The organism is Rugosimonospora africana, assembly GCF_016862975.1.
Taxonomy (GTDB): domain Bacteria; phylum Actinomycetota; class Actinomycetes; order Mycobacteriales; family Micromonosporaceae; genus Rugosimonospora; species Rugosimonospora africana.
On record NZ_BONZ01000023.1, the window covers coordinates 1 to 57,671 of the forward strand.

General features: G+C 69.7%; 40 protein-coding genes. 17 read left to right on the plus strand and 23 right to left on the minus strand.

Annotation, left to right across the window (positions count from 1 at the left end):
• On the minus strand, positions 1-521 hold a 521-nt coding region (locus Raf01_RS12490), incomplete at its 3' end, for a GntR family transcriptional regulator (RefSeq protein WP_203917993.1).
• Positions 522-651: 130 nt separating this feature from the next.
• Between Raf01_RS12490 and Raf01_RS12495 the strand changes: the two genes are divergently transcribed.
• A complete protein-coding gene (locus Raf01_RS12495; protein ID WP_203917994.1) occupies positions 652-3,825 on the plus strand; it encodes an AfsR/SARP family transcriptional regulator in 3,174 nt (1,057 codons plus the stop codon).
• Here Raf01_RS12495 and Raf01_RS12500 read toward each other — a convergent pair.
• The 4 genes from Raf01_RS12500 to Raf01_RS49475 all read right to left on the minus strand — a co-directional run bounded on the left by Raf01_RS12500 (position 3,815) and on the right by Raf01_RS49475 (position 8,254).
• Entirely contained in the window at positions 3,815-4,384 is a 570-nt protein-coding gene (locus Raf01_RS12500; RefSeq protein ID WP_203917995.1) for a hypothetical protein, read from the minus strand. The genes Raf01_RS12495 and Raf01_RS12500 overlap by 11 nt on opposite strands.
• A 452-nt stretch (positions 4,385-4,836) precedes the next feature.
• Positions 4,837-5,328: a hypothetical protein gene (locus Raf01_RS12505; protein WP_203917996.1), complete on the minus strand. Its 492-nt coding sequence runs from the start codon at positions 5,326-5,328 to the stop codon at positions 4,837-4,839.
• A gap of 141 nt (positions 5,329-5,469) precedes the next feature.
• On the minus strand, positions 5,470-6,348 hold the full coding sequence (locus Raf01_RS12510; protein ID WP_203917997.1) for an alpha/beta fold hydrolase: 879 nt from the start codon (positions 6,346-6,348) through the stop codon (positions 5,470-5,472).
• Positions 6,349-6,574: 226 nt separating this feature from the next.
• Positions 6,575-8,254 carry a cellulose-binding domain-containing protein gene (locus tag Raf01_RS49475; protein WP_239133555.1) on the minus strand — a complete coding sequence of 560 codons (1,680 nt, stop codon included), beginning with the start codon at positions 8,252-8,254 and terminating at the stop codon, positions 6,575-6,577.
• Between the two features lie 470 nt (positions 8,255-8,724).
• Between Raf01_RS49475 and Raf01_RS12520 the strand changes: the two genes are divergently transcribed.
• Both Raf01_RS12520 and Raf01_RS12525 read left to right on the plus strand, forming a co-directional pair.
• On the plus strand, positions 8,725-9,585 hold the full coding sequence (locus Raf01_RS12520; protein ID WP_203917998.1) for an SAM-dependent methyltransferase: 861 nt from the start codon (positions 8,725-8,727) through the stop codon (positions 9,583-9,585).
• 158 nt (positions 9,586-9,743) lie between these two features.
• On the plus strand, positions 9,744-13,184 hold the full coding sequence (locus Raf01_RS12525) for a hypothetical protein (RefSeq protein ID WP_203917999.1): 3,441 nt from the start codon (positions 9,744-9,746) through the stop codon (positions 13,182-13,184).
• On the opposite strand, the gene Raf01_RS12530 is transcribed toward Raf01_RS12525, so the two are convergent.
• Positions 13,156-14,646, minus strand: a complete 1,491-nt coding sequence (locus Raf01_RS12530) for a cellulose binding domain-containing protein (RefSeq protein ID WP_203918000.1) — start codon at positions 14,644-14,646, stop codon at positions 13,156-13,158. The two genes, Raf01_RS12525 and Raf01_RS12530, sit on opposite strands and share 29 nt — an antisense overlap.
• A gap of 355 nt (positions 14,647-15,001) precedes the next feature.
• On the opposite strand from Raf01_RS12530, the gene Raf01_RS12535 reads away from it, so the two are divergent.
• On the plus strand, positions 15,002-15,853 hold the full coding sequence (locus Raf01_RS12535) for a nitrilase-related carbon-nitrogen hydrolase (protein WP_203918001.1): 852 nt from the start codon (positions 15,002-15,004) through the stop codon (positions 15,851-15,853).
• A gap of 258 nt (positions 15,854-16,111) precedes the next feature.
• Here the strand turns inward: Raf01_RS12535 and Raf01_RS12540 are convergent, their stop codons facing one another.
• Together Raf01_RS12540 and Raf01_RS12545 are read right to left on the minus strand one after the other, a co-directional pair.
• Positions 16,112-17,017 (minus strand): class I SAM-dependent methyltransferase, encoded by a 906-nt coding sequence (locus tag Raf01_RS12540; protein ID WP_203918002.1) that lies wholly within the window; start codon positions 17,015-17,017, stop codon positions 16,112-16,114.
• Between the two features lie 36 nt (positions 17,018-17,053).
• Entirely contained in the window at positions 17,054-18,028 is a 975-nt protein-coding gene (locus Raf01_RS12545; RefSeq protein ID WP_203918003.1) for an aldo/keto reductase, read from the minus strand.
• A gap of 291 nt (positions 18,029-18,319) precedes the next feature.
• Here Raf01_RS12545 and Raf01_RS12550 point away from each other — a divergent pair, with 291 nt between their 5' ends.
• Positions 18,320-19,057 carry an AIM24 family protein gene (locus tag Raf01_RS12550; protein WP_203918004.1) on the plus strand — a complete coding sequence of 246 codons (738 nt, stop codon included), beginning with the start codon at positions 18,320-18,322 and terminating at the stop codon, positions 19,055-19,057.
• A gap of 60 nt (positions 19,058-19,117) precedes the next feature.
• On the opposite strand, the gene Raf01_RS12555 is transcribed toward Raf01_RS12550, so the two are convergent.
• The gene (locus Raf01_RS12555) at positions 19,118-20,041 is read right to left on the minus strand and encodes a hypothetical protein (protein ID WP_203918005.1); all 924 of its coding nucleotides are present in this window, start codon (positions 20,039-20,041) and stop codon (positions 19,118-19,120) included.
• Between the two features lie 506 nt (positions 20,042-20,547).
• Between Raf01_RS12555 and Raf01_RS12560 the strand changes: the two genes are divergently transcribed.
• From Raf01_RS12560 to Raf01_RS12570, 3 genes are all read left to right on the plus strand, one after another.
• Positions 20,548-22,668 carry a discoidin domain-containing protein gene (locus tag Raf01_RS12560; protein ID WP_203918006.1) on the plus strand — a complete coding sequence of 707 codons (2,121 nt, stop codon included), beginning with the start codon at positions 20,548-20,550 and terminating at the stop codon, positions 22,666-22,668.
• Between the two features lie 115 nt (positions 22,669-22,783).
• A complete protein-coding gene (locus Raf01_RS12565) occupies positions 22,784-24,892 on the plus strand; it encodes a PQQ-dependent sugar dehydrogenase (protein ID WP_239133556.1) in 2,109 nt (702 codons plus the stop codon).
• Between the two features lie 982 nt (positions 24,893-25,874).
• Positions 25,875-26,639 carry an IclR family transcriptional regulator gene (locus tag Raf01_RS12570; protein ID WP_203918007.1) on the plus strand — a complete coding sequence of 255 codons (765 nt, stop codon included), beginning with the start codon at positions 25,875-25,877 and terminating at the stop codon, positions 26,637-26,639.
• 198 nt (positions 26,640-26,837) lie between these two features.
• Here the strand turns inward: Raf01_RS12570 and Raf01_RS12575 are convergent, their stop codons facing one another.
• The 9 genes from Raf01_RS12575 to Raf01_RS12615 all read right to left on the minus strand — a co-directional run bounded on the left by Raf01_RS12575 (position 26,838) and on the right by Raf01_RS12615 (position 40,179).
• Positions 26,838-28,463 (minus strand): glycoside hydrolase family 88 protein, encoded by a 1,626-nt coding sequence (locus Raf01_RS12575; protein ID WP_203918008.1) that lies wholly within the window; start codon positions 28,461-28,463, stop codon positions 26,838-26,840.
• A gap of 200 nt (positions 28,464-28,663) precedes the next feature.
• Positions 28,664-30,913 (minus strand): glycosyl hydrolase family 28 protein, encoded by a 2,250-nt coding sequence (locus Raf01_RS12580; RefSeq protein WP_203918009.1) that lies wholly within the window; start codon positions 30,911-30,913, stop codon positions 28,664-28,666.
• Between the two features lie 332 nt (positions 30,914-31,245).
• The gene (locus Raf01_RS12585; RefSeq protein ID WP_239133557.1) at positions 31,246-33,147 is read right to left on the minus strand and encodes a glycoside hydrolase family 28 protein; all 1,902 of its coding nucleotides are present in this window, start codon (positions 33,145-33,147) and stop codon (positions 31,246-31,248) included.
• A gap of 774 nt (positions 33,148-33,921) precedes the next feature.
• Positions 33,922-35,730, minus strand: a complete 1,809-nt coding sequence (locus tag Raf01_RS12590) for a glycoside hydrolase family 27 protein (RefSeq protein WP_203918010.1) — start codon at positions 35,728-35,730, stop codon at positions 33,922-33,924.
• A 380-nt stretch (positions 35,731-36,110) separates the two neighbouring features.
• Positions 36,111-37,004, minus strand: coding sequence for a DivIVA domain-containing protein (locus Raf01_RS12595; protein ID WP_203918011.1), 894 nt, complete (start codon positions 37,002-37,004; stop codon positions 36,111-36,113).
• Positions 37,001-38,170: a globin domain-containing protein gene (locus Raf01_RS12600; RefSeq protein ID WP_203918012.1), complete on the minus strand. Its 1,170-nt coding sequence runs from the start codon at positions 38,168-38,170 to the stop codon at positions 37,001-37,003. Before Raf01_RS12600 ends, Raf01_RS12595 begins: the two co-directional genes overlap by 4 nt.
• Entirely contained in the window at positions 38,170-38,619 is a 450-nt protein-coding gene (locus tag Raf01_RS12605) for a group I truncated hemoglobin (RefSeq protein ID WP_203918013.1), read from the minus strand. The genes Raf01_RS12600 and Raf01_RS12605 overlap by 1 nt, the downstream gene beginning before the upstream one ends.
• 322 nt (positions 38,620-38,941) lie before the next feature.
• A complete protein-coding gene (locus Raf01_RS12610; RefSeq protein ID WP_203918014.1) occupies positions 38,942-39,595 on the minus strand; it encodes a peptidoglycan recognition protein family protein in 654 nt (217 codons plus the stop codon).
• A 104-nt stretch (positions 39,596-39,699) separates the two neighbouring features.
• Positions 39,700-40,179 carry a GtrA family protein gene (locus Raf01_RS12615; protein ID WP_239133558.1) on the minus strand — a complete coding sequence of 160 codons (480 nt, stop codon included), beginning with the start codon at positions 40,177-40,179 and terminating at the stop codon, positions 39,700-39,702.
• A 176-nt stretch (positions 40,180-40,355) separates the two neighbouring features.
• Between Raf01_RS12615 and Raf01_RS49480 the strand changes: the two genes are divergently transcribed.
• Positions 40,356-41,657: a cellulose binding domain-containing protein gene (locus Raf01_RS49480; protein WP_239133559.1), complete on the plus strand. Its 1,302-nt coding sequence runs from the start codon at positions 40,356-40,358 to the stop codon at positions 41,655-41,657.
• A gap of 49 nt (positions 41,658-41,706) precedes the next feature.
• Here the strand turns inward: Raf01_RS49480 and Raf01_RS12625 are convergent, their stop codons facing one another.
• A complete protein-coding gene (locus Raf01_RS12625; RefSeq protein ID WP_275412981.1) occupies positions 41,707-43,155 on the minus strand; it encodes a cellulose binding domain-containing protein in 1,449 nt (482 codons plus the stop codon).
• A 694-nt stretch (positions 43,156-43,849) separates the two neighbouring features.
• Here Raf01_RS12625 and Raf01_RS12630 point away from each other — a divergent pair.
• The gene (locus Raf01_RS12630; RefSeq protein ID WP_239133560.1) at positions 43,850-44,962 is read left to right on the plus strand and encodes a pectate lyase family protein; all 1,113 of its coding nucleotides are present in this window, start codon (positions 43,850-43,852) and stop codon (positions 44,960-44,962) included.
• Between the two features lie 80 nt (positions 44,963-45,042).
• Here Raf01_RS12630 and Raf01_RS12635 read toward each other — a convergent pair whose 3' ends face one another.
• Positions 45,043-46,182 (minus strand): glycoside hydrolase family 12 protein, encoded by a 1,140-nt coding sequence (locus Raf01_RS12635; protein ID WP_203918016.1) that lies wholly within the window; start codon positions 46,180-46,182, stop codon positions 45,043-45,045.
• A gap of 295 nt (positions 46,183-46,477) precedes the next feature.
• Complete coding sequence (locus tag Raf01_RS12640; RefSeq protein WP_239133561.1) at positions 46,478-47,668, minus strand: glycoside hydrolase family 3 N-terminal domain-containing protein; 1,191 nt, start codon at positions 47,666-47,668, stop codon at positions 46,478-46,480.
• Between the two features lie 225 nt (positions 47,669-47,893).
• Between Raf01_RS12640 and Raf01_RS12645 the strand changes: the two genes are divergently transcribed.
• From Raf01_RS12645 to Raf01_RS12655, 3 genes are all read left to right on the plus strand, one after another.
• Entirely contained in the window at positions 47,894-48,814 is a 921-nt protein-coding gene (locus Raf01_RS12645) for an alpha/beta fold hydrolase (protein ID WP_203918017.1), read from the plus strand.
• Positions 48,815-48,882: 68 nt separating this feature from the next.
• Positions 48,883-49,938 (plus strand): C40 family peptidase, encoded by a 1,056-nt coding sequence (locus Raf01_RS12650; protein ID WP_203918018.1) that lies wholly within the window; start codon positions 48,883-48,885, stop codon positions 49,936-49,938.
• A 236-nt stretch (positions 49,939-50,174) separates the two neighbouring features.
• The gene (locus tag Raf01_RS12655; RefSeq protein WP_203918019.1) at positions 50,175-52,676 is read left to right on the plus strand and encodes a CocE/NonD family hydrolase; all 2,502 of its coding nucleotides are present in this window, start codon (positions 50,175-50,177) and stop codon (positions 52,674-52,676) included.
• Positions 52,677-52,696: 20 nt separating this feature from the next.
• Here Raf01_RS12655 and Raf01_RS12660 read toward each other — a convergent pair whose 3' ends face one another.
• Positions 52,697-53,029 carry a hypothetical protein gene (locus tag Raf01_RS12660; RefSeq protein WP_203918020.1) on the minus strand — a complete coding sequence of 111 codons (333 nt, stop codon included), beginning with the start codon at positions 53,027-53,029 and terminating at the stop codon, positions 52,697-52,699.
• A gap of 273 nt (positions 53,030-53,302) precedes the next feature.
• Between Raf01_RS12660 and Raf01_RS12665 the strand changes: the two genes are divergently transcribed.
• From Raf01_RS12665 to Raf01_RS12675, 3 genes are all read left to right on the plus strand, one after another.
• A complete protein-coding gene (locus Raf01_RS12665; RefSeq protein WP_203918021.1) occupies positions 53,303-54,964 on the plus strand; it encodes an FAD-binding oxidoreductase in 1,662 nt (553 codons plus the stop codon).
• Between the two features lie 99 nt (positions 54,965-55,063).
• Positions 55,064-55,636, plus strand: a complete 573-nt coding sequence (locus Raf01_RS12670; RefSeq protein WP_203918022.1) for a YbhB/YbcL family Raf kinase inhibitor-like protein — start codon at positions 55,064-55,066, stop codon at positions 55,634-55,636.
• Positions 55,637-55,737: 101 nt separating this feature from the next.
• Positions 55,738-57,003 carry a hypothetical protein gene (locus tag Raf01_RS12675; RefSeq protein ID WP_203918023.1) on the plus strand — a complete coding sequence of 422 codons (1,266 nt, stop codon included), beginning with the start codon at positions 55,738-55,740 and terminating at the stop codon, positions 57,001-57,003.
• On the opposite strand, the gene Raf01_RS51295 is transcribed toward Raf01_RS12675, so the two are convergent.
• Positions 56,990-57,175, minus strand: coding sequence for a GH36 C-terminal domain-containing protein (locus tag Raf01_RS51295; protein ID WP_505973664.1), 186 nt, complete (start codon positions 57,173-57,175; stop codon positions 56,990-56,992). The two genes, Raf01_RS12675 and Raf01_RS51295, sit on opposite strands and share 14 nt — an antisense overlap.
• A gap of 11 nt (positions 57,176-57,186) precedes the next feature.
• On the opposite strand from Raf01_RS51295, the gene Raf01_RS12680 reads away from it, so the two are divergent.
• Complete coding sequence (locus Raf01_RS12680) at positions 57,187-57,564, plus strand: RidA family protein (RefSeq protein ID WP_203918024.1); 378 nt, start codon at positions 57,187-57,189, stop codon at positions 57,562-57,564.
• The last annotated feature ends 107 nt before the right edge of the window (positions 57,565-57,671 follow it).

Genomic DNA, 57,671 nt, shown 5'->3' on the forward strand with positions numbered 1-57,671 from the left:
CTCGGCGCGTCTGGCGCCGCGCCGCGTGAGTCTGGCGCCACGCCCCGACCCAGACCAGCCGGTCGGCGGGCGGCGCCACGCGTCGCGCTGTACCCGCGCGCCATCCGAGCGGCGTGCCGCGACGGCGCGGGCCTCGCGACCGGGCCGGCCGTGCTGTTCCCGGCCGTGCTGCTTCCCGCCGTGCTGTTCCCGGGTGAGGCGCCCCCCGGTGGGACGCGTCCTGGCGGGGTCCTCACCGGCGCCGGTGCGGCCAGCCGCGCCGGTACGGTCACGTAGGTGCCCGATCCGGGGCGGCTTTCCGCGTACCCGGACTCGAACAGAAGCTCGTACGCCTCCATCGGGACTCCGCGGGAGACGCCGAGCAGGGCGGCCAGTGTCCGGGTCGAGGGCATCCGGGTGCCGGCCGCCAGCACGCCCCGGTCGACCGCCGAACAGATCTGGTCGGCGAGCTGCTGCCACAGCGGCCGGGCCTGCCGCCGGTCCAGGGACACCGGAAACATCAGAGGCTGTTGGTAGCGCATGGCACCGGTGTACCGATCGCCGGCTGTGGCCGGGTTGCCGACTAGTTGCGGGCCTCCTGTTGATCGCGCCGATAGTCTGATCCCAGTCAATGTCTCCAGTCGAGGTCTCCAGTTGTCGAGGAGAGGTGACGTGCCGAACAGCACGGCCAGATCCGCGCTCGGGGCCAGCCCGCCGGCCCAGACCGTCGCGCCCGGCGATCCGCCGGCGGTCCGGCTGCTCGGCCCGATCGAGGTGGTCGGCCCGGCCGGCCCGGCGACGCTGTCCGGCACCCGACAGCGGGCCCTGCTCGGCCTGCTGGCGCTGCACGCACCGATGCTGGTGCCGCGCACCCGGCTGATCGACGCGCTGTGGGGCGAGGACCTGCCGCGGACCGCGGTCAAGACGCTGCACAGTCACATCGCCCGGATCCGCCAGGCGCTGGACGAGTGCGGGCTGCCCGGCATCCTGGTCACCCGCGATCCCGGGTACCTGCTCGCGATCGCGCCGGAGGACGTCGACGCGCACCGCTTCGAGGCGGCGGTGCGCGACGCCCAGCGTGACCTCGCCGACGGGCCGGCGGATCGCGCGGCGGCGACGCTGCGGGCCAACCTGGCGTTGTGGCGGGGCGACGCGTTCGCCGACGCGGAGCCGTTGGGCTGGGCCGCGGCAGAGGTGGACCGGTTGCACGAGCAGCGGCTGACCGCCTTCGCCGACCTGTGGGAGGCCGAGCTGGAGCTGGGCCGGCACGTGGCGGCGGTCGGCGAACTTGAGCGCCTGCTGGTCGCCTACCCGATGCGGGAACGGTTGGTGGGCCTGCTCATGCTCGCCCTGTACCGGTGCGGGCGGCACGCCGACGCGCTGGAGGCGTACCGGCGGCTGCGCGCGCATCTGGCCGAGGAGTTGGGCACCGATCCGGGGCCGGACCTCGCGCGCCTGCACGTGCGGCTGCTGCGCCGCGACCCGACCCTGGAACCGGTCGGGTCTCCAGCGGCGCGGGCGATTCAGGAACGGCAGGCCCCGCCGGGGCAGACGCCGGCGATGAGCACTCCGATGCCGGTACCCGCGCAGCTGCCCGCGAAGGCCGGTCACTTCGTCGGTCGCGCCTGGCCGCTCGGCGAGCTGGACGGCGCGCTGGATGCCGGCGACCGGCCGGGCGTCGTGGTCGTCTGCGGGCCGGGTGGCATCGGCAAGACCGCGTTGGCGGTGCAGTGGGCACACGCCAACGCCGGCCGCTTCCCGGACGGCCAGATCTTCGTGGACCTGCGCGGCGACGGGCCGGCGGCGATGACCGCGAGCGAGGCGATCGGCCACGTGCTGACCAGCCTCGGGGTGCCGGCGTCCCGGATCCCGGCCGACCCGGCCGGGCAGGCCGGCCTCTACCGGTCGCTGCTGCACCGGCAGCGCGTGCTGATCGTGGCCGACAACGCCGGATCCGCCGGACAGGTGCTGCCTCTGGTACCCGCCAGCGCCGGGGCGCTGCTGCTGGTGACCGCTCGCAGCCGGCTCGACGCGCTGGCCACCCACCACTCGGTCGCGGTGGTCAGCCTGGACGCGTTGCACCACCACGAGGCGGTGACGCTGCTGCGCCGGCTGCTCGGCGACGCGCGGGTGGACGGCGAGGCGTCGCACGCCGGGGACCTCGTCGAGCTGTGCGGCCGGCTGCCACTCGCGCTGCGGATCGCGGCCGCGAAGCTGGTCGCCCGACCGTTGCGGCCGATCGGCGACCTGACCCGGGAACTGGGCGGCGACAACCTGCTCGACGGGCTCTCCGTCGAGGGCGACTCGCGAAGCGTGCGTGCGGTGTTCGCCAGTGCGTACCGGGTGTTGAGCCGCCCGGCCGCCCGGGTCTTCCGGCTGATCGGGCTGCATCCGGGGCCGACGTTCACCGGGTACCTCGCCGCGACCGCCGCCGCGCTCACCCCGCCGGAGGCCGGGCAGGCGCTGGACGAGCTGGCCGCGGCGCACCTGGTGGCCGAGGTGGCCGCCGGCCGGTACCGGTTCCACGACCTGATCGGGGTGTACGCCGCCGAGTGCGCCCGGCGGGACGAGGCGCCCGAGGACCGGGTCGAGACGGTACGGCGGCTGCTGGGCTGGTACCTGGGCGTGGCCGGCGCGGCCAACCGCCTGATCGATCCGGGCCGCGACCGGGTTGCCCCGCCGGATCCGCCCGACCCGCTCCCGTTCGAGGCCGACGCCCAGCACGCGCTCGCCTTCCTGGACGGCGAGCGGGACAATCTGCTGCCGATCGTCCGGTACGCGGCTCAGGACGGTCCCGCGCAGCACGCTCCCGCCCAGCACGCTCCCGCCCAGCACGGTCACCCGGCCGTCGCGTGGCAGCTGACCTATGTGCTGACCGGTTTCTACGACTCCCGCGGGCACTGGACGCAGCGGGTGGAGATGTGCCGCTGGGCTGTGCGGGCCGCGACCGGCCGGGGCGGCGACGAGGGCCTGATGCGCAGCGGGCTCGGCGTGGCCTACATCATGACGCGCCGGTTCGACGAGGCACTGGACGAGCTGCACCAGGCGTTGGAGCTGATGCGCCGGTACGGCGACCAGCGCGGTGAGGCGCACGCGTACAACAACATCGCGGTCGCCTACGCCGGCATGCGCCGGTTCGACGAAGCCATCGAGGCGTACCACGAGGCGCTGACCCGGCACGGCGCACAGCAGCGGCCACTCGGCGTCGCCCTGGCTCTGAACAACATCGGCGACGCGTACGTGCGGATGGGCCGGCCGGAGCTGAGCCTGGAGTATCTCGACCGGGCCCTGGCGGCCAGCCGGGAGATCCGCAACGCGCGGCTGGAGGCGGCCTCGCTCAGCAGTCTCGGGCAGGCGCACCTGTCCAGCGGCGACATCGACGCGGCCCTGGCCCGGTTCGGTGAGGCGCTCGCGGTCCGGGAGCAGACCGGCGACCGCCGGTACGCCGCGGACACGCTCAATCATCTGGGCCGCTGCCACCTGGCACGTGGCGACCGGACGGCCGCGCTCGACCAGCTGCGCAAGGCGCTGCGACTCAGCCAGGAGATCGCGGACCAGCACCTGGAAGCGTTGAGCCTGCGCGACATCGGCCGGGTGTACCTGCGGGGCGAGGACTTCACCGCGGCCCGCGGGTACCTCAAGCTCGCCCTCGCGTTGCGGATCCGCACCCCCGACCCGTACGAGACCGCCACCATCCACCGGGACCTGAGCGACCTGGAGGAGCGGGCCGGCAACCCGGGTGAGGCGCGCGGTCACCGGGATCAGGCGATCGGGCTCTACCGCAAGGCCAACGCGTCCGCCGAAGCGGACGCGTTGGCCGCGGCGCAGGCTCCGGTCACCCCTTAGGATCGACCGGCTGCCCCGGCTCACCGGCCGAGATGGTGACCTGGCCCAGTTCCTGGGAGATCTCGCCCTCCGACGGCTGGTACAGCTGAATCAGGAAGCTGCGGTCCTGGTCGGTCGGCTTCCCGGGCACCAGCCGCACGACGCCGGTGCCGCGCTGGCTGCCCGCGGGTACCGTGATCACACCGTCCTTGACCGGCAGGTAGTCGATCCCGGCGCGGGCGGATTGGTCGACGGTGCCGAATCGCACGACCACGTCGTTCTTGGCCACCCAACCGATGGTCACCGAGACGGCGCACTCGTACGGCGGCAACTCCCAACAGATCGCGTCGTCGGCCCCCAGGCAGTTGTGGCACAGGTCCTTGACGGTCTGCACCGGCTGCGGTTCCTCCTGCGGACCGACCGCCGCGCTCTGTCGGGTTGTGGCCTCGCCTGCGCCCCCGCTCGCCTGCGCGGCACCGGCCCCGATCCCGAACGCCACCGTCGCCGCCAATACCGCCGCCATCGTCACCAGCACCGCGACCACCGGCACGGTCCGGGAACCACCTCGCCGATTCGACACCGCTTTCACCTCACCGTCTCCTCTCCAGCGACACAACCGGAAACGTAACCGGCGGCGGTTGTGGAACGGTTGTGGCGGACACCGGGCCACTGTGGCAGGCGAAGTGGGCCGGAACTGGTCCTGTCGGCGCCCGCGGCACGCCCCGCACTCTCGTCTGTGAAACCGGGTGGTAGGCGCCCGGTCGAAGCCGAGAGGGGGACGTGATGCACGTACCCAAGACACCATCCCGGCGATGGCGGTGGGCGGCCCTGCTGGTGGCGGCCGGGCTGGCCGGAACCCACCACACCTGTTGCCGATCGGGCATCAGGTGAGGACGCCGCGTTAGTTGCTTCTGCTGCGCAGCCGGTACACCGCGGTCGCCGAGCGGTTGACGGCTCGGCTGGGACGGGGGACCGGTGCGTTGGGGGCGCCCGTGACGGCACCTGTGACGGCGCCCACGCTGCCTTTCGCGGTCAGTCGCTGATCGGCTTGTAGCGGATCCGCAGGTCGACCTCGGCTCCGGCGAATGCCTGCGTCCATCGCTCGGGAAGGCTCGCCGGTCCGATCCGGGTGCGCTCGACCCGGTCACCGATGTGCAGCCGTATCCGCGACGAGGTCTGGTCGCCGTCCACCCTCTGGACCACCTCGACCTGCCGCAGCTCACCGAGCGGGTACCTGGTGATGTCGCGGTTCGCCCGGATCAGCGTCAGCTCGCCGTCCGTCAACCGCATCTCCACCACCGCCCGCCGGTCGGCCAGGAACTCCCACACCGCGGCGACCACGGCCAGCGGTACGAGCGCTCCGGGCGCCAGCAGGACCCGGCCGGACCCGTGACCACTCGCGAAGCAGGCCACCAGGATCACCGGGACCAGGGAGGCCGCCACCATCGGGCCGCCACTGTGGCGCAGTGTCCAGTAGGGATCGTCGCTGTCCGCGTACCAGACGAGCGGTTCACCATCGCCCATACCGACATGATGACCGCCGCCGGCAAGGGCCACGGCTCGGCCGTGCCGGCAGGCCTCATGCCGGTGGACAGCCAACGTCCCTAGAAATCGGGGATTCGGCCGGTGGCCGTCGCGATTGCCGGCTGGATTGCCGGCGGTTGCTCACCGCAGGAAGTCCAGCAGGTGGCTGGTGGTCTCGTCGGGAGCCTCCTCCGGGATGAAATGGCCGACCGGCACCGGCTCGCCGCGAACGTCATCGGCCCATTCCCGCCAGATCGCGAGCGGATCGTCGTACAGCTTCGCGACCGAACCCCGCTCAGACCACAGGAACAGCACCGGGCAGGCGATCCTCCGGTTGTTGCCGCGATCCTCCTCGTCGTACCGGCAGTCCAGCGTCGCCGACGCCCGGAACTCCTCACAGATCGCGTGTGCCGTGGCGGGATCGCTGAACTGCCTGACGTACTCCGCCCGTACCTCGGGCGGGAAGGCGTCCTTCACTTCCGGCCAGACGCCGAGCATGTAGTCCACCAGCACGGCCGGGGCCGCGCCAATGAACTGTTCCGGCACCGGTTCCACGGCGGCGAGGAAGGACCAGACCCAGTAGGCGAGGCTGAACGCGCGGTCGGCCCGGCGGTACGCCTCCCCGACCGGGATGACGTCCATGACGGCGAGTCGGGTCACCGCGTCCGGGTGGTCGAGCGCGAGCCGGTAGCCACAACGGGAACCGCGGTCGTGGGAGACGACGGCGAACCGGTCGTAGCCCAGGTTCCGCATGAGCTCGACCTGGTCCCGGGCGATCGCGCGCATGCTGTAGGGCTCGTGGTCCGCGGTGCTGGGCGGCTTGCCGCTGTCGCCCCAGCCGCGCAGGTCGGTGGCGACGACCGTGTACCGCTCGGCGAGGCGGGGCGCCACCCGGTGCCACATGAGGTGGGTCTCCGGAATGCCGTGCAGGAGGAGGACGGGCGGTCCGGATCCGCCGCGGCGCCCGTGGATCGTCGTCACCGACGTCGAGATGTCGAAGACCTCGAACCCGTCGAACACCGGTCACCAACCCCCACCCACGGGCGTCCGGAAAGCCTGAAATGACGGTATCAGGAGCGGCGTGATCGGGCGGGCGTTTCCGTGCGGTGTGCGCCGGGCCGTGTTGGGCCGTGCCTGGCTGCGGCGGCCGCGAACTAGCCACCTGCCGGTACGGCTGCGTGGGTGACTGTCCTTGAAGGGAGGGCCGGGGGCCTGGCGGAACCAGGCTCCCCGGCCCGTGCGGCGATTAGGGGCTGGTGCAGGTCGGTGTCGGCGTCGACGCACTGCCGGTACCGGTGAATCCGAACGTCGTCGAAGCGCCGGCGCCCAGCGCCCCGTTGTAGGAGACATTCTTGACGGTGACCGCCGAGCCGCTGGTGCTCAGCGTGCCGTTCCAGAGTTGGCTGATTCCCTGGCCGCTGGCGAGCGTCCACGTCACGGTCCAGCCGTTGATAGCCGAGGATCCGGCCTTCACTGTCACCTCACCCTGGAAGCCGCCCTGCCAAGAGTTGACCGTGCGGTACGTCGCGGTGCAGGCACCGGCCGGCGGCGGTGAGGTCGGCGGGTTCGAGGTCGGTGGGTTCGAGGTGGGCGGGGCCGACGTGGGCGGGGCGGACGTCGGTGGGGCGGACGTGGGCGGGTTCGAGGTGGGTGGGGCCGAGGTCGGGGTGCCGTCGGTAAGGGTCGGCGTCGTCCAGTCCCGCCAGTCGGCCAGGTTGCCGGCCTTGCTGCTGGAGATCCTGATGACGCCGGCGGCGTTGCCGGTCTTCAGGAGGAACTTCTGGAGGTTCTGCTGGAGCGGAGTCTTCCACTCCGGTCGTACGGCGCAGTGGGTCCCGTCCTGGATGTCGGACCAGTAGCTGATGTTCTCGCCCGCGCCGAGTGCTTTGTAGACTTCGGCTCCGCCGAGGGCCGCGACGCTGCCGGACTTGGCGGCCAGCCAGTCGATGTGGGGGTTTTCCATCATGAACAGTCCCCGGGGTGCGACCATGGCGACCATTTCGTGGGTGTCCACGGGCAGGGTGTTCGGGTTGCCGGTGAAGGAGTTGAACGCGTCTCCGAGCCAGGGTTGTTCGGAGTAGGCGCTGCTGAGCGGTTGGGAGCCTGATTCGCCGGGGATGCCGCGGAAGATGGGGGCTCCGCCGCTGCCGGACTCGATGGGCATGGTCAGGGCGATGCGTTCGTCGAACGCGCCGGTGACGAAGGCGCCCTTGCCGTACCGGGAGCATCCGGTCACGCCCATCGCGTCGGCTTTGAGGATGCTGCCACCCGATTGCTGGATGACGTCGATGATTCGGCTGACACCCCAGGCCCAGGCCATCAGCAGTCCAGTGCTGCTGTTGGAGCCGTAGAGGCTGTAGAACGCGCCTTGTTTGTTGGTGCGGGGTGTGCCTTCGGCGCCGACGGTCAGGGGGTTGTAGTTGATGACGGCCACGCCGGCGCCCTGGATGGTGGAGGTGTCCGCGCCGAGGCCGGCGAAGACCACCACGGCAGGGAACGGGCCGTTGCCGCTGGGCAGGCTCACACTCGCCGAGAAGCTGGTGCTCTTACCGTTGTCGGACACGTTGACGGTGATGCTGGTCCGCGACACCGTCCCGGACACGGTGGCGGGCTTGGCGGGCTTCGTACCGTAGACGTATCTCTCCGCCAGTTGTTTGATTTCTTCCCGCCGGCAGATCCAGTCGGACTTCGTGGTGATACGCGTACCGTTGAGCTTCTTGAACGGATCGGGAAGCTTCGCGTTGCTGGTCAACGAACCGGGCAACGACACCGCACAGTTCGCACCCTCATCTTCGACACCGATCGCCGCGGGCGCGGCGGTCCCGCTGGCTACTACCGCTACCGCTCCGGCGACCGTGAGCGTCACCGCTGTTGCCAGCACGACGACCGTCGAACGGAGCCGAGAGCGGCCTGAGCTTATGGTCACTGGGGCTCTCCTTCCGGGAGGGATGGAAGCGACTACCGCGATCGATTGATCGATGGTCACGGATGTCAAGTACGTTCAAGGGTTGAGCAGTAAACTGTCGGACGTCAATATGTTTCCGGAAGTTTTCCGGTCATTTTCGCCGTTCGTCGCGGGGTGATGAGCGAGCGCGGACGCGACCCGTGGCGACCCCGTCGCGACGGCCCTGCGGGTACGCGGCCGGATCGGCTCGGCGGTGCCCACCGCTTCGCCGTGACCGGAAGGGCCGCCGCAGCCGGAAGGGTTGCGGTGCGTCAGATCCGGCGCCGGATCGGGCATCAGATCCGACCTCAGATCCGGAACTCTTCCGGAGCGGGCGCCGGCACGCCGGGCCAGCGAGACCGCGGCACGTCGGACTACTCTGCGACTCGGTGCCGGGGTTCGATGGTGGGGGCGCACCAGGCGCAGCGGACCCACGACGATCGGGGGAGCACATGAGCGAGGGCGAAGCCGCGTCGCGGGTGGGCTCCGGAGGAGCGGAGCCGCGTGTCGACACCCCGCGTATCGACATCTCGGTCGCTCACCCGGCCCGTCGCTACGACTATTGGCTCGGTGGCAAGGACAACTTCGCCGCCGACCGGGAGTCCGGCGACGCGGTCGCCGCCGCGTTCCCCACCATCCGTACGGCAATCGTGGAAAATCGCAGGTTTCTCCGCCGAGCCGTCACCCACCTGGCGCGCGACTTCGGCGTCCGCCAGTTCTTGGACATCGGCACCGGCATACCCACCAGCCCCAACACCCATCAGGTCGCCCAGAGTTTCGCACCGGACGCCCGCATCGTCTACGTCGACAACGACCCGATCGTGCTCGCCCATGCCCGCGCGTTGCTCACCGGCACCCAGGAAGGCGCCACAGCCTACATCGATGCGGATCTCCGCGATCCGGACGGCATCATCGCCCACCCCGAGCTGCGACGCACCATCGACCTGTCCCGACCCGTCGGGCTGATGCTCGTCGCCATCCTGCACTTCATCGCGGACTCGGACGATCCGCGCGGCATCGTCGCCCACCTGGTCGGCGCGCTGCCATCCGGCAGCTACGTCGCCCTCACCCACGGGACCGCCGACCACATGTCCGCCGAAGAGTCCGGCGTGGTGACCAACGCGAGCAACGGCAACGTCGCCGTCGACCTGCATCTGCGCACGCGCCGGCAGTTCACCGACTTTCTCACCGGCCTCGACATCGTGGAACCCGGTGTCGTGCCGCTCGCCGAATGGCGCGCGGACGGGGAGGAACAGCCCCGGCCGTCGAAGGAGGATGTCTCGATGTGGGGCGCGGTCGCGCGGGTCCCGTAGCCGGTCGCTTGTTTCCGGTCGTTTCTTCGCTGGTCGTTTGTTCGGCGGTCGTTCGTTCGCCAGTCGTTGGCTGCTAGTCGTTTGGCTGCTAGTCGTCTGGTTCCCGGTCGTCGGGTTGATGGTCGTCTGATTGGCCGGCGGGCGTTTAGGGTGGTCGCATGCGGCTGTCACGCCGGAGCCTGACCGTAGCCGCCACGGCGGTCGTCCTGTTGGCCATCGGCGCACTGGTGGCCGATGGTGTCGATGGCGCCCTCGGCATCTCCACCGCCCCGGCCAGCGCACCCGTCGAGCATCCGGCCGTCGCCCCGGCCCACTCGATGGTCGCGCCGCCGCGGTGGGTCGCCGTCTCGGTGCCCGCGGACAAGCGGGTCACGCTGGCCGCCGACGCGGTCGCCGCCGCGCTCGCCGGCCGCGGCCTGCTCCGGCCCACTGTCCAACCGGCTGGCTCGGGGTCGGCGGGCTCGGGATCGGCGGGCACCGGGCCGGCGGGCTCGGGGTCGGTGGGCTCGGGATCGACCGGCACTGCGCCGGCGGGTGCGACGCTGCGGGTGGTGCTCGTCGCGTCGCTGCCGGGATCGCCGCCGCCGGGACCACCACCGACGGGATCGCCGCTGCCTGGATCGCCACCGACGGGATCGCCGTCGCCGGGGGCGGCGCTGCCGGCGAGCGACGAGGCGTTCCGGATCCGCAGCGACGGACGCGGTGGGGGACTGGTCCTCGAAGCCAGCTCCGTCGCCGGTGCCGCCAGCGGTCTCTACACCGTCGCCGACCGGATCCGCTCTGGGGAAAGCGTGCTGCCGGCCGGCGACGACGGCAGAGTGGTGGTGCCGCGGCTCGGGTTGCGGATGACCGACCTCGGCTCGGTCGGCCTCGACCCCGATCCGGCGCGGTTCGCCGCCGGTACCGACTACAACCTCAACACCGACGTGGTGTCCAGCGCGATCCTGCCCCGCGCCCCGTGGGTCGACCAGCACGCGGTCGCGGCCATCTCGGCGCAGTACCGGCAGTTCGTCGACCACGCGCTCGTCGAGGGGTACAACGCTCTGACCCTGCCGGGCTTCCTGGAGTACGTCACGTTCGCCGGCACCGGGGTCTACCCGGCCGGCGACCCGCACGTCGCCCGCGCCCGGGCGATGGTCGCCGCGTTCGGCCCAGTCTGGCGCTACGCCCACGACATGGGAATGAAGGTCTACGTCAAGACCGACATGCTGGCGCTGTCACCGCCGTTGAAGGCATACCTGACGGCGACCGCCGGGATGGACCTCACCAGTCCGAAGCTGTGGTCGGTGTACCAGGACGGCATCAGGGAGCTGTACGCCGCCATGCCGTTCCTGGACGGCATCATGCTGCGGGTCGGCGAGGGCGGCTCCGACTACAGGCTGGCCGGCTGGGACTACTACTCCGAGATCGACGTAACGACGGTACCGGCGGTGCAGGCGATGCTGCGCGCGTTCCTCCGGGTCGCCGACCAGACGGGTATCGATGTCATCTTCCGTACCTGGAGCGTGAGCCTAGGCGACGTCGGCGACATGCACACCGATCCCGACACCTTCGCCAAGGTGCTCGACGGCATCGATGATGAGCACCTGATCGTGTCCACCAAGTACGTGGCCGGCGACTACTACAGCTACCTCCCGCTCAATCCGACGCTGACGGTCGGCCGGCAGCGACGCATCATCGAGTTCCAGGCCCGCCGCGAGTTCGAGGGCTTCGGCTCGCTTCCCAACGACCTCGGCGACCTCGAACAGCAAGCGTTGCGCACACTGCTGGCCGCCAACCCGAACATCATCGGCGTGTGGGTCTGGACCCAGGACGGCGGCCCGCTGCTGGCCGGTCCGCGGACCCTGTACCTGCGCGCCGGCTTCTGGCAGCTGTGGGATCTCGACGTCTACCTCACCTCGCGCCTGGCCCGGGATCCGGACACCGACACCGGACAGGCCACCGGCGACTGGATCCGGCAGACGCTGTCCACCGATCCAGGCACCGTCGACGCGCTCTCGCGCGCCTTCGCGTTGTCCCGGCAGGCGGTGACCGACGGCCTCTACATCGGCCCGTTCGCGAGCCGGTCCGTCAAGGCGCTCGGCCTGCGGCCGCCACCGATGATGTGGATTTTCGAGTGGGACATCGTCACCGGCGACACCGCCACCCTGGACAGCATCTACGCGGTCAGCCGGGACCAGGTCGACCAGGCCATCGCCCAGGGCGACCGCGCCGTCGCCACGGCACGCCAGATGCAGGCACTCATCGACGGTACCGGCGCGGCCACCTGGGCCACACCCGCGCTGCGTCAGTCCATGATGGACACCGCCGCGTACCAGGTGAATCTGTTTCAGACCCTCGGTGCCTACCGGACCATGGTGCTGCGCCACGCGCGGTGGCTCGACAGCGGGTCGGCGGCCGACCAGCGCGCGTGGCTCGCGGCGCGGGCGGCGTACCAGAAGGCGCGCGAGGAGCACCTGCGGCGCTACGCCGGCGATGTCGACCTGCCGGCGTACAACTTCGCCGCTGCCGATCTCGGCCTGGCCCGCGACGATCGCGACCAGACCATGGCCTGGCTCGCCCGCGTCCTACTCGCCCTGCTGCTCGCCGCGCTGGCCGCCGGAGGGCTGGCCAGCCGCGCCGCCGGACGCGCCGGGACGGGCGCCACCCGCGGACGGTGGAGCACCTGGCCCGGGATGGCCGCCCTGCGCGCGTTGTGGATCGGCGCGACACAACCGTGGCGGGTCGCCGGCATCGAGTCTCCGTCGGTTTCCCCGGCGCGGTCGTGGTCGCGGCTCGATCGGGTGCTGGTCTGGCTGATCCCGGCGGCCGTGCTCGCCGGGAGCCGGGCCATCTACGCCTGGTTCGCCGCGCCGGCCCATCTGATCCTGGTGCTCGGCGGGTGGCTGCTGTTCGCGCTCGCGCTGCGGCTCCTGATCGGGCGCGCCGACCCGTTCCGGCTGTGGGCCGCGGTCGGCGGCGCCGCGATGCTGCGTACCGTCATCCTGCTCGTCGCGTTGGTCAGCCGCGGGCCGGGCCGGTACTGGTACCTGTTCTGGACGGCACCCACCTCGCGATCGGTCTACATCACGGTCGCGTTCGCCGCGTTCGGTTGGGTGTTCGTGGTGGCATTCCTGGCGTTGCACGACGGGTACGGGCTGGTGCGCCGCCGCGCAATGGGCCGGGTGGTCGCAGCCACCGGGGTCGTGCTGGCCGTACTCGGTGGGCTGGTCGCCGCGATCGGCCTGGAACGCGCACTGACGATCTGGAACGACCAGTTGGCGCTGCTGCCCTGGGGACTGGCGCGCATCCTCGGCATCACGGTGTATCTGGGAATACCGGCATCGATCCCGGATTATGTGTCGGTCGCTGGCGCGGTGCTCGTCGCCGCCGGGCTCGCCCTGGGCTGGCAGGGGCGTCGCCGAGCCGCCGGCAGGGACCGCCGGCAGGGACCGCCGGCCAACCGTTCCGCCCTCGGTTGCCGGCCCGGCCGCGCTAGGTGCCGAGCACTCCGGTGTAACTCAGTCTTGAGGCGTCCGCGCCGGTCGGCCGTCCATTGGGACGGCCGACCGGGCGTTAGCCCCCGCACGACTACCAGTGCAGCGGAAGCGTGGCGATGAAGGTGTTGAGCAGGCCGGAGATGATCTGGTCGTCGTGCGCCGAAGGGTGCCAGTCGCAGCCCATGCGGTCAAGGTTCGGGTCGTCGTAGTACCAGTAGTAGACCCGGCTGTCGCCCGCGGCGTTGCGGTCCTTGACGATCTGCTGTGCCGTGCTGGCGAACACCGTGGTGTTGGACAGCAGCGTGGCGCTGACCACGATGATGGCGTTCGTCCCGTACCGGGAGCGGAGTTTGTCAATGAAGCCCTGGTAAGCGGTCTTGTACGCGGCGACCAGTTGGTCCACGGTGGACCACGGCTCGTTGGCGTTCAGCGCGGTGGAGAAGTCGTTGATGCCCAAGCCGACCACGACCAGTTGCGGGCGCCAGGTGCCGGGGACGGGCCACGGATCGGTGTTCACCGCCTGCAGGGTCCGGTCGTAGTACGTGCGGAAGTCGGTGCCCGGGCTGCTACCGCCGTAGTTGCGAACCATGCCCATGCCCGACCAGGCATTGATCTGGTAGTCGGCGTTGAGGCTGTGCGCGGTCAGTGCCCCGAAGCTCTTGTCGGCGTCGCTGTTGGCGGTGACGCCACCGTTGGTGGAGCAGTCGCGGGTGGTGGACAGGTTGCCGTACCCGGCGGTGTATGAGTCGCCGATGAATTCGATCTGCCGGCTGCGGGCGACCGGCTTGTTGAGGATGCTTCCGCCGGGTGCGGCGACGAACCCGCCGAACTGGCCCGCGGCCCACTGGCTCTCGGTACGCTTGACCAGCCGTACCGTGTGGTCGGTGTTGCTGAGGTTGTTGACCCAGTAGGTGGTCTGGCCCGGAGTGATCACGGTGGCGACCGTGGCGCCGTCGACCTGGACGTCGTAGTCATTGTTCGCGTCGTTGAGCACAATGCCGACACCGGTGCCGTGGACCCGGCCCTCGAAGTAGACGCCGGGCCAGGTGTACTGAACGGTGGAACCGTTGTCCTGGACCCGTCCCGCGGTGTTCACCTGGTTCAGCACCTTGACTGTGGGCGGCGGGGACGTGGTACCGGTGCTCGGGGACGGGCTGGGGGAGTTCACCGCCCCGGTGCACACGGTGCCGTTGAGCGAGAACGTCGTCGGTACCGGGTTGGCACCGGTGTCGGAGCCGGTGAATCCGATCGACGTGGAGGCGTTGGTAGCCAGGGAACCGTTCCAGCTCGCGTTGGCGGCCGTGACGTGCGTGCCGGACTGTGACCAGTTGGCGCTCCAGCCCTGGGCGACCTTCTGCCCGCTGTCGGGGAAGTCGAACGTGAGGGTCCAGCTCGATATCGGACCCCCGAGGTTGGTGATGGCCACGGCTCCGTTGAAACCGCCGGGCCACTGGTTGGTCACGCTGTAGGTGACGGAACATCCGAGGGCCGCGGCCGTGGCGGGTAACGCGACGGCCACGGTACCGGCCGCGAGCACAAGCCCGACGGCGCAGCCCGTTGATAGTGCGTGTCGACGATTCATCAGATCTCCTCGGTCCTGACGAGATCATCGATGGAAGCGCATGTCCCAGGCTGGCGGACAATGCCCGCCGTGTCAAACGGCACAGGGGCGTATCGGCGAGTGAAGCTGGGTAACTGCCTGTGCTTGAGTGGGGTGCCACACCGGAACCGTTGTGGTGCAACGGAGAAGAAGCAGAACGCCGGCATGAGGGTGATCCTCCTATAGATCAACCGGTGATCGGACCACGATAGGTGGCAGCGATGGGGTGCCGGCTGGAGCTGTCGATCGAGATGAGCGAGTGTGTGCGGCGCCAGGGTGGTCCTCGTCTTGGAATAAGCCGTTGGCAGGCGAGATCTCGCGCGAGAGTATGGCCACCATGCCGGACACGGGAACTGTCGTTGCGGTCGCGCAGCTCGCGCTGGCTGTGGGGGAACTGGACGCTAACCGGCAGGCGGTCAGGGCGGCGGTGGCGGAGGCGGCGGCCGCAGGTGCGCGGCTGGTGGTGCTGCCGGAGTTGTCCGACTCGGGATACGTCTTGTCGGATGCTGACGAGGCACGATCGTGCGCGTCGCCGGCGGCAACTGGGGTGACGCTGCGCGAGTGGCGCTCGCTGGCCGGTCGGCACAACCTGACCATCGCCGGCGGGTTCTGCGAGCTGGGGCCGGACGGGAAGGTGTACAACAGCGCGGCGATCGTTGACGCATCTGGCACGAGGGCCGTGTATCGCAAGGCGCACCTGTGGGATGCCGAGAAGAAGATCTTCACACCCGGCGACGACCCGCCTCCGGTGGTGGAGTTGCCGTTCGGCAGCGTCGGGCTCATGATCTGCTATGACCTGGAGTTTCCGGAGTGGGTGCGGCTGGCCGCGCTGCGTGGTGCTGATCTCATCGCGGTCCCGGTGAACTGGGCGGCGTCGGGTTCGCCCGCGCCGCCTGGTGAGCGATCCGGTGAGGTGATTGCGGCGCAGGCGGCAGCCTCGTCCAACGGCGTGTTCATTGCCGTCGCGGACCGATGCAAGACCGAGCGTGGCGTGGACTGGCTAGGCGGCTCGGTCATCATTCGGCGTGGTGGCTACCCAGCGGCCGGGCCGTTGTGCCAAGACCGCACGGCCGTCCTGACGGCCACGGTCGACCTCCGACTGGCACGGGACAAGCGGATCGGTGAGCTGAATGACCTGTTCACCGACCGGCGGCCGGATCTGTACGCCCGGCTATGGGACGTTGCTTAGCCGGCCGCGATGACCGCAGGCTAATGAGGCCATTCCGCACGACGGGTTGATGACTGATCGTGGTCATGTGGTTCGGGTGTGGTCGAAGTGAACAGGACCAGGGCCGCGGGCGCCCGGGCCGCGAGCACGACACCACCGCGGTACGTACCCACAGCCCGGAAGAGCCGGAGCCGCCGCGAAGAGTCGTGGTCGCCGGGGAGTCGTGGAAACCGGACGGTCATGGTCGGCGCCACCGCGAAGCCGTGGCCACAGGGAGGCTCAGCGGCGGACCGCCGTCGCGAGATCAGTGGTCATAGCCAACTCGACCTCGTCGCCGTAGCCGGACAGCGTCGCGATCAGTTCGGCCGTCAGGTCGTCGCGCACCTCGGGCGGCAGGATCAGGTGTGCCGACGTGGTGTTGATGCGCGCCACGTAATCGGGCACCGACATCCGGCGCGTCCAGTGGTACCGGCGCGTACGCAGGTCCGTGAAGTAGGTGCGCGCCTCCGCGTACACCTCGGGCCATCCCTCGGGGACGCTGACGATCCTGTCCGGGTCGGACTCGGCAGTCGGCTCGTCGTGTACCGAGCGCGTCTCGATGCCACGGCGGTCGTAGGCGGCCGTGTACGCGGTCGCGACGCGCGGGTCGGCGTAGTGGTCCTCGTTCCAGAACAGCGCGATCACGCCGCCGCCGCGGATCGCGGCACCGGCGTTGGCCCAGCGTGTCTCCGGATCGGTCCAGTGCCACGCCTGCCCGCTGATCAGACCATCGAAGCCGGGCGCACCGGCCGGCCGCGCCGCCGACCACTCCTCGAACGTTGCCACGTCGACAGCCACGTCCACGGCCACGTCGACGTCCACAGGCACGGCCACATCGACGTCCACGTCCACAGGCACCGCCACGTCGGCGGCCACGGCCACGTGCGGGTCCGCGTCGCCGGACAGCTTCGCCGACAGCACGGCCGCCATCTCCGGGTCCGGCTCGACGCAGGTCATGGCCATGCCGCGGGCCGCGAACGCGACGGTGGCGATGCCGGTGCCGGCGCCCACCTCGAGGATCCGCCGGCCGGGCACCATCGCGACCACGTCGTCGACGAGTTGGTCCGGGTACCGGGGCCGGTACTTGTCGTAGTCCGCGGCGGCCGGGCCGAAGCTTCGCGCGCGGACGCTGTAGATGTCGGTCACGGTTCGCCTTCCGATGGCTCGCGGGTCCGGACGCGCTCAGGGATTTGCGTGGTAGAAGTTGCGCTCCCATCGGTGCCGGGCCAGGATCGCGCGCCGCTGCTCCGGCAAGCCCCGCCCGTCGCCCACCGCGGCGTTGCGCTCGACGTTGCGTACCGTGCGCATGCCCGGGATCACCGTGGACACCGCCGGGGAGGACAGCGTGAACCGCAGCGCCGTCTCGGCCAGCTCCTCGGGCTGGATGCCGAGGTCGGCGACCAGCGCGTCGACCCGCCGCTGGACCTGTGCGCGCCGGTCGCCGGCGAAGTACCGGTTGCGGAAGTCGCCCTCGGGGAACGTGCTGTCCTCGGTGATCCGGCCGGTCAACCCGCCCTCGTCCAGCGCCACCCGGACGATCACGCCGACGCCGTGCTCCGCGCAGGCGGGCAGCAGCTTCTCCTCCGGCGCCTGGTCGAACACGTTGTAGATGACCTGTACGGTGTCGACCAGCCCGGAGCGCACCAACTCCACCGCGTTGTCCGGCTCGTGGTCATTGTTCGAGATGCCGAAGAAGCGAATCTTGCCCTCTTGCTTGAGCGCCTGGATGGTTTCCAGCCAGTCGCCCCGGCCCACCCAGTCGTCGCTCCACACGTGGAACTGCAGCACGTCGAACGCGTCCAGCCCGGACGCCCGCAGGCTCGTCTCCAGACTGGCCCGGATGTGCTCACCGGGGAACGCCGCCATCGGATCGATGCCGCCCGGTGCCGGCCACAGCCCATTCTTCGGCGGCACCTTCGTGGCGACATAGACCGGTTCGCCCCGGTGCTCACGGAGCACCCGGCCGACGATCCGCTCGCTCTCGCCGTACCCGCGGGCGGTGTCGATGAAGTTCACGCCCAGCTCGATCGCTCGGCGTAGGGCGCGCACGGACTCGTCCTCGTCGGCGCCGATCCAGCCCGAGGAGCCGATGCCCCAGGCGCCGAAGCCGATCTCCGATACCGACAGGCCGGTCCGGCCGAGCGGACGGTGATGCATGGTGAGCCTCCCAGGTTGATCCACGACGGGCAGCGCATCGCATGGTAAGCCGCGCCGCGGTCACGGCGCTCCGGCGGGGCACCGGGGGACGCCCGAGGGGAGGCGGCCGAGAAGAGGCGAGGTATGCCGGGAGGATGCCGAGGGACGCCGAGGGACCCCTGGGGGACGCCGGGGGAGGCCGAGGGACGCTGGGGAAAACCGAGGGATGCCGGGCGGTGCCGCGCCGACGCAGGGGTGCGTTCCGGGTGATTCCCGGAGGTGCCGCTTGCGGCAGGCTGAGACAGTCGGGATATGCGCAGCGACCTTTTTGGCTCGGACAAGCTGGAACGCGAGTCACTCCAGCCGGGCCTCGCCCTGCAGAACAGCAAGATGCTCAAGGTGGAGCTCGAGGGCGAGTGCCTGGCGCGTACCGGTTCGATGGTGGCCTACCAGGGCGACGTGCGGTTCCAGGCGCTCGGTTCCGGCGGGGTCGGCCGCTGGATCAAGCAGAAGATGACCGGCGAGGGAGTACCGCTGATGCGGATCTCCGGCCGGGGCGATGTCTTCCTCGCCGACCGGGCGGCCGACGTCCACCTCATCGATCTGGACCCGGGCGACTCGCTGACCATCAACGGCCGCAACGTACTGGCCTTCGACGCGGCGCTCGACTACGACGTGCGGATGGTCCAGGGTGTCGGCATGATGTCCGCCTCCGGCCTGTTCAACTGCGTGTTCAGCGGGCAGGGCCGGATCGCCATCACCACCCGTGGTACCCCGGTCGTGCTGCAGGTGGACCAGCCGACCTACGCCGACCCGCAGGCCGCGATCTGCTGGTCGGCGAGCCTGCGCACCGGATACCACCGGGCCGAGCAGCTCGGCCTCGGCACGCTGCTCGGCCGGCGTACCGGCGAGGCGTTCACGATGAGCTTCGCAGGTCAGGGGTTCGTCGTCGTGCAGCCGTCCGAGGAGGTCCACCACGGCCTGGGCGGTGAGGGGCAGCAGGGCGGTTCGGGTAACCAGGGGCTGCTCGGGGGGCTGCTGGGCGGCTAGGCCCACCGGGTGGGCCAACCGAGCAGCCCCGCCGGGCGCGTTGTGGTCGGGGCGGATCGGCTACGAGGTCGGCAGCGTCCCGGTTCCGCGGTACCCGCGGTAGTTGCGGATCAGCAGGTGCGTGTCGATGATGTCCGACGACGCGCTCTCGATCGAGCGGTAGATGCCCCACTTCGGGCGTACCCGGTCGTCCTGGTCGGGGATGTTCAGGTTGGACTTGGTGCCGTCGACCACGACCGGCGCACTGCTGCCGGTGCCGTTGCGGGCCACGAACCTGGCGGTACCCTTCGCCCCGATCGTGAAGGTCCACTGCACGGTGATCCACTTGTCCCGCAGTGGCGCCAGGTTGGTGGTCGCGATGGCCGGGTTGCCCGAGGTGCTGTCGGCCTGTGCCCGCAGGATCTCGGTGCTGCCGCTGCGGCTGGGGGACAGGGTGATCCACGGGCCACCGTTGGTGGCGACCGTCTTGAGCTGGAAGATGTGGGTGAAGTGGCTCGTGCCGTGCAGCGTCGAGGGGATATACATCTCGTACGTGATGCTCCACGTCTCCCCGTCGTGCATGGACAGGTAGTCGCCGTCGGTCACCATCCCCTTGGACTCGGTGCGTTGGCGGTCTCCGTCACCCGTGGAGTCCAGGTCGTCCTTGTAGATGTCGAACCGGTAGTGGTCGCCCTCCACGTAGACGTACTTCCGGCCGGGATGCAGGTTGGCGCGGTCGGCCTCGATGCCCTCGAACGCGTCGAGCCCGTCACTGCTCGGGCTTGGTGACCAGAGCAGCTGCGGAGCGGCGGGAGCAAAAGCCGGCACGCCGTCCGTCGATGCCGACGCCAATGTCGACGTCGTCGCCGTCGTCGACGCCGATGCCGATGCCCAGCGGCTGAACGCCAACGGCGCGCCGGCGGCAGCAGCGGCGAGCGAGCCGAGTACCGCCCGGCGGCCGGGCCCACGGCGGGTGAGGCCGCGGCGGGTGGGGTTGTCCGTCATGGTTCTCCTCTCTGAGCGCCAACCGCGCGGACACAAACCGGTGCCGCGCGAGGACGTACCGCGATTCGGTGGGGGACACCTCGGGGCGGGACGGTCGGGGCCCCAGCGGCGCGAGCCGATGCAATCACCAGACGTAGGCAACCGTCAATAAATACTCTTAAGAATTCGCAGAGTTTCCGCTGGACAGACAGCGGGTCGAGGTCGCGTGAGGGTCCGTGGCCGCCGGGCTGAGCAGCCGGCGAGGCGACGGCCGCCGGGCGGAAATCGCTATTGACGACGCATCCAAGAGATCCTATGTTCCGGGTGTTTCGCGGCCCTCTTCGGGGTTGTCACCGGTCCAGGGCGGGCGACTCATCCGATCTCCTCGCCCTGCGAGAAAGCCTGACCCACGAGAAGAACTGACCCACGAGAAAGCCAGCTCTACGAGAAAGCCAGCTCTACGAGAAAGGCGGACGGCCTTGGTACGTCATGGTTTCCTGGCCAGGTCGCGAGGACGCTCGCGCCCCGTGCCGGCAGCTCTGGTCGCGCTCGTCGCGATCGTGGTCGCGATGCTCGGGCTGGGTGCCCACCCCGCCCGAGCCGATCTGACCAACCCCCGGCAGGATTTCCTGCGCGCCTCGACCTCGGGCCTGTTCCTGCACTGGGGAATGCTCACCTCGCCGGGCTACACCAGTTGTACGGCGTGGGAGAGCGCCATCACCAGCGGCGGGTGGAGCGCGGACTACTGGGTCAGTGAGGCGCAGAAGCTGCGCGCCAGTTATCTCGTGCTCGCCACGTTCCACAGCAAGCTCGGCTACGGCCGCGCCTGGCCGTCGAGCATCCCGGGCACGTGCAGCACCAAGCGCGACTTCCTGGGTGAACTCATCACCGCGGCGCACGCGAAGGGGCTGCGGGTCATCCTCTACATGACCAACGACGCGCAGTGGCACGACCTCAACGGCCACGAGTGGATGGACTCGGCCGCGTTCTCCGCGTACGCCGGGCACACCGTCGACCTCGACACCCAGGACGGCTTCGGCGAGTACAGCTACGACAACTTCCTCGACGTCATGAAGAGCCACCCGGCGCTGGACGGGTTCTGGATCGACAACGACAACCAGTACTGGCTGGACCACGACCTCTACGAACAGATCTACCAGCTGCACCCGAACATGACGCTGTCCAACAACAACGAAGACACGCCGATCATGGACATGATCAGCAATGAGCAGAAGACCGGGATGACCCCGGCGTACGACATGCCGCAGGCGTACTACACCGCACAGCCCCGGCTCACCGAGGCCGACTACAAACTGCCCTCCACGGGCAACTGGTGGTACGACGGCTCGAACTCCACAGTGGACTACGCGCTGAACCTCGGGCGCTACATCGCCAACGCTGGCAACTCCGTGAAGTCCCTGATGGCCGAGACCGCGATGGTCAACGGCAAGTTCCCGTCGAACCAGGCCAACTTCAACAACTTCATGGACACGTACCTGCCGCCGATCTGGTCGTCGATCAGCGGGGACGAGGGCGGCGGGTACATGTACGGCGGCATGCCGGGCGGCAACTTCGGCAACGGCGCGTACGGGTACACCACCGTCAACAAGTCCGACGCCAACCTCCAGTACGTGCACGTGGTCACCAAACCCACCTCGGGCAACTCGGTGAAGCTGCGGGACAGCGGGTACGTGGTGTCGAGCGTGACGAACCTCCGTACCGGTGCCGCGGTGTCCTTCAGCCAGGGCAGCGGGTACCTGACGATCAGCGGGGTGTCGGGCTGGGACCAGTACGACACCGTGTTCAAGGTGATGATGTCCGGCCGGACCGGCATCGAGACCGGCGTCACCGCCACGGCGACCGCCTCGGCCAGCGGCCACGCGGCCGCCAACCTGGTCGACGGCTCATACCTCAACTACTGGGACAGCAACGACACGACGCCGGTGTCCATCACGCTGGACCAGAAGTCCGCCAAGAAGGCCGCCTACCTGGCGATCAACCAGCGCGAGGACACCATCACCCAGACCGCCACGTCGTCGGCGCGCATCAACGCGTACAAGATCCTGACGAGCAACGACAACAGCACCTGGACCACCGTCAAGTCCGGAAACCTGCCCAACGTGCGAGGCGTGCAGTTCATCGACATCGGCGCCACCGCGCGCTACGTCCGGCTGGAGGTGGACAGCACGTACGCGTCGTCGAAGCAACTGCGCGTCGACGAGCTGTGGCTGGGCACCGGGTACGCGGGCGGCGGTACCACGCCTCCTCCGGAGACCACGTACCAGGCTGAGGCGTCGGGCAACACGCTGTCCGGCGCGGCCGTCGTGGCCACCTGCTCGGCCTGTTCTGGCGGCGCGAAGGTGCGCTTCATCGGCAACAACTCCAGCAACTACGACATCGTCAACAACGTCAACGTGAGCGCCGCCGGAAGCCACCAGCTCACCATCGCGTACGAGGTCGACGGCACCCGCACGTTCGACCTGAGCGTGAACGGCGGCGCGACGGTCGCCGTGCCGTGCACCGGTACCGACTTCAACTCACCCGCCACCACGACCGTCACGGTGACCCTCAACGCCGGCAACAACACCATCAAGTTCTTCAACAACAGCGCCTACGCGCCCGATCTGGACGCCATCTCGGTCAGCTGACCCCCGTCGTGGGCCCGGTGCACCGGCGCCGGGCCCACACGTTGGGCCCACCATTCGGGTCCGCCGTTTGGGCCCACCATTTGGGTCCACACGTTGGCTCACAGAGGAGAACGCCATGTTGGTAAGGATTCGCGGCCTGACCGTGCTCGTCACGGCGGTCCTGCTCATCACCGGAGCCCCGGCAGCCACCGCGACAGCAGCCCCCGCGACGGTCGGCGCCGCCACGGCCGTGCCGGCGGCCGATTCCCTGCTGTCCCAGGGAAAGCCGGTCACCGCCTCGTCATCCGGCGGCTGCTGCCCGCCGAGCTATGCCGTGGACGGCACGACTTCCACCCGGTGGGCCAGCGGTGCCGGCGTCGATCCTCAATGGATCTACGTCGACCTGGGTACCGCGGCGAACCTCAGCCGGGTGGTGCTGACCTGGGATCTGTCCTGTGCGACGGCGTACCAGGTGCAGACGTCGACCGACCACTCGACCTGGACGACCGTCTACAGCACCACGGCGGGCGACGGCGGGGTCGATGACCTGGCCGTGACCGGCCGTGGCCGCTACGTCCGGATGTACGGCACCCACCGCTGCCGGACCGACTCCAGCAAGGGCTACTCCCTGCAGGAGTTCCAGGTGTACGGCAACACCGGCGCCGCCGACACCCAGCCGCCCACCGTTCCGACGGACGTGACGGTCACGGTGAACGGTTGCGACTCCGCCACCGTGGCGTGGACGGCGTCCACCGACAACGTGGGCGTCGCGTTCTATGACATCTTCCACGACGGGCAGCTCATCACATCCGTGGCGGGCACCGTGACATCCGGCGGCATCACCGTCGTCGGCGGCGTCACCTGGGGCGTGTACGTCCAGTCGCGCGACGCGGCCGGAAACGTCTCCCAGGCCAGCGCGACGGTCACCGTCACGCCGCCGCCGTGCCAGGTGGACACGACCGCGCCGAGCGCGCCGACCGGGCTGACCGGCTCGGCCTCCGGTACCAGTGTCAGCCTGCGCTGGACCGCCGCCACGGACAACGTCGCGGTCACCGCGTACGACATCTACCGGGACGGTGCCAAGGCCGGTACCGTGCCGGGAACCAGCACTGCCCCTCCGGCAACCACGTTCCTGGACAGCGGGCTGGCCGCCAACCACACGTACGCGTACTACGTGGTGGCTCGCGACGCGGCCGGCAACACCTCGGCGCACAGCAACCAGGTCTCGGTGACCACCGGGTCGAGCTGCGCCACGGTCTGCGCGGTCACCCAGCTCGCGACCGACACTGACATCCCGTGGGGCCTGGTCACCCTGCCCGACGGCACCATCCTCTACAGCCGCCGGGATGCTCACGACATCGTTCATCTCAACCCCGCCACCGGGGCGAAGACCACGGTGGGAACCGTACCCAACGTGGAGAGCACCGACGGCGAGGGCGGCCTGCTGGGCCTTGCCATCGGGCCGACATTCAACACCGACCACTGGCTGTACGTGTTCCACACCAGCCCGACCGACAACCGGATCGTGCGGTTCACGTTCGCCAACAACACGATCGGCGGTGAACAGGTCCTGCTGACCGGGATCCTGCGCAACAAGTACCACAACGGTGGCCGGCTGCGCTTCGGGCCGGACGGGAAGCTCTACGCTGCCACCGGCGACGCGCAGAACGGTGCCAACGCACAGAACCTCAACAGCCTGAACGGGAAGGTCCTGCGGCTCAACCCGGACGGGTCGATGCCCTCGGACAACCCGTTCGGCAACTACGTGTGGAGCTACGGGCACCGCAACCCGCAGGGGCTGGCCTTCGACTCTGAGGGCAGGCTCTGGGAGCAGGAGTTCGGCAACAGCGTCATGGACGAGACGAACCTCATCACCAAGGGCGGCAACTACGGCTGGCCGAACTGCGAGGGAACCTCGTCGCAGGCCGGTACCGGCTGCGGCACGTCCGGCTACCTCGCGCCCAAGCACACCTACCCGGTGGCCGACGGATCGTGCAGCGGCATCGCCATCATCCGGGACGTCCTGTACGTCGCCTGTGAGCGCGGCACCCGGCTGTACCGCGAGGTGATCAGCGGCAGCAGCCTCACCAACGTCCAGCAGTTCTTCGTGGGCACCTACGGCCGGCTGCGGACGGTCGAGCCGGCGCCGGACGGGGGCATGTGGATGACCACGACCAATACCGGTGACAAGGACAGTACGCCGAACAACAGCAACGAGAAGATCCTGCACGTCGACCTGGGCTGACGGTCTGGCCCGGGCTGTCGGTCTGGCCCGGGCTGACGGTCGACCTCAAGAGGCGACCTGGATTGACGGTCGACCGCAGGCGGCGGCCGGCGCTCCACTCGGGAGTGCCGGCCGCCGCTCCGTGGATCCGGTAAGCGACGGACAGCCCGCCCGTCAGCGCCACCCGCGACAGCGCCGCCTCCGACAGCGCTACCTGCGACAGTGCCGCCTCCGACAGCGCTACCTGCGACAGCGCCACCTCCGTCAATGCCACATCCGAGAGCGTCACCCGTGTCAGCACCGCCCGCGACAGCGCCGCCTCCGACAACGCGGCCCGCGGCAGCACCGGCCCTGGCACCACCGCCCGCGACGGCGCCGATGGCGACACTCGCGAGCGTCCCGCGATGTCGCGACCGGTTACCGGCATGGCACTCCTGTCGGCGCAACAGAGATGATCCGATGGATGCGCGGGACGGTTGACACCCGACCGCGCCGAACGCCGGCCTCTCACCGGTGAGGGGCGCTCGGGGTGACCGTGGTGCAAACGTTTGTAACAAAGTCAAGCGTCGATTCGCTCCGGCGTCAAGACCGAGCGGGGTAGATCTTTCGGTTTCCGCAGGCAGCGCGCGGAAAATCCCCGCGGACCTCGCTCGGGCAGGCCCGTGTGCTGGGACTTTCCATCTCACGGAGTGCACGCTTGACGGCACTCCGCTCCGGCGGCTACACCCTCTGCAATGGTTTGCGCAGCTTTCCAGTGCTCCCGGCCGTGGAAAGGCGCGCGTATGGGAGCGCTCCAACCGGCGGCATCGCCGAAGGGGGCTGGCGCTCCGGATCGACTGGCCCCATAGTGAGAATCCATCCGATGAATGACCGTCTCTTTCTGCCGAACGGAAGGCAGGAACTCATCGTCGGAGGTGTGACGACTGTGAATGACCGTCCCGCGGTGTGCTCGTAGCGTCCGACACGGGCACGCTCCGGCTGTGAAGAGGGGGTGGCTGGCTCGATGAGCAGCCCGACAACGACACAGTCGCCTTCGGCCATCGCGAAGCTCGTCGCGGTGGCGGAGGCGCTGATAGAGCAACGCCGGCTCTCGCGGATCGCGAACACCGCCGGCCTGCCGATCTCCACCGTGCACCGGATCCTGCAGGAGTTGGTGGCGCACGGGTGGGTTCGTGAAGGCGACGAACACGACTACGTGTTGGGACCGGGCCTGATCCGGCTGGCGGCTCGCGCGGCCGACGACTCGGACCTGGCGCGCGCGGCGCGGCCGGCGTTGCGGGCGCTGTGCGAGCGCACCGGCTACACCGTGCATTTCGCGGTACGGCAGGGCGACGAGGCGGTCTACTTCGAGAAGCTGGAGGGCAGGGGGGCATACGGCATCCAGTCGCGGGTGGGCGCCTCGGTCAGCCTGCACTGCACGGCCATGGGCAAGGCGATCCTGGCCGCGTTGCCGGACGACGAGGTGCGCCGCATCGCCGCGCGCAGCGGGCTGCCCCGCCGGATGCCCAACACGCTGACTACGCCCGACGCGCTGCTGGCCAACCTGGCCAGCGTACGGGCTCGTGGCTGGGCGTTGGACGACGAGGAGAACGTCTCCCGGGTCCGGTGCGTCGGCGCGGCCGTCGTCAACCACGGCGCCGAGCCGATCGGCGCGGTCAGCGTCTCCGGGCTGAGCTTCGACATCGCCAGAGCCCAGGTCGCCCGGCTCGCGCCGATGGTGGTTCGGGCGGCGCGCGAGGTGTCCGCCGCGCTGAACACCCGGGCCTGACGGGAGCGACGCTTCCGGTACTGCCCGCGGCCGAGGCTCGCCCGGGAGGCGGGCCGGCGTGTGAGCCCGGGAGGCGAGCCCGGCGTGCGAGCGCGGGAGGCGTGTGAGGCCGGACGGCGTGTGAAGGCGGGAGGCGTGAGAGTGGCGGCGCCGGACCGCCGTTGAACGGTCCGGCGCCGGATACCGCTCGGTGCGGGGTCAGCCCGTGCGCATCAGCTGTTCGTTCATGATGAGGAAGGAACCCAGCCCGTGCTGGTCGTTGACGGCCCGGGTCCGGCCGGCGTAGTACGCGTAGTCGCCCACGTTGGTGCCGATGGAGATGTCGGTCAGGTTGGTCAGGCCGTCGCCGCCGAGCGAGATGCGCGCCAGCACCCCCTGGTAGCCCCGGTTCGCCACGGCCGCGTAGCTCGGGTCGACGTAGCCCTTCTCGACACTGCGCGAGATCGTGTACGTGAACATCGCCGAGCAGGAGGTCTCGGTCCAGTCGTCCGACCGGGAGCCCTTGTCGACCACCTGGAACCAGCGGCCGGTCGCCGGGTCCTGGTAGGTCTTCATCGCGGCGACCAGGTTTCGCAGGATGGTCAGCACCCGGCCGCGGTCGGGCTGGTCGGCCGGAACGGCGTCCAGCACGGTCACCGCCGCCATCCCGTACCAGCCGATCGCCCGGCACCAGAACTCGGGCGAGTGGTTTGTCCCGGGTACCACCCAGCTCTGCGCGGCCGACTCGTCGTAGGCGTGGTACAGCAGGCCGTTCGGCGCCACCAGGTGCCCGCCGTAGACCAGCAACTGCTTGACCGCCTCGGCGTCGGCGACGGCCGCGTTGCCCACGATGGCTCCGTAGTTCACCAGGAACGGCAGCGCCATGTAGGTGCCGTCCAACCACAGCTGGTGCTGCCTGGTCGTACCGTGCCAGAACCCGCCGTCGGACGTGCGGGGATAGCTGCCGTTACCGCCGTTGGTGCCTTCCAGCCTGGTCCAGATCTTCGTGGCCGCCGTGCGGTACTTCGCCTGACCGGTTTCCCGATAGAGGATCAGCAGGATGTTGCCGGGCTCCATGCTGTCCAGGTTGTTGAAGCTGTTGTCGATGCTGCCGTCGCTGCCGACGAACCGGTCCGCCCAACTCTTGATGTAGGCCAGGTAGGCCGGATCGTGGGTGCGCTGGTAGACCAGGTACTGGCCGTAGAGGTAGAGGCCCTCGGTGTATCCCCAGCCGCCCAGCGTCGACGGGGTGAACCGGGTCGTCGTCGAGTCGACCAGCCGGGTGGACCAGTCGGCGCCGGGGCTCGGGGACGCCGATGACGGCGGTGCCGAGGACGGCGGCGAGGTGACGGTGTCCTGGACGGTGAGCGAATCGAGGTTCGGGCCGCCGTTGGCGGTGGTCGCGGTGACCCGGATGGTGTTGGTACCCGGGTTGATCCCGGCCGGTGCGCTGACCGTCTTCCAAGTCGTCCACGAGCCGGTACCCGGGAAGGACAGCGTCGCGGCCGGCGTACCGTTGACCGACAGGCTCATCGGCCGGTCGGTGCCGGTACCGTTGGCGAACCGGAAGGTGAGCGTGACCGATCCGGCGGCGGCCCCGCTCACGGTGAACTGGACGTAGCTTCCGGCCACGTTGGTGAAGTCGACGAAGCCGGTACCCGTATAGCCGCTGTGGTTGTTCGCCACGGTGCCCTGCGAGATCGTGGCCGACTCCGCCTCGTACCGGGTGCTGGCGGCCGAGGCGGCCAGCGGAAGCGTGACCGCCACACCCGCGACCACCGCGGCCGCGGTCGCGAGTGCGACCACGCCGGCGAGTCGGCCTCGGGTGCATCTGTGCCTGACCATGTGTGCCTCCGTCTGTGTCTGGGACTCCGGCGGTCGGCCCGAATACCCGATCGGCCACCGGAATCAATCGACGAACCTCGATTAACAGTGTTCGGGCCGCGTGGCCGGCGTCAATCGCGGCTACCGTCAGGCGGAGGCGGGCTGGAAACAAGGAAGCGGCACGGCGTCGGTGACGCCATGCCGCTTCTGGGTTTCTCGGGTCAGGCGACCGCGATCAGGTACATGCTTCCGCTGTTGGCCGTGTCGGCGTCTGGGCCGAGCGTGACCGGGCCGGCCGGGAACGTCTTCTGGTACAGGTCGAAGTGCCGGGTGCTGCTGCCCTCGGTATCGGTGATCTGGGCGCCGGTGGCGGCCCAGGTCGAGTCCAGGAACGGCCGCCTGCCGACCCGGGTGTCGACTCCGATGTAGACGGTGGATGCCTGGCCTACGGTGAACGACGCGAGCGGGTCCACAGTGGACGTCTTGGAGTCGTTCGCGGTCCGGATCCACTGCGCGCCGATCAGGCCCGGCGGCAGGCTGGCCACGGTGAACGTCCGATCGCCGTACAGCACGTCGCCCACCCGCAGGTTGCTCTGGATCGACCAGTCGGCCGCGTTCGTGGTGTCCGCGACGCTCAGGTCGCTGACGGTCCCGCCCCCGGTGCTCACCGGCGCGATGGTCAGGTCGGCGTTCGCGCTGTGCGTCGTGGTGCCGCTGGTGCCGGTGACGGTCATCGTGGCGACCGCTCCCAGGCCGCCGGGTGGGCTGCTCACCGTCAGGGTCGACGTGCCGCCGGGGGCGACCGTGGCGGGGGCGAACGAGGCGGTAGCGCCGGCCGGCAGGTTGCTCGCGGCGAGCGTGACGGCACCCGGGTGTCCGGACACCACCGTGGTGTCCACTGTGTACGTGGCTGCCGTGCCGGCCGGTACGTTCTGGCTGTCCGGGGTGACCGTCACCGCGAAATCGTTGGCCGGCCGGTGACACGTCGCCGTGGAGGCGGCGTCCGAGTCGATTCGGGCGGCGACGCCGATCGAGGTGTGCGCGTTGTTCACGCAGTACGTGGAGCCCAGGAAACCGAGGTCGAAGAGCGATCCGTCGCCCGGCTCGACGGTGGCGTTGTTCAGCCTCACGTTCGTGGTCGCGTCGGCGAGGAATGCCGGTCGCCCGTCGGGAGAGTCGGTGCGCACGGCCGCGTTGTTGAACGTGATCCCGTCGGTGTTGTGCAGGTACCAGCCGTAGGCCGGGCGGGTACCGATGCTGTTCGGGTTGTAGTCGCCGTTGTCGCTGGGTACACCGATCGACATCGGGTCGTGGCCGCCGGGGACGGTGAGGTCGACGTTGTTGAACGTGATGCCGCTGACCGGGTGACCGGGCTGGCCCCAGATGGTCGGGCTGTAGCCGCCCGCGCGGGTGCCGGTCACGTTGTTGTACGTGATGTCGTGGACGCTGCCGATGCCGGGGCTGTCGCCGCAGCGTTTCCGGGTACCGATCTTGACCATGATGGGGGAGGCGGTACCGGACATGGTGACGTCGTTGTAGTGCACGTCGGAGATGTTGGCGCCGTCCATGGAGACCAGTCCGAGGCCCGACTTGCCGGCTCCGGTGATGGTGATGTGGTTGAAGGTGTAGTGCGAGAAGTCGCTGCACGTCTCCGATCCGAACATCAGGGCGTTGCAGCACTTCGCGGACAGGTGTGCGGTGTTGACGCTGACGTTGCCCTGGGTGAATCGCTGGCCGAGCGCCCAGTCACTCTTGAAGACCAGGGCGTCGTCGTTGGCGGCGATGGTGATGTCGTTGAAGGTGGCGTTGCGGGTGTTGATGACGTTCCACCCGTCGCGGTCGTCGGCGGTCTGAATGTTCAGATGGTCCGACCTCACGCCGTCGCAGCCGTTGATGAGGATGGCGAAGTGGCCGCCGCGCTTGAGGGTGATGCCGTTCATCGTCAGGTTGTCGCACCGGGTCAGCGAGATGAGTTTGTCGGCCTGACCCGACTTGGGGTTGCCGGTGATGAAGTTGCCGCCGCCATCGATCGTGCCGGAGCCCGTGAAGCCGATGTTGGACAGCCCGTCGCCGTAGAACATCGCGTCGTGGAAGTGGCTGTGCCCGAAGTCCTGGTACGAATCGTTGGGGTTCGGCTCGGGAGCGTCGTACCCGCTGGGCGCGCCGGTCAGCGTCGAGCCGGAGTCCAGCTGGATGGTCACGTCGCTCTTCAGGTGGACCGTGGAGCCGACCAGGTAGGTACCCTCGGGAACCTCCACGACCCCGCCACCCGCGGAGGCCGCGGCATCGACGGCGGCCGTGATGGTGGCGGCGTCGTTGGTCTTGCCGTCGCCCTTGGCCCCGTAGGCCGTCACGTTGAACACGACTTTCGCGTCGAACACGGCTCTCGCGTCGGGTCCGGCTCCCGCCGGACCGGCGGCCGACGCGGGGGACGCGGCCAGCGCGCCCATCCCGATCACGGCCGCTGACACGGCGACGACCATCCTTGTTCTGTCTCTCACCCACTGCCTCCCGTTGTCCGGGCTCCCGTCGACGGCGTGACGCCAGGGAGCCTGGTCGCTTCCTTCGCTGTCTCCTCTTTCGGTGCCTACTCCCTGGGTGTCTACGCCAATGGATCACTCCGCCCCAACGGCTTGTTCTGTCCGGTGGAAGGCACCTCGCCGGGACCGCCTCGCCGGAAAGACCTGGCCGGGCCGCCCCGGGCGAAAGGCGCACCGCCGGCGTCGCGTGCCGCCCATTGAGAAGCCCGCACAGGGAAGTGGCCGCCGTCCCGGTCGACGGCGGCCACGAATCGCGAGCGACGCTACTTCACGATGACGGTATACATGCTGCCGTTGTTGGCGGTGTCGGCCTCCGGCCCGAGCGACACCGATCCGGCCGGGAACGACTTCTGGTACAGCTCGAACCGGCGGGTGCTGCTTCCCTCGGTGTCGGTCAGCTGGGTACCGGTGTCGGTCCAGCTCGAGTCCATCCAGGATCGCTTGCCCACCCGGGTGTCGACGCCCAAGTAGACGGTCGCGGCCTGGCTGATGGTGAACGTGGCCAGCGGATTGGCCGTCGACGACTTGGAGTCGTTGGCGGTGCGGATCCACTGTGCCCCCGCCACCGCTGACGGTACCGAGGCGACGGCGAACGTCCGGTCGCCGAACAACGTGGCGCCGGCCTGCAGGTCGGACTGCACGGACCAGTCGCCGGCGTTGGCGGTGTCCGCGACCGAGAGCCCGCTGACGGTCAGCCCGCCCCCGCCTCCGCAGGACGAGGACTGGCTCGATCCGGTGGCGCTGATCCGCGGCGCGCCGCCGCTGGTGTTAGTGACGCTGGTCTGGCAGTAGCCGCTGACCGACTGGAACCCGAGGTCGTACGGGCTGCCGCTACCCCGTTGGACGACGAAGTGGTCGAATGAGATTCCGCTGCCGGTGTCGGCGATGACTGCCGGCCGGTTGTCGTTGGAGGAGAACTTCACGGAGCTGTCGGTGAAGGAGATCCCGTTCGCCTGGTGGATGTACCACCCGTAGGCCGGCCGGGTGCCGATGCTGTTCGGGTTGTAGTCGCCGTTGTCACTGGGTACCCCGTCGGACATCGCCGCGTGGCCGCCCGGCAGGGTCAGGTTGACGTTGGTGAACGTGATGCCGCTGACCTGGTGGCCGGACTGACCCCAGATGGTCGGGCTGTAGGCACCCGCGCTGGTGCCGGTGACTCCGTCATAGGTCACGTTGCTGATGCTGCCGATGCCGGGACTGTCGCCGCAGCGTTTCCGGGTACCGATCTTTATCATGATGGGAGAGGCGGTACCGGACATCGTGACGTCGCTGTAGTGCACGTCGGAGATGTTGGCGCCGTCCATGGACACCAGCCCGAGCCCCGACTTGCCGGCACCGGTGATGGTGATGTGCGAGAAGGTGTAGTGCGAGAAGTCGCTGCACGTCTCCGATCCGAACATCAGGGCGTTGCAGCAGGCCGCGGACAGGTGCGCGTTGGTCACGGTCACGTTGCCCTGGGTGAATCGCTGGCCGAGCGCCCAGTCACTCTTGAAGACCAGGGCGTCGTCGTTGGCGGCGATGGTGATGTTCGTGAACGTGGCGTGCTGGGTGTTGATGACGTTCCAGCCGTCCCGGTCGCTGGCGGTCTGGATGTTCAGGTGATCCGAGCTGACCCCGTCGCAGCCGTTGATGAGAATGGCGAAGTGACCGCCGCGCTTGAGGGTGATGCCGTTCATCGTCAGGTTGCTGCACCGGGTCAGCGAGATGAGTTTGTCGGCCTGGCCGGACGACGGGTTGCCGGTGATGAGGTTGCCGCCGCCGTCGATGGTGCCGGAGCCGGTGAAACCGATGTTCGACAGTCGGTCGCCGTAGAACATCGCGTCGTGGAAGTGGCTGTGCCCGAAGTCCTGGTACGAGTCGTTGGAGTTGGATTCCGGTGCGTCGTACCCGCTGGACGTACCGGTCAGAGTCGAGCCGGAGTCGAGTTGGATGGTGACGTTGCTTTTCAGGTGGACCGTGGAACCCACCTTGTACGTGCCGGACGGGAACTCCACCGTGCCGCCTCCGGCGCTGTTCGCCGCGCTGACCGCGCTGTTGATCGCGGCGGCGTCATTGGTGCTCCCGTTGCCGGTCGCGCCGTAGTCCCTGACATTGAAGGTTCCGGCGGCGTTGGCCGGTGTGGCGGTCGCCAGTGTGACGGTGACGAGCGGCAGCGCCGCGGCCAACGCGACGGCGACGGACCACGCACTCCGACGTGCCCCAGATCTGGATGGCGGACGTGCCAATGCCCTGCTCCCTTCGAGGTGTGACCGGGTGCGCCGGAGGGCGACCCCGATGACGCGGCTCCGTCCACCGTCGTCCGCCCGGCCGGCGCGCCGGCGTCGGGCCTAGGCCGGCGGGCCGGTCTCGGGTCTAAGCCGGCGGGGCCGGTCTCGGGCCTCAACCGGCGCGCCGGTCTCGGGTTCCAGCCGGCGGGCCGGCGTCGGGTTCCGGTCGGCATGGGGCCGCACGGGACCCACCGAGGGCGCCGATCCGCCAGGCGCGGGCGAGTGCCACTCGCCCGCTCTCCGGAGGATCGTTTGCCATCGACGGATGACTATGTGGGATCGGAGTTGTCGCCCAGGCTCGCATCGGGCGAACCGTGAAGTCAACGGGTCTTTCCATCGACGCATCCGGCCCGCGGGTCGGCCACCCGGACCCGCCTGCCCTCGCGGCGCCCCTCCGCGTGCCCGCCGACCGCCGAGACCACAGTGGACACACGTGCGGACCTGCGGATCCGTGCGCGCGTGCCCGGTGCCGTCCCGGCCGATCGGCGACCTCGCCGCCGGCCGGTTGCGCTGTCTGGATCGGGCGGCGGGTCCGCCGGTGATGCGGATTTCTACCGTGAGGCAGAAAGCCGCGCGGCGGACTCGGAATCAGAGGGTTCCGGGGTTCAGAGGGCGCGGGGTTCAGAGGTTCCCGGGTTCAGGGGGTTCCGGGTTCAGGTTCAGGGTTCGGGTTCAGCAGCCGAGCAGACCCTCGATCCGCCGGGCGTTGGCGATCAGTTGAGCGGCGAGTTCGGTACGCAGCTTCTTGCCGCTCTGCGCCCGTACGTGGTGGACGTAGCCGTCGAGAGCACCGCATGCCTCCCGGGTCCGGCCCTTGTCCAACGCGCGGATGGCTGCCCGTAGCTGTGCCGCGAAGCTGCCGCCGTCGACGTGCCCGACGAGGGCCAGTTGGTCGGCGAGCTGATCGGCCGCCGAGGACACACGTACCATCACCGACCCGTGGGCCGGTACGGAGGCGACCTCAAGCGCCCCGGTGACCGTACCGTCGGTGTGTGCCCACACGTCGCGTGCGGTGTACCGCTGCGAGGCGTCGAGACCGAGCGAGTCGAGCGGCAGGCTGGCGCCCGACCACGGTGTCGAGCCGGCGTTGAACAGCACGACCGACTTGTCCCCGTTGGCGAGCGGCCGCACCAGCACCCAGTGCGAGTCGGCGTTGCTCAGGACGGTGGCCTGCACGCCGAGCGGATCCTGATCGATCGCGACCGCTTCCGGGTTCAGGTACATCGCCAGATCCTGCGGCGCCAGGTTCACGACGTCGGTACCGGCGATCAGTGGCGCGGCCTCCTGCGCCCAGAGGGTGAACTCGGTCTGCTCCTCGGCCAGCGTCATGCCGTCCTTGTTGACCTGCTCGCCCGCGGGGTGGTCGTGGGTCAGCGGGGTCGCGACGGTGATGCCGGTGCCCGCGGCACCCGCCGTCCCGACCGAGGTCACGACCGCGCTCTCCAGATCGCCGGCCGCCGCGGTGCCGATCCGGATCACGCCGCCGACGATGGCTCGCGAGGTGCTGGCGACCAGCACGGTGGTGGTGCCGGCCGGCGCCGCGGCGGCCAGCGTGCTGAACCCGCCGGTGCCGATCTCCAGCATGTCGGGATCGTTCCAGTGCCCAGGACCGGCGTACTGGGCGAGCGCCGAGTTCACCGTGAAGTTGTTCAGCATGCTGGAGAAGCTTGGGCTGATGTCCGTCGTGGTGCGCCACAGGTTGGAGATCGAGGGCGCCCAGGTGTAGGTGGACAGCCCGGGATCGCCGAGGGTGGCCGCCTCGAAGACGATGTGCCGGCCCGTCGCCTGCAACGCCTGGCTCATCTGCGTGTAGAGGTAGTTGGCCTTGTCGTCACGGGTGGCACCGGGTACGTCGGACAGGGGGACGTTGCACCAGTCGTCCTTGACGTAGTCGACGCCCCAGCTCGCGAAGTCACCCGCGTCGATCGCGTCGTAGGTCGCCCCGCTCGGGCCCTGGTACGTGCCGGCCAGGCCCTGGCAGGTGGTCCGGCCGGTGTCCTGGTAGATGCCGAGCTTCAGGCCGAGGGCGTGAACGTAGTCGGCCACGACTTTGATGCCGTCGTTGCGGCCCGGGGCGCTGGGCGGGAAGTAGACCGGGTCGGCGACGAGGTGGCCGTCGGCGTCCCGACCGGCCGTGGCACGGGTGGGATCGGTACGGGGAATGTCCCGTCCGGCCATCCAGCAGTCGTCGATGTTGACGTAGTCGTACCCGGCCGCCTGCATGCCGTTCGTGTGCATGGCCAGCGCGGTCTGTTCCACCAGCGACGCGCTGACGTTGCACCCGAAGGCATTCCAGTCGTTGAAGCCCATCGGAGGGGTGCGAGCCAGACCGTGCCCGGCCGGCGCTCCGGCCGCGAGTGCGGCACCGGACGCCGCCGGTACGGCGAGCGAGCCGGCCGCCAGCAGGCCGGCGGTGAGCAGGCGTGCGGTGATCGGGCGTGCGGCAAACAGGCGTGTGATCGGGCGGGGCAACGTGCGCATCCGTACTCCTGAGGTCGCACCGGTCGGATCGGTCTACCGCGGCTACCCTCGGTCGCGTGTCTTGTCACGCTAACCGTGGTGAGCCGTGAGGTCATCCGTCAGACGTCGGACACGTCAGGGTCGATGGTCAGACAGGGTCGATTGGTTGGACACCGCCGGTGGTCAGACACGGCCGTTGGCCAAACACAGCCGTCGGTCAGACGCGGTACCGGCGCGAGAGAAGCGGGCCGGTCGGTGACCGTCAGCAGGTCGCGCCCGGGTCGGCCGGCCCGTCCCGAGCAGGTCCGGCCGACCCGAGCGCGCGTCATGGGGTGGCGGCGCGCTGGCCCGTCACCGTGGGCGTCACGGCGGCGGCGTCACGGTGGAGTGTCACAGCGGCGTCACCGAGGCGGCGTGGCGCCGGACGCTCCATTCGAGGGGAAGCGGCCGTCCGGCGGCCAGCTCATCGTCGGCTGTGCCTGTTCGGTCTGCGACGACCAGCTCGCCTGCTGGGGTTGTTCGGTCTGCGGTGGCCAGCTCGTCGCAGGCTGCGACTGTTCGCCCTGCGACGTCCAGCCCATCGCCGGGGGCTGTTCGGTCTGCGACGTCCAGCCCATCGACGGCTGCGACCGCTCGGCCTGAGACGGCCGGGGAGTGAGCCAGTCGGTCTGCGGTGCGGCCGGCGGCTGCTGTGCCGGGCTGGAGAGGATCGACCCGAGACGGTCCAGGATCGAGGTCAGTTCGAGCCGTGCCGCGTCGTCCGTCGCGTCCACCTGGGCGCGCAGCCCGGCGAGCTGACGCATCGCCCACTGGGCGAGCGTGGCGAGCCGGGTCAGTTCTTCGCGGTCGGCCGTGTAGCTGCCGCCGGCGTTCGCCCGGTACTCGCGGACCGCCCGCTCGGCAGCGTCGTGCGCGGCACGGAGGATTTCGTTGGCCTGCTGCCGCGACTGCGAGACCAGCTGTGCCGCGCTGGTCTGCGCGGCCGCCAGCATGTCGTCCGCGTACTGCTGTGCCTGGATCCGCTGCGCGATGAGGTCCTCGTCCAACTCCGGCGCGGTGTTGGCCGGCAACTGGCCGTGCCGGCGCGCGTACACCTCGACCTGAAGACGCTCATTCTCGGTGAGCAGCGCGGTGATCCGCCCGTCGCGGGCGGCGACCTCCTCGGCCAGTCGCTGCAGCAGCGCCTCGACCTCCGCCGGGTCGTATCCCTTGCGGAAACCGATCTGACGGATGCGCAGGTTGCGGATCTCGTGTGGAGACAGTGGCCTGCGCCGGTAGCCGGATGACGTGCTCATCGCCGAGTGGCCTCCTGGGGCATCCGTTGCGGGGGCAGCGACGCGCTCAGCGGCGCGTAGGTCTTGTCGTCGAACTGCTCGACTCGCACGGCATCGGGCTGGTAGCCGTGCTCCATCAGGGTCTGTCGCGTGCCGGAGACCATCGCGGGCGAACCGCATATGTAGATCTGCCGGTCATGCCAGGACCCGGCGCGCAGGGCGGCCTCCACGACCGTCGCCCGCGGTTGGATCGGGTCGTCGGACATCGCGGGTATCAGGTGCAGCCAGCGCAGTTCGTTGGCGAGCTGAATGAGTGCCTGCATGTCGTACAGGTCCCACTGAGTGGCCGCCCCGACCACCAGAGTGACCCTGCGGCTGTCGAGGTTGCTCGCCAGCTCCTCGATGATGGCCTTCATCGGCGCGAGACCGGTGCCACCGGCGAGCAGCAACAGATCCTGGCGCGAGTCCTGCGACACGGTCATCCGGGTGCCGATGGGCGCACCCAGGCGCAGCAGGTCACCCTGGCGGGCCTGATAGACCATCGCGGGGGAGAACTGGCCACCGGCCACGGCACGCACGTGGAACTCGATGGTGCCGTCCGGCCGCCGGGCGTTGGCCGGCGACAGGTACCGCCAGACCCTTGGGCGCAGGTGGGATTCCACCGCGATCGACTGCCCGGACCGGTACCGCAGCTCGTGGTCCGGCCGGACGGTGAGCACGGCGACGTCGGGCGAACGCCGCTCGTGCGACACGATTTCCGCGTTCCACCACGGCGGCTCGACCTGCTTGGCCGCCTCGGCGGCCTCGATCATCACCTTGGAGACGAGCCCGTACGCCTCGGCCCAGTCGGAAGCCAGCTGCTCGTTCCAAGCCGGGCCGAGGCCGTGAGCCAGGGTGTGCAGCAGGGCCCGGCCAACCGTCGGGAAATGCTCGGCGGTCACCTCGAAGCGGCGGTGGTCCCGGCCGAGTTGTTGAACGAACGGGACCAGCGCCTCGGTGTCGTCGACGTTGGACACGATGTGCCCGAGGGCGGACAGCAGCCGGTCGCGCTGCCCGCCCATGGACGCCGAGAACAGCTTGCGCAGCTCGGGGTCCAGGCTGAACAAGGTGGCGTAGAAGTACGCGGCCGCCTGGTCGCCCAGCTCGACGACCTGCGCCCAACTCGCCTTCAGTGCTGCAACGTCCACTACCGGTCGGCTCCGTAGGCGCCCGCGCCAGCGCTGACGATGAGGGGCGCGACACTGCGCAGGATGCCGTCCACGGCCATCAGGACGTCCATCGGAACCTTGAAGTCGTGCATCACGGTCAGTAGATGCAGGGACACCCGGCGGTAGGCGTCCTCTGTGACGCCCAGGTGGGCGTGCGCGGCCTGCAGGTCGCGCCCGGCATACCGGTCGGGACCGCCCAGCACCTTGGTGAGCAGCAGGATCTGGTGACGCTTGAGCGAGGAGAGCCCGTCGGCGGCGAGCATCGGCTCGAAGAATCCGGCGGTCGCCGGGTCGGCCAGCAGGCGGATGTAGAACTCCTCGACAACGGCGGAGACCGCCGCGGTCCCGCCGATCGCCAGGAACGTCGAACCGGGTGAGTCCCGTCGCGCGTCGGCATCGAGTTCGAGCAGCGCCGTGTCCTGCGTCATCGCTACCTCTCGTCGTGGGGTGTATTCCGTTGGGGTTCAACGAACGGCTGACCCCTAGATCAGCCGATCGTTGCCATGGGCCATACGCTTCGATGACCATAGGGGACCGTTCGCCATGTAACAAGCGCTGGGGTCACCTCCACCTGTTACCCCGCCGGCAAGCGCTTGCCGCAGTTAGGCGGAGAGTGGGCGGGTGATAGCGCGGCGCATTCGTCGCGCGTTCACTGGCGGATGGCGATGGTCACCGAACCGATTCCCGGAACCACTGTCCCCGAACGGCGGGTGACGCAAACCCATCGCCCGGGTCCGACGGCGGAGACGGTCAGGCCACCGCGGCGGCGACCGAGGCGCGCAGCTCCGGCAACCGGTCGTGGATGAGACCCGGGCACTGGGTGGAGTTGAAGTCGTTGTGTCCGTAGATCTGCGCGGCCGGAATGGCGTACTGCTGGCAGATGAACGCGCACAGAGTGACCAGGCTGTTCCACAGGGCCTGCGGCGGCTGCTCGGTCAGGTACGTTCCTTCGTTCTCGATGCCGATCGCCTGGTCGTTCTGGCCGACGCAGTGCGCGCCCTCGACCATCGTCTGCCCGTGCAGCAGCGCGTAGAGACTCCCGTTGCGACCCTCGGTGACCCAGCCGCCGCGGCTGTTGGTGAAGTGCTGTCCACTGTCGATCCAGCCGTTGACGTCCATGTGCAGGTTCTGGATGTCGCGCGAGTTCTGGAAGGCGTGCGCCTGTGAGTAGTCCGTGGAGTTGGCCATCGCCGTGTGATGAACGATGATCTTGTTGGGGCGGTTCTGCACGATGGTCAGCGGTCCGGACGGTGGCCGCGCTCCCCATTGCCCGCCGCCGGCGATGACCGGCTGGTCGACGTGGGCCGAAGCGCTGTGGGCGCCGACGGTGAGCAGGGACGCGGCCGCGGCTCCGGCGCCGAGGGCAGTGCCGCGCAGCAGGGTACGGCGGTTGAGGGGGGACATGGCAGCTCCTCATCACCCTATGTGAATTTATCGATGTGATCATAAAGGGAGCCGGTTCGGCCCGTCGAGAGGCCGGGCGCGCCCGGGACGGGTGGCTCGCCGGGTCAGCGGCGGCTGAACACCCACCGCCGCGCCGCGGTGTACGTGAAGACGGCCACGCAACCGGCGGCGGTCAGTCGGGCCAGCCGGAAATCCAGGCCGAGACCGGTCAGGCCGGTGGTCACCCCCAGGGTCAGGCCGTAGTCGCAGCAGATCACCAGGAAGTACCGCAGTGCCTGGCCGGCGACGGGGGCGTGCGAGCGGAAGTTCAGGGTGCGGTTCAGCACGAAGTTGAGCGCGAACGCGCACAGGTAAGCGATGCTGACCTCGGCCGCCTCCGGCAGGCCGGTCCACGCGTGCAGGGCGCTGAGCAGTGCGAGGTCGACGAGAAACGTGAACCCGCCGAGGATCGCGAAGCCGACCAGTTCCCGGGGCAGGACCCGGCGCAGCCGGGGTGGCAGGCGGTCCAGCGCCCGTACCAGTGCGCCGTCGACCCGCTCGACCAGCCGGACCCGCGTCGCCGGCCGCTCCCGTACCCCCGTCACCTGACCATGATGCACGCCGGAGCTTCCGCGCTCCGGCGTTTCGCCCAGCCGGACACGCGGCATTCACCAGAACGTCGATCACTGTTATGCCGGCGGGTCGGGAGCCGCCAGGTGGTCGATAGTATCGAGTAGCATCAATTCATCGCCGCCCGTACCCACAACGGCAGGAGGACGAGATGAGAGCACCGCACCGCCGCACGGCCGCGGCCACCGCCGTTCTGGTCACCGCCGCCCTGGCGGTCGTGACCGGCGGCTTCGTGGTGACCGGCGACCTCGTGGGGACATCGGTGGCGGCCCAGGCCGCGACCACCGGGTGCCGGGTCGACTACCGGGTCACCAGCCAGTGGTCCGGCGGATTCGGCGGCGACGTCACTATCACCAACCTCGGCGACGCCGTCACCGCCTGGACCCTGACCTGGACCTTCGCCGCCGGTCAGAGCGTCACCCAGGCATGGAACGCCACCGTGACCCAGAGCGGGACCGCGGTCACCGCGAAGAACGTCGGCTACAACGGCACGATCGCCAGCGGCGGCACCGCCAGCTTCGGCTTCAACGGGACCTGGACCGGGAGCAACCCGGTACCCGCGGCGTTCACGCTGAACGGCACCCCGTGCACCGGCCTCCCGACCGCGACACCGTGCGCCACCCCGTCGGGCGGCACCCAGCCGACGCCGAGCCTCACCCCGAGCCGTACCCCCACCGGCGCGCCGACCACCCCGTCGAGTAGGCCGTCCACGAGCGGCCCACCCGGCTCGCAGCCCCGGGTCACCATCTGGATGGCGGGCGACTCGACGATGATGAACCCGGTGGGAGGCGTCTGCCCGGTCGGTTGGGGCAGCCAGTTCGCGCCCTACTTCAACAGCAACGTGACCGTCGTCGACAGCGCGGTCGGCGGGCGCAGCATCCAGACCTGGCTGTACGACCCGAACGTCACCACCACGATGAACTCCGCCGGTGAGTGCGTCGTCAGCCCGGCGACCTACTCGGCCCGGTGGCAGGCCATGCTGAACTCGTCGACGGGTATGAAGGCCGGCGACTATCTGTTCATCCAGTTCGGCATCAACGACGGGGACAGCACCTGCAACCGGCATGTGGGATCGGCGCGGTACAAGGAACTGCTCGGGGTGATGGCGGCCGCGGCGGCGCAGCGCGGCGTGCGTGCCGTGTTCCTGACCCCGGTCGCCGCGATCACGTGTAGCGGGAGCGTGGCGACCGGGAACCGGGGATTCCTCGCCGAGACGTTCGACGCCGGTGCCGCCGCCGGCGTACCCGTCATCGATCTGCACAAGCTGAGCTACACGCTGTACAACACCCTCAAGTTCTGTCCGAACAACGGCGACTACACCTCGGGCGCCGTGGGCGCGTTCTTCTGCGACGACCACACCCATTTCGAGACGCAGGGTGCCCGGCAGATCGCCGGTGTCGTGGCCACCGCGGTACGGAATCAGCAACTCGGCCTCGCCGCGTACCTCCGGTGACGCGTCCGGGCTCCGGTGCCTCGTGCCGGAGCCCGGACCCGCGCGGGGATCAGGCCACCGCGCACGCCGCCGCGTTGAGGGTGAAGCCGGCCGGCTCGCGGTTGGTACCGGTCTGGCTGGCCAGGAATCCGAAACTGGTGGAGCCGCCGGGTGCGATGGTCGCGTTCCAGCCCCCGTCGGTCGCGGTCACGGCCGCCCCGTTCTGCGTGACGCTCGCGTTCCATGCCTGGCTGACGGTCTGGCCGTCGGGGAACGACCAGCCCAGCGACCAGCCGTTGACGGCGACGGTACCGGTGTTGGCGATGACCACGTCGCCCTGGAACCCGCCCTGCCACTGGCTGGTGACGGTGTAGGAGACCGAGCAGCCGGCCGGGCCGCCACCGGTGCGCGTCGGGGTGGGGGAGGCCGTGTGAGAGGACGTGGGGGAGGCCGTGGGGGAGGCTGTGGGGGAGGCGCCCAGCCGGGCGGCGATGATCGGAGCCAGGCGGTCCGCGACGGCCCGGTGCCCGGCGTCGTTCGGGTGTACCGAGTCGGACAGCTGGGCGGAGGTCAGCCAACCCTCGGTGTTGACGTAGACGACATCGCTGTCTCCGGCGGCGTTGCGGGCCTGCACCGCGGCCTGGGTCTGGGCGGCGAACCGCTGGCTGAAGGTTTCCAGGGCGAAGACGACCGCGCCCGGATACTTCGCGCGGACCTCCTCCAGCAGGTGGGTGTACGACGACTGGAACTGCGGCGTGTGTACGCCGTGGCCACTGTCGTTGGTACCGAGATTGATGACGACGGCGTTGGCCTGGTACCGGCCGAAGTCCCAGTCGGGTGTGGCCGCGTTGGGATCCAACTTGAGGAACTGGTTCTCCAGTCCCACACAGCCGTCCGCGGTGGCGACCAGGCACGCGCCGCCCTGGGCGATCTGGGTGTGCCGGGTGCCGAGCCGTTCGCCGATCAGCCAACCGTAGGCGGTCAGCGCGTTCTCGGTGGTGGTCGTGCCCACCGTGATGGAGTCGCCGACGAACTCGATCAGCCTCGCCGGCACGGTCGCCGGGTAGGTGTGCGCTCCCGGGTCGAGGGTCAGACCCTGGAAGACCGCGTCGCCGTGGTACGAGCCGGCCACCACGCGGTACGACACGCGCAGGGTGTGGTTGCCGGCGGCCAGCCGGGTCGGGGTGAGGTTCACTGTGCCGGCGACGTTGGTGAGGTAGACGTCGGGTCCGCCGTCGATGCTCGCGTACAGGTCGATCGTGTTGCGCTGGTTGAGCTTGACGGTAGTGCCGGTGAAGCCGGTCGTGAAGTACGCGCCTGCCCAGTAGGGGACGTAGGCGGCCGGGTTGCGGGTGTCCCACCGGCCGACGAAGGCGATGTTCGGGTCCACAGGCGAACCGTCACCGGCGGCGGCGTGCGCGCCCGGCGTCACGGCCACGAATCCGGCGAGCAGCGCGGTGGCCGCTACCGCGAGCGTCACGGCGAGCGTCGTCACCGCTCGTCTGGGTCGTAGATACATGAGTGCTCCAGGGTCATTCGTAGGGCGGCCGGCCGGCGTCCGTCGCGCGTCCGGTGACCCGGATCCAGCGGCTCCCGGACGCGAGCTGTCCATGGCGGACAGTCCGCCGTGGACGGTCCGTCGCGCGGACAGTCCACCATGGACGGTCCGTCGCGAGCGATCCATCGCGGACGGTGCATCGCGAACAGTCCACCGTGCGACGTCCGACGTGGACGGCCCGTCGCGAACAGTCCGGCGTGGACGATCCGGGCGTGGACGGTTCGGCGCGGATCGGCGTCCGGATACCGCCGGCGACCGGCGGGTGGGTCGGCACACCAGCTCGACCGATGGTCTCGCCCGGCCCCGGACTCCCGGGCTGGCTCGGCTACCAACCCGGTTGAGCTGGCAATTGTTACCGTTCACATCGACACTTGTCAAGCCCTGAGTGATACGTCGGCGGGTCGTGCCGAACTGTCGTGAAGCGTCACCGCGGACATTGACGACATAGAAGTGCATCGATACGATTCGGGAAAGCGTTTTCACCCGCGTCCCCTCCCGACCAGCGCGATGCTCGGATCGTGGTGGGGCCCACGGCCATCCCGTTTCCGACCAGTCTGGCTCGGCGCGTCTGACGCCGCGCCGCGACCCAGACCAGTCGTGCGCCGCGGACCGTACCGCGTTGCGGGGACGCCCACGTCCCAATCGGAGGTTGCTCATGCTGTTCCGCAAGGCGGTACCGCCTGCCTCTCAGCGACAAGAATCCACCGCGACACCACCGTCCGGGCGGCGCTTGCGACCGGCCCGGCTCGGCGCGTCTGGTGCCGCGCGACGACCCGGACCAGTCGGTTCCTGGCGTACCCCGACCGTCGCCGTCGGGATCCTCGCCATGGCGCTGGCCGGCGTGACGATCCACGCGCCTCGGGCGATGGCCGCCACCTTCAACCAGGAGGGTTGGTCGACCATGGCCGGGGGCACCAACGGCGGCGGTACCGGTCCGGTCGTCACCGTCACCAGCCTCTCCGCCCTCACCAGCGCCGCCGCGTCCAGCACCCAGGAGACCATCAACGTCAACGGTCGCTTCACCTGTTCCAGCGACGTGCGGGTGGCCTCGAACAAGACAATCTACGGCGTCGGCTCCAGCTCCGGCCTGACCGGGTGCGGGCTGAACCTGAGCAACGTCAACAACGTGATCGTCCGCAACCTGGTGATTTCCAAGGTACTGGCCGGCAACGGCAACGGGGACGCCATCCACATCCAGAAGTCGACCCACCTGTGGATCGACCACAACGACCTGTCCAGCGACACCTCGCACGGGACCGACTACTACGACGGCCTCATAGACATCACCCACGCGGCCGACTACATCACCGTGTCCTGGAACAAGGAGCACGACCACATCAAGTGCGACCTGGTGGGGCACGACGACGGCAACGCCGCCGAGGACACCGGACACCTGCGCGTCACGTTCCACCACAACTGGTTCAACAACTGTGACCAGCGTGGCCCGCGGGTGCGGTTCGGCAACCCGGTCCACGTGTACAACAACTACTACTACAACAGCGGCACCTACGGCGTGGCCACCACCTGCAACGCGGGCGTGTACGTGGAGCGCAACTACTTCGAGAACACCCCGAACACCGTGGTCACCTCCACCGGCGACTCGCCGGCCGGCAACGTCAAGCTGCTCAACAACTACCTCGTCAACTCCGGCACGCCGGCGACCCGCAACGGCGCCAGTGTCGCGGCGATCCCCTACGCGTACACGGTCGACGCCAACAACAGCGTCAAGTCGATCGTGACCAGCGGCGCCGGTACCGGAAAGGTCTGACCGGTACCGCGACCCGGGCCGTACCACGCGGATTTCAACTTCGCGGGGTACGGCCCGGTGCGTTCGGACACGGTCCGGGTTCAGCTCGAGGTGATGGAGAAGCTGTTGCAGACGAAGCTGGACTGGCCGGCGGTGCCGGAGATCTCGAAGCCGAACTGGATGTCGCCGACGGTCACGTCACCCCACCAGCCCTGGGTGCGCAGCCAGTTGAGCACCGCGAGGACGTCGTTGGAGCCGGAGTTGGTGGCGCTGGTCCGCAGGAACGAGTAGACCTGGTTGCTGCCGTTCGAGCCGCGGTACACGTTCCAGGTGCTGCCGCCGGCGCTGACGTTGCGCGCGTCTGGGACGGCGCCGTTCGAGTCGTAGGACGACGCGATCGGGCCCACCGCACCCTTCTGGTTCTCCCAGATCATCACCTCGTACGCGTTGTTGTTGGCCCAGATGTCGTACGCGGTCTCGTAGTCACCGTCGCTCGGCACGGTGACGTTGAACGAGCTGCTCACCGAGCGGAGCGAGCTGAGCGCGCGGTTCAGCGTCTTGCCGGTGTGCGGGTACGACTTGACGCCGCTGGTACGCGGTTGGGTCGAGACGACACCCCAGTTGGTACCGGTACGTGCCCAGATCGTCTGGGAGCCGGCGCCACCGCCCCAGACGTCGTTGTTGAGCGTGTAGCCGTTGTTCGTCCAGGAGTCGAACGATCCGGTGGCCACCCAGGCGGCATCCGACGGGATGCCGTTGCCGGGCGGCGGTGTCGTCGGGCCGCCGGTGGTCCGCGACGGGCTCGGCGTTGGCCCGGTGGAGTTGGACACGCCACCGGTGCAGGCGGTGCCGTTGAGCGAGAAGCTGGTCGGCGCCGGGTTGCTGCTGGTGAAGCTGCCGTTGAAGCCGAACGAAGCGGTCGCGTTGGTGGCCACCGAACCGTTGTAGCTGACGTTCTTCGCGGTGACCGCCGAACCGCTCTGCGTGACGGTGGCGTTCCATGCCTGCGTCACCTGCTGGCCCGCCGGGTAGGACCAGGTCAGCGTCCACGAGCTGATCGGGTCGCCCAGGTTCTTGATGGTGAGGTTCGCCCCGAACCCGCCCGGCCACTGGCCGCTGAGCGTGTAGGTGACGCTGCAACCGGTGGCCGCCGACGCCGAGGGTCCGGTGAAGACCAGTCCCCCGATCGCGGCCAGCGCGGCCGCCATGCCCATTGACAGGGCGAGAGTTCGCCGTCTCATGGCCGTCCCATCTTTCAGGCGGATCGCCACGGGGACGTCGCCGACGGCCGCGAGATCGGCGATCGCCACGGGCGACCCGACGGATTGTTTGTCGTATCGACAAACATAAATCAGAGGATAGGCCGGGTCAACCGCTCGGCGTCCCGCGGGCTGCGCGGCGGCGTCAGGCGGCCATCGGCGGGTCTTCGGGATGGCCGCTTGTCCGGGAGCGGCCCCTCCTGCCGCAACGCGGCAATCAGCCCGGCAGCCGCCGACATCGAGGTGAGCGCGGCTGGCGGTCAGCTCTCGGACCCGGTCAGCTCTTCGGGCGCAGCGTGTTGACCCGGCTGACGGACTGGTCGATCTGTGCCTCGGTGAGGTGCCCCTGGCGGACCAGGTTCACCACGTTGTCGAGCGTCTCGTCGACGATGTTCGGGTCGTACACCTGCTGGTTGCCGAACACGAGCAGATTGACGCCGGCCTCGAGCGCGAGCGCGACGGCCTGGTCCCGGCCGAACGTGCTGGAGATCGCGACGGCCTGCATGTCGTCGCTGACCACCGGTCCCTTGTAGCCCAGCTTGCCGCGCAGCAGGTCGGTCACGACCGCGTGGGACAGCGACGCCGGTCGGGTCGGATCGAGCTGCTTGTTGAGGATGTGGGCGGCCATGACCGAGTCGGCGAAGCCGGCACTGATCAGCCTCCGGAACGGTTCGAGCTCCTTGGCGTTCCAGGTCGTGCTGACATCGACCACGGCGAAGTCCGTGTTGCCGGTCGCGCTGCCCAGGCCGGGGAAGTGCTTGAGTACGGTCTTGACGTGGCCGGCCCGGTGCACCCGGATCTCCTCGGTGGCGTTCTTCACCACCACGTTCGGGTCGGCGGAGAAGCTGCGGTCCAGTTCGCCGATCGCCGGGCTGTCCGGATTGACGTTCAGGTCGACGACCGGTGCGTAGTTGAGGTTGACACCGATCTGGGTGAGGCTGTGCACCATGCCCTGAGCCCAGCTGTGAGTGGTGGCCGTGGAGTTCGCGGCACCGATCTCGGCCTCCGATTGTGTCGCCGGGAAGCCGTCGCTCGGGTTGAGCCGGGCTATCTGGCCGCCCTCCTGATCGATCGAGACGATGAGCCGCCCCCCGGGTGAGGCTCCCTTGAGCGTCTTGATCAGCGAGGTGACCTGTGCCGGTGAGGTGATGTTGCGCGGGGCGTTGGTGTGAAGTTCGCGGTCGAAGAGGACGACGCCGCCCAGGCCGTTCCGGATCGCCTGCATGATCCAGTCGTTGCGGCTCACCGTGTCGCCGCGGAAGCCGACCACGAGCAGGCCGGCTACTTTGCGGCGCAGCGCGGCTTCGTCGATTTTGGGCGTGGGCTTGGACCTCGGAGGCCGAGGCCGGTCGGCCGGCGCCGGTGTGGGCGCTTTGGTCTCCGAATCGCAGCCGGCGACGCCGGCCGCCACCGCGGCCGACCCGATGCCCGCGAGCAGCAGCCGGCGACTCAGCTGGGAATCGCTCACCTCACCCACGCTACGGTCGCGCCGGCAGCGCCGGAGGCATACCGTGGCCTACGATGCCGGTTCCACCGTTCGCGGGACGGGGCCGCCGGGCGGTGCCGGTGCCGGGTCGGTGCCAACACCGATCGGTGTCAACGCCGGGTCGGTGCCGGCGACGTCGTGGCCCTCCGGATAGCGAGCGCTGGCGGGCGGCGACCATCGAGTGGCGGGCCGAGAGGGGCGCGGAAGATGGACAGCTTCACCAACGCCGGATTCAGCTTCGAGGTCAGCGACACGCCGGCGGCCGGCGACGGGGGAGCGGGTGACGGGGGAGCGGGTCAGGTGGCCGTGCTCCTGCATGGCTTCCCGGAAGACCGCCACAGCTGGGACGGGGTGGTTCCGGCGCTGGCCGCCGCCGGCTACCGGGTACTCGCGCCCGACCAGCGCGGGTACTCGCCGGGAGCCCGGCCGGCCGCCCGGTCGGCGTACACGCTCCCGCGACTGGCCGAGGACGTGCTGGCGCTGGCCGACGCGGCCGGGGCGGAGCGGTTCCACCTGGTCGGCCACGACTGGGGTGCGGGCCTGGCCTGGTACGTGGCGGCCACGCACCCGGACCGGCTGATCTCGCTGACCTCCCTGTCGGTACCGCATCCGGCAGCCTTCTCGAAGGCCGTCACGTCCAGCGACCAGGCGGCCCGCTCCTGGTACATGGCCGCGTTCCAGGTTCCCTGGGTGCCCGAGTTGGTGCTGTCCCGCGGCCGGGGCGAGGCGATGCGGAACCTCCTGATCCGCGCCCGCCTGGATCCGGACAGTGCGGCCCGGTATGCGGCCCGGGCCGCCGTGCCGGGCGCGATGCGCGGCCCGCTCAACTGGTACCGGGCGCTGCCCCTCGGGCTGCGGGAGCACATCGGCCGGGTCAAGGTACCCACGCTGTTCGTGTGGAGCGACGGCGACCGCTTCGTGACCCGGACCGCGGCCGACCTCTGCCGTCGCTACGTGACCGGGCCCTACCGCTTCGAGGTGTTCGAGGGCGCGTCCCACTGGCTGCCCGAGGAAGTGCCCGAGCGGGTGGCCGCCGCGCTGCTGGAGCACTTCGCGAGTGCCCCGGGCGCCGGGCCCGCGGACGGCGCCGGAACTACCCACGGCGCCGGGACTACCGACGGCGCCTGATCTGCCTATGGCGGCCTGATCTGCCGGCGGGTCTTGCCCCGCGTGATCAAAAATAGCAGGATCGAGAAATGACGATCTCCCGCAGAGGCGTCCTGCTGGGCGCGATGGGACTGCCCACCTCCCTGGCGCTCGCCGCGACCGCACGGCCGGCGTCCGCCGCTCAACCCGCAGCCGGCACCGACGACCACACCACCGACGACCCCGCCACCGCGTACGTCGATGTCTCCGTGGCCACACTGTGGGTCTCGCCCGGCACGGACCGGCCGGTCGACCTGCCCTCGACCACGAACCCGGCCGACCCCGCCGGGTGGATGGCGGCCATGAGCCTCGCCGACCGGGTGTGGCTGGTCGGGGAGCTCGAGACCCAGGCCAGTTACGGCCAGGCCGTCCGGATCCTGGCTCGGTCCGGCGACTGGGTGAACGTGGCGGTGGTGGGGCAACCCACGCCCCGCAACCCGCTGGGGTACCCGGGCTGGATGCCCGCGGCGCAGCTGACCACCGGCCGCGGCTTCGCCCCTCTCACCGGCCGGCCGTTCGCCACTGTCATCGGCGACACGGCGAAGCTGTATCACACTCCGCACCGGATCGAGCCGTTCCTGGAGCTGAGCTTCAACACCCGGCTGCCGGTGCTGTCCCGGACGCCGGACGGCGTGCACGTGGCCACCCCGGCCGACGGTCCGAAGTGGCTGCGCCGCGAGGATGTCGCGGTCTACGACACGGTCGCCGACATCCCGCGCCCGACCGGCGGTGACCTGGTCGCCACCGCGAACAGGTTCGTCGGGGTGCGGTACCTGTGGGCCGGCGTGTCCACGTACGGGTTCGACTGCTCGGGCTTCACCAGCACCGTCTACAGTGCGCACGGCATCACGATCCCCCGGGACGCGGGTCCCCAGCACGATGCCGGCGTCCCGGTCGCCAGGGAGGACCTGCGGGCCGGAGACCTCATCTTCTTCGCCCACAACAACGGCATGGGCTCCATCCACCACGTCGGCATGTGCGCCGGCGACGGCGACATCATCGACGCGCCCACCAACACCGCGACAGTGGAAGGCGGTGTGGAGCGGGTGAAGCTCGCCGAACACCGCTACATCAAGGAGTACGCGGGCGCCGTCCGCTATCTGTGAGCTTCCGTTCTCTCAGCTTCCCGCCGATGCTCCCACTCACCGCCTGTGGGAGCCGGCCGCCCGCTTTCCCGACATCTGCTCGGTGACGGTCGGCCGCCGCCGCTTCTAGTCTGCTCGGTGCGCCGAACGGTCGCGGTCGCCGGCCGGGGCTCGTGTCGCGGCGCGAGGAAGGGTGAGTTCGCATGGGCTCTGCGCGCCGGGTCTCTGGGTTCCGGGTCTCTGGGCACCGTCGCTGGTTGGCCGCCGCGAGTGTCCTCGGTGCGCTCGCCGCACCCGTGGTGTTCGCCGGGGTTCCCGCCGCCGCGCGGGCGGCGTCGCCGGCGATCGTGGTGCGGGATGAACAGACGCAGGTGGCGTTCGGCTACACCGACGCAGTCCGCCAGCGGGTCTGGGTCGAGTCCGACTTCGACAGCGACGGTGACGGCAGCGACGATCGGATCGCGGTCGACATCATCAGGCCGGCCGCCACCGAGCAGGGCCTGAAGGTGCCGGTCATCATGGACGCCAGCCCGTATTACACGACGCTGGGTCGGGGGAACGAGTCGCAGCTGAAAGTGGACGACGCGAACGGCGACGGGCTGCTGGCGCAGTGGCCGCTGTTTCTCGACAACTACTTCGTGCCGCGCGGGTACGCGGTGGCGCTGGTCGACATGACCGGCACCGGCCACTCGACCGGATGCCCGACCGTGCAGGGCGAGACGGACAACATGGCGGCCGTCGAGGTGATCGACTGGCTGAGTGGCCGGCGCACCGCCCACGACAAGGACGGGGTGGCGGTCACCGCGGCCGGCTGGTTCTCCGGGAAGACCGGCATGATCGGCAAGTCGTACGACGCGTCGCTGTCCGCGGCCGCGGCGGTGACCGGCGTACCGGGCCTGACCACCATCGTCGACGAATCCGGCCCGTACGACTACTACGACTACACCCGCAGCAACGGCGTCATCCAGCGCGGCAACCACTACCTCGCCAGCCTGGCGAACACCGTCACCAACCCCGGCAACCTAGCCCCGGCTCCCGGCACCTCGCAGGCGCACTGCCTGGCGACCCGCAACGACCTGTCGGCCAACGACGGAGACGCGACCGGTAACTCCTCGGCGTTCTGGGACGAGCGGAACTACGTCAAGGACGCGGGCAAGGTCCGCGCCAGCGTCCTCGCGACGCAGGGCATGGAGGACGAAAATGTGCGGCCGGACCACTTCAGCAAGTGGTGGTACGCGCTGTCGGCGCTGGGCGTGCCGCGCAAGGCGTGGCTGATGCAGGTCGGTCACGTCGACCCGTTCGACGTCAACCGCTCGGCCTGGGTCGACGAACTGCACCGGTGGTTCGACTACTGGCTGTGGGGCGTACCCAACGGCGTGATGGACGAACCCCAGGCGACCGTCGAAACCCACCCCGGCCAGTGGCAGAGTGAGGCGAGCTGGCCGGCGCCGGGCTCGGAGCCCACCCAGGTGTTCCTCCAAACCGGACCCGATGCCGGACAACTCGGCCTGGCACCGGCGACCGGTACGGAACAGACGACCACCTTCACCGACAGCGCCACGCAGCGCGAGACCACGATGCTCGCCAACCCCACGACGGTGACCGCCAACCGGCGGGTCTTCCTCTCACCGGTACTGAACGCGCCGTTACGCCTGTCCGGCACCGCGCTCGTCCAACTCGCGGCCTCCGTCGACGCGCCCGAGACGCACCTGGGTGCGATCCTGGTCGACTACGGCCCGGCGTTCCCGCGCGTCGTCGACAACATCAACAACAACGGTGTCACCACGCTGTCCACGTCCGACTGCTGGGGCGAGAGCAGCCCCACCGACAGCCCGTGCTACAAGGACGTCGGTGAGCTGATCGACACGACCAGTACCGCCTGGCGGGTTTCCAAGGGAATCCTCGACGGCGAGCACCGCACCTCGCTGTCCACGCAGACGCCGCTGGTACCCGGGCAGGTCTACCCGTTCAGCTTCCCGTTGCTGCCGCAGGACTACACGTTCCCGGCCGGGCACCGGATCGGTGTCGTGGTCGTCGGCAGCTACCGGGACTACGGCAGCACCGCGTCCACGACCGCGGCGGACATCACGCTTTCCCTGAAAGCGAGCCGCATCGTGCTGCCGGTCGTGGGAGGTCGGCAGGCGGCGACCGCGGCCGGCCTGTCGGGCAGCGCGGACACCACCACCTCGGTCAGCCAGGACGCCGCGGCCACCGGGTACGGCGACTCGGCGACCTTCACCGCGACGGTCGCGCCCCGGGACGCCGCGATGGCGCCGGCCGGGCTGCCCGGCTACGTGGCCGGCGCCCTGCCGGCCGACGAGGCCGCGGGCTTCACCGGACTGGGTACGCCGACCGGTACGGTGCAGTTCGAGGACAACGGCACCCCGATCGGCGCGCCGGTGCCGCTGCACGACGGGACGGCCCGGTACACGGCCTCGGACCTGCTCCCGGGTGCGCACAGCATCACGGCGGTCTACTCCGCCGGCGGGCCGTTCGGCGGGAGCGGCAGCGCGGCGCTGAACCACGACGTCACGATCGGCTTCGAGAAGGTCGAGGCGATCGTCGCCGCGGACAGCTCGGATCCCGCGGTCACGAGGGCTCTCAACGGTCTGCTCTCCGCCGCGGCCGGCGCACCGAACCGGCACATCCGCGACAACCTGCTGAACGCGTTCGAGCGCCAGGTCAGCGCGGAGTCGGGCGGGGCGTTGACCGCAGCGGAGGCGGCGCTGCTGACCACTCTCGCCGAGGCCCTGAAGTAGTTGCTCCGCCCGCCGAATCGTCAGCGACCGTCGCGAAGTATGGACACCGCGGTGATGATTGATACTCCGCCGAGAAACAGCCCGGCTGACCACGCGGTGAGGCGCCACGCGCCGGGCCTGCTCGGCTTCAGCATCACCCGCAACGCTATCGCGAATGCCGCGACCAACGGTCCGGTGGCAGCTATCCATGCCGTCCAGAGGAATGGATCGGGCGAAAGCTCGTCGGTGTGGCCGGTGACGAGCTTGTAGACCACGAATCCGAGAGCGATGAACATCAGCAGGTCGATGCCGATGACGGCTCGCGCGATGTTCCATCGCGTCGTGCGCCAATTGTCTGGCTGGTTGCTTGTCACCGCGGGCTCCCGGGCACGGTATCCAGACTGGCCGATGGATGATAGCGGGTCTCCCCGGCGCGAGTGCTGCGCGGGCGGCAACAGGTTCTTCGAACGGACGACTCAGCCGAATGGTGGATCGGGTCAGCCGTACGGCCCGTGCCGGAAATCAGCCGCCGATCTGGCCGGCCGGTCCATGCACCCGTGAGCCGGGGCTGGAACCGTAGCGGTACCAACCGAAGGGTGCCACGGCCGCATGGCCAGACCGGTCGGAAACGGAAACGGGGGACTGCGATGAGTCAGGAACAGCGGAACCAGTTGAGTCGGCGCCGCTTGCTCGCGGGTGCCGGCGCGGTCGCGGCCGGCAGTGCCGGCCTGGCCGGCGCGGTGGACGCCGATAAGGCTGAGGCCGCGCCGGCTGCGCCGCAAGCGACACAGGCGGCCGGGCCGGAGCCGGCGGCGTTCGGGCCGGTGACGGTGCGGCCGGGCGACCTGCGGTACGACAATCTGGTGCGTGGCAACAACTTCCGGTACGTGGGCCGGCCCGATGAGATCCGCGTGGTGGGCTCGACCGATCAGGTGGTACGCGCGGTGTCGGACGCGGCGCACTCGGGCCGGCGGATCGCGGTGCGCAGCGGCGGCCATTGCTTCGAGAACTTCACCGCCGACCCGGCGGTGCGCATGCTGCTGGACCTGTCGCCGATGGACGCGGTCGGCTATGACCCCGGCCGGCACGCCTTCTCGGTGCAGCCGGGTGCCACGCTCGGGCACGTGTACCGGATGTTGCACAAGGGCTGGGGCGTCACGATCCCGGCGGGTGGCTGCCCGGAGGTGGGCGCCGGAGGGCACATCGCCGGCGGCGGGTACGGTCCGCTGTCCCGCAGGTACGGGTCGGTGGTAGACCACCTGTACGGCGTGGAGGTCGTGGTCGTCGACCGGGACGGTACCGCCCGCGCCGTCGTGGCGACCCGCGAGCCGGACGACCCGAACCACGACCTGTGGTGGGCGCACACCGGCGGTGGCGGCGGCAACTTCGGGGTGGTGACCCGGTACTGGCTGCGTTCCCCGGGGGCGACCGGCACCGATCCGTCCCGGCTGCTGCCGGCCTCGCCGCGGAAGATGCGGGAGTGCCTGGTCGTCTGGACGTGGAACGAACAGATGACCGAGCAGGCGTTCACCACCCTGCTGCGCAACTACGGCACCTGGCACGAGCGCAACAGCGCGCCCGGATCGCCGTACGCCGGGATCTACGGGGTCTTTCTCCTGTCCCACAAGACCGCCGGGAGCTTCGAACTGGCCATCCAGGTCGACGCGGACCTCCCGAACGCGGACGGCATGATCAGCGATTTCGTGTCGGCGGTGACGGCGGGCGCCGGAGTGGACCCGGTGCTGAACGAACGGCGGACCAGGCCGTGGCTGCACATGGTGACCTGGCCGGGCACCGGCGAGCCCGGCGACCAGATCAGCCGGCGGTACAAAATCAAGGCCGGGTACCTGCGCCGGTCGTTGACCGACACGCAACTGGCCACCGTCTACCAGCACCTGACCAACGCCACCGGCGGCTCGGACAGCGGCATGCTGCTGATCGGGTACGGCGGCCAGGTGGGCGCGGTACCGGCGGACAGCACCGCGACCGCGCAGCGGGACGTGGTCATGAAGGCGGTGTACCAGTCGATCTGGACCGACCCGTCGCAGGACGCGGCGAACCTGACCTGGGTCCGCGAGTTCTACCGTGACGTGTACGCGGCCACCGGCGGCGTGCCGGTACCCGATGAGGTCAGCGACGGTTCCTACATCAACTATGCGGACGCGGACCTGGCCGATCCGGCCTGGAACACCTCCGGCGTACCGTGGTCCACGCTCTACTACAAGGACAACTACCCGCGCCTGCGGCAGGTGAAGGCCCGCTGGGATCCGCGCAACGTGTTCCGCCACGCGCTGGCGATCGAACCATAGGCGGCCGACCGTTCGTGCTCAGTACAATGCAACCCGCGTCGACCGGCCCCGACCATCCGGCGCGTGCGGTGGCGTTGAGCACGAGACGGGAGAAGCCCAGTGGCGGTAGTGGGTAAGTTGCTGAAGAACCGACGGGCCGGCCAGGAGGGTCTCGCGTGGCACTCACCGAACCTGGCCGGCCCGGGGACCCTGGAGCTGACCAGCCCGGATTTCGGGAGCGAGGCGACGATTCCCACCGTCCACGCCGGCAAGCGGGTCGGGGGACAGGACCTGTCGCCCGCGCTGGCGTGGGCCGCGGCACCCGAGGCGACAGTCCAACTGCTGCTGGTCGTCGAGGATCCCGACGCCCCCACACCCGCGCCGTTCGTCCACTGTGTCGCCCTGCTCGACCCGTCCGTGACCGGCCTCGCCGAGGGGGCGCTCGACGCGACGGCCCCGGCCGCCGGTGTGCGCGTCCTGCGGTCCGGCATGGGCCGCGGATACCTCGGCCCGGCCCCGATCAAGGGTCACGGCCCGCACCGGTACGTGTTCCAGGTCTTCGCACTCGGCAAGCCGGTGACCGCGACGGCGACCGGCGGGGCCCTCGACTCCGCCAAACCGCGCGACGTGCTGGCCGCCGCAGGCGACGTTCTCGCCCGCGGCCGGTACGACGGGTTCTACGAACGAGCCTGAGCCGCTGACGACCCGTTCGCGCACTCGCGGTCCCGTACCATCTGATCGACATACGTCACCATGCGCCGTCCCCGCGGTCGGCGCCGACAAGGAGGTCGACAGTGGGGCGACACAGGTGGTTGAGGGGAACGCTGGCCGTGCTCACGGTGCTCGCGGCCGGGGTGTACTCGGTAACCGTGCACCCTGGTCGGGCGGCAGCGGCCGCGGCGTTCGCGCACATCGACGCCTCGGGGTTCATGCTCGACCCGGCAGGCAGCTTCAAGCACTACGGCGACATCATCAACCGGATCGAGGCGAGCAAGAAGGTCACGATGCCCGCGTCGCTGGCCGCCGCGGTCGACGGGCCGCAGGACTTCCACCCGACCTGGGGTCTGTGCCACCCCACCGGCATCAGCTCCACCCTGAGCCCCACCGGATACTGCTGGGATCCGGCCGACGACGACTGGGACACCGCGAACTGGCGGCCGCAGGGGATCAGCGGCTCCTGGGACGCGCAACCCAACCTGGTGTGGGGCGGTCGGAAGTTCGCCTTGGCCAGCTGGCACGGCATCCAGGACAGCGACGCGTTCGCCCGGCTCACGTTCGTGGACTACACCGACACGGCGAACCTGAAGTTCCGTGATGTGCTGCTGGTGGTTCCGGTGGACACCGGAGGCGTGGACAACTTCGCGCCGTTCGACTGGAACCACGCCGACGGTGTGACCTGGTACGGCAACACGCTGCTCGTCGCCAACGGCGGCCGGCTGCACGCGTTCAGCCTGAAGCACCTGTGGACGATGACCCGCTCGGAGGAGGAGATCGGGTTCGGCGCGGACGGCAGCCAGGCGCCCAGCGCCCGGTGGCACCGGTACGCGCTGCCGGAGGTCGGCGAGTACTACCCGGACTACACGCCGACCGACGGCACGTACATCGCGTGCAACGTGATCACCGGTACCCGCCCGTGCCTCAACTCGCTCAGCCTCGACCGGCGGGGCAGCGCCCGTGACACGATGGTCTCGGCGGAGTACGTCGCGGCGAACTCCGCCGGTGGGCGTGCGATCCGCTGGCCGATGGATGTCAACACCGCGCTCCCGCTGTTGAGCGCGGACGGCAAGGTACACGCCGACGAGGCGTTCAGCTCGCCGATCTGGCACATGCAGGGTGTCGCGAGCGACGGCACCAACTGGTTCATCTCCGGTACCTGCGCCTCGGGCACGGGTACCTGCATCCACAAGGCGGTGCCCGATCAGGCGCCGCACCAGCAGGCGCAGGTCAACGGTGGGCTGGAAAACCTGTCGTACCAGCCCAGCTACAACGGGTCGGCACCCCGGCTGTGGGGAGTCAACGAGGGCAACAACCGGTTCGTGTTCAACATCAGCGTGCCGTGAGCGGGCGCTCGACGCGTCCCAGCACGACCAGTTCGCTCGCGTAGTCGCCGGACAGCGACGGCCGCAGCCCGTGACGGGTGAGAAACGACCCGCTGTACTCGACGCCGGTGTCAGCGTCCCGATAGCTGGCACCGGTGCCTACGACCGGGAGGCCGACAGTGTTGAATGTGATTTCATGTGACCATGATTGAGCGTATCCACCCTGAGGGCTTCCCGGTCCCGGCCGTACCGCTGTCGCACGCCACCCGCGCCGGGGACTTCGTCTTCGTCTCCGGACAGACCGCCACCGCCGAGGGCGGCGGCATCTACATCGGCGATTTCCGCCGCGAGGTCACCAGCGCCCTGGACAACGTCGAGGCGGTCCTCGCCGCGGCCGGTGCCCGGCTCGACCAGGTGGTCAAGATCGGCGCGTTCCTGTCCAACGCCACGCTGTTCGCCCCGTTCAACGAGGTCTACCGGGAGCGGTTCGGTGCCGCGCCGCCGGCCCGTACCACCGTGGTTCTGGACTTCGGCCACCCGGACGTCCGGGTCGAGATCGAGGCCATCGCGTACCTGGGGTGACCCGCCGGCTCGTGCGTCCCAGGTCGCGTCGAGCTCCTGGTTGCCGTTCAGTACGCCGAGGGCGACGGTCTGCGCTGTGCGCATCGCCACCGGTTTCAGGTGCATCT

Coding starts and splice junctions, on each gene's coding strand:
- Raf01_RS12505 (WP_203917996.1), bottom strand. CDS start 5,328: ATGGGCGATGGTGAACCGCTCGTCTGGTACGCGGACAGCGACGATCCC.
- Raf01_RS12520 (WP_203917998.1), top strand. CDS start 8,725: ATGAGCGAGGGCGAAGCCGCGTCGCGGGTGGGCTCCGGAGGAGCGGAG.
- Raf01_RS12525 (WP_203917999.1), top strand. CDS start 9,744: ATGCGGCTGTCACGCCGGAGCCTGACCGTAGCCGCCACGGCGGTCGTC.
- Raf01_RS12530 (WP_203918000.1), bottom strand. CDS start 14,646: ATGAATCGTCGACACGCACTATCAACGGGCTGCGCCGTCGGGCTTGTG.
- Raf01_RS12535 (WP_203918001.1), top strand. CDS start 15,002: ATGCCGGACACGGGAACTGTCGTTGCGGTCGCGCAGCTCGCGCTGGCT.
- Raf01_RS12545 (WP_203918003.1), bottom strand. CDS start 18,028: ATGCATCACCGTCCGCTCGGCCGGACCGGCCTGTCGGTATCGGAGATC.
- Raf01_RS12550 (WP_203918004.1), top strand. CDS start 18,320: ATGCGCAGCGACCTTTTTGGCTCGGACAAGCTGGAACGCGAGTCACTC.
- Raf01_RS12555 (WP_203918005.1), bottom strand. CDS start 20,041: ATGACGGACAACCCCACCCGCCGCGGCCTCACCCGCCGTGGGCCCGGC.
- Raf01_RS12565 (WP_239133556.1), top strand. CDS start 22,784: ATGTTGGTAAGGATTCGCGGCCTGACCGTGCTCGTCACGGCGGTCCTG.
- Raf01_RS12570 (WP_203918007.1), top strand. CDS start 25,875: ATGAGCAGCCCGACAACGACACAGTCGCCTTCGGCCATCGCGAAGCTC.
- Raf01_RS12575 (WP_203918008.1), bottom strand. CDS start 28,463: ATGGTCAGGCACAGATGCACCCGAGGCCGACTCGCCGGCGTGGTCGCA.
- Raf01_RS12590 (WP_203918010.1), bottom strand. CDS start 35,730: ATGCGCACGTTGCCCCGCCCGATCACACGCCTGTTTGCCGCACGCCCG.
- Raf01_RS12595 (WP_203918011.1), bottom strand. CDS start 37,004: ATGAGCACGTCATCCGGCTACCGGCGCAGGCCACTGTCTCCACACGAG.
- Raf01_RS12605 (WP_203918013.1), bottom strand. CDS start 38,619: ATGACGCAGGACACGGCGCTGCTCGAACTCGATGCCGACGCGCGACGG.
- Raf01_RS12610 (WP_203918014.1), bottom strand. CDS start 39,595: ATGTCCCCCCTCAACCGCCGTACCCTGCTGCGCGGCACTGCCCTCGGC.
- Raf01_RS49480 (WP_239133559.1), top strand. CDS start 40,356: ATGAGAGCACCGCACCGCCGCACGGCCGCGGCCACCGCCGTTCTGGTC.
- Raf01_RS12625 (WP_275412981.1), bottom strand. CDS start 43,155: ATGTATCTACGACCCAGACGAGCGGTGACGACGCTCGCCGTGACGCTC.
- Raf01_RS12630 (WP_239133560.1), top strand. CDS start 43,850: ATGCTGTTCCGCAAGGCGGTACCGCCTGCCTCTCAGCGACAAGAATCC.
- Raf01_RS12635 (WP_203918016.1), bottom strand. CDS start 46,182: ATGAGACGGCGAACTCTCGCCCTGTCAATGGGCATGGCGGCCGCGCTG.
- Raf01_RS12645 (WP_203918017.1), top strand. CDS start 47,894: ATGGACAGCTTCACCAACGCCGGATTCAGCTTCGAGGTCAGCGACACG.
- Raf01_RS12650 (WP_203918018.1), top strand. CDS start 48,883: ATGACGATCTCCCGCAGAGGCGTCCTGCTGGGCGCGATGGGACTGCCC.
- Raf01_RS12665 (WP_203918021.1), top strand. CDS start 53,303: ATGAGTCAGGAACAGCGGAACCAGTTGAGTCGGCGCCGCTTGCTCGCG.
- Raf01_RS12680 (WP_203918024.1), top strand. CDS start 57,187: ATGATTGAGCGTATCCACCCTGAGGGCTTCCCGGTCCCGGCCGTACCG.